The organism is Bradyrhizobium sp. JR4.1, from assembly GCF_040548605.1.
GTDB classification, from domain to species: domain Bacteria; phylum Pseudomonadota; class Alphaproteobacteria; order Rhizobiales; family Xanthobacteraceae; genus Bradyrhizobium; species Bradyrhizobium canariense.
This window is the reverse complement of the sequence record NZ_JBEPRY010000001.1, coordinates 576,364-632,562: the sequence shown is the minus strand read 5'-3', so window position 1 is coordinate 632,562 and position 56,199 is coordinate 576,364. Positions and strand designations below refer to the sequence as shown.

At 64.5% G+C, this 56,199-nt stretch carries 52 protein-coding genes (2 of these 52 cut by a window edge); 25 read left to right on the top strand and 27 right to left on the bottom strand.

Annotation, left to right across the window (positions count from 1 at the left end):
• Positions 1–166: the end of an acyl-CoA dehydrogenase family protein gene (locus ABIB90_RS03155; RefSeq protein ID WP_354200170.1), read on the top strand. 1,049 nt of this gene lie to the left of the window's left edge; 166 of the gene's 1,215 nt are visible here — the last part of the coding sequence; the start codon falls outside the window, past its left edge; it ends in the stop codon at positions 164–166.
• Between the two features lie 146 nt (positions 167–312).
• Positions 313–1,452 (top strand): acyl-CoA dehydrogenase family protein, encoded by a 1,140-nt coding sequence (locus tag ABIB90_RS03150; RefSeq protein ID WP_354200169.1) that lies wholly within the window; start codon positions 313–315, stop codon positions 1,450–1,452.
• Between the two features lie 281 nt (positions 1,453–1,733).
• Here ABIB90_RS03150 and ABIB90_RS03145 read toward each other — a convergent pair whose 3' ends face one another.
• The 10 genes from ABIB90_RS03145 to ABIB90_RS03100 form a co-directional block, all read right to left on the bottom strand.
• Positions 1,734–2,771, bottom strand: coding sequence for an amino acid ABC transporter substrate-binding protein (locus tag ABIB90_RS03145; RefSeq protein ID WP_354200384.1), 1,038 nt, complete (start codon positions 2,769–2,771; stop codon positions 1,734–1,736).
• Between the two features lie 54 nt (positions 2,772–2,825).
• Complete coding sequence (locus ABIB90_RS03140) at positions 2,826–3,419, bottom strand: L,D-transpeptidase (RefSeq protein ID WP_007597994.1); 594 nt, start codon at positions 3,417–3,419, stop codon at positions 2,826–2,828.
• 383 nt (positions 3,420–3,802) lie between these two features.
• Positions 3,803–4,777, bottom strand: coding sequence for a hypothetical protein (locus ABIB90_RS03135; protein ID WP_007597993.1), 975 nt, complete (start codon positions 4,775–4,777; stop codon positions 3,803–3,805).
• Between the two features lie 103 nt (positions 4,778–4,880).
• Positions 4,881–5,444 (bottom strand): thioredoxin family protein, encoded by a 564-nt coding sequence (locus ABIB90_RS03130; protein WP_354200168.1) that lies wholly within the window; start codon positions 5,442–5,444, stop codon positions 4,881–4,883.
• A gap of 31 nt (positions 5,445–5,475) precedes the next feature.
• On the bottom strand, positions 5,476–6,174 hold the full coding sequence (locus ABIB90_RS03125; protein WP_007597990.1) for a cytochrome c biogenesis CcdA family protein: 699 nt from the start codon (positions 6,172–6,174) through the stop codon (positions 5,476–5,478).
• A 510-nt stretch (positions 6,175–6,684) separates the two neighbouring features.
• Positions 6,685–7,296: a sigma-70 family RNA polymerase sigma factor gene (locus ABIB90_RS03120; protein ID WP_018456005.1), complete on the bottom strand. Its 612-nt coding sequence runs from the start codon at positions 7,294–7,296 to the stop codon at positions 6,685–6,687.
• A 400-nt stretch (positions 7,297–7,696) separates the two neighbouring features.
• Positions 7,697–8,431: a response regulator gene (locus ABIB90_RS03115; RefSeq protein ID WP_007597984.1), complete on the bottom strand. Its 735-nt coding sequence runs from the start codon at positions 8,429–8,431 to the stop codon at positions 7,697–7,699.
• Between the two features lie 10 nt (positions 8,432–8,441).
• Positions 8,442–10,187, bottom strand: coding sequence for an ATP-binding response regulator (locus ABIB90_RS03110; protein ID WP_007597982.1), 1,746 nt, complete (start codon positions 10,185–10,187; stop codon positions 8,442–8,444).
• Positions 10,157–12,187, bottom strand: coding sequence for a sensor histidine kinase (locus ABIB90_RS03105; protein ID WP_007597974.1), 2,031 nt, complete (start codon positions 12,185–12,187; stop codon positions 10,157–10,159). Before ABIB90_RS03105 ends, ABIB90_RS03110 begins: the two co-directional genes overlap by 31 nt.
• A 54-nt stretch (positions 12,188–12,241) precedes the next feature.
• Positions 12,242–13,237, bottom strand: coding sequence for a TRAP transporter substrate-binding protein (locus ABIB90_RS03100; RefSeq protein ID WP_354200167.1), 996 nt, complete (start codon positions 13,235–13,237; stop codon positions 12,242–12,244).
• A gap of 185 nt (positions 13,238–13,422) precedes the next feature.
• On the opposite strand from ABIB90_RS03100, the gene ugpB reads away from it, so the two are divergent.
• The 10 genes from ugpB (at position 13,423) to ABIB90_RS03050 (ending at position 24,667) form a co-directional block, all read left to right on the top strand.
• Entirely contained in the window at positions 13,423–14,763 is a 1,341-nt protein-coding gene (gene ugpB, locus ABIB90_RS03095; RefSeq protein ID WP_354200383.1) for a sn-glycerol-3-phosphate ABC transporter substrate-binding protein UgpB, read from the top strand.
• Positions 14,764–14,953: 190 nt separating this feature from the next.
• Positions 14,954–15,901 (top strand): aminoglycoside phosphotransferase family protein, encoded by a 948-nt coding sequence (locus ABIB90_RS03090; RefSeq protein ID WP_354200166.1) that lies wholly within the window; start codon positions 14,954–14,956, stop codon positions 15,899–15,901.
• Positions 15,902–16,296: 395 nt separating this feature from the next.
• Positions 16,297–17,919 (top strand): ABC transporter substrate-binding protein, encoded by a 1,623-nt coding sequence (locus ABIB90_RS03085; protein WP_354200165.1) that lies wholly within the window; start codon positions 16,297–16,299, stop codon positions 17,917–17,919.
• A gap of 239 nt (positions 17,920–18,158) precedes the next feature.
• Entirely contained in the window at positions 18,159–19,172 is a 1,014-nt protein-coding gene (locus ABIB90_RS03080) for an ABC transporter permease (protein WP_106941332.1), read from the top strand.
• Between the two features lie 9 nt (positions 19,173–19,181).
• Entirely contained in the window at positions 19,182–20,081 is a 900-nt protein-coding gene (locus tag ABIB90_RS03075; RefSeq protein ID WP_354127039.1) for an ABC transporter permease, read from the top strand.
• A gap of 103 nt (positions 20,082–20,184) precedes the next feature.
• Positions 20,185–21,942, top strand: a complete 1,758-nt coding sequence (locus tag ABIB90_RS03070) for a dipeptide ABC transporter ATP-binding protein (RefSeq protein WP_007597964.1) — start codon at positions 20,185–20,187, stop codon at positions 21,940–21,942.
• A gap of 19 nt (positions 21,943–21,961) precedes the next feature.
• Positions 21,962–22,141 (top strand): DUF4089 domain-containing protein, encoded by a 180-nt coding sequence (locus ABIB90_RS03065; protein ID WP_007597962.1) that lies wholly within the window; start codon positions 21,962–21,964, stop codon positions 22,139–22,141.
• A gap of 7 nt (positions 22,142–22,148) precedes the next feature.
• On the top strand, positions 22,149–23,546 hold the full coding sequence (locus ABIB90_RS03060) for an AtzE family amidohydrolase (protein WP_354127037.1): 1,398 nt from the start codon (positions 22,149–22,151) through the stop codon (positions 23,544–23,546).
• 1 nt (position 23,547) lies between these two features.
• Positions 23,548–23,940, top strand: coding sequence for an oxalurate catabolism protein HpxZ (hpxZ, locus tag ABIB90_RS03055; protein WP_219678985.1), 393 nt, complete (start codon positions 23,548–23,550; stop codon positions 23,938–23,940).
• Positions 23,941–23,944: 4 nt separating this feature from the next.
• Positions 23,945–24,667: a GntR family transcriptional regulator gene (locus ABIB90_RS03050; protein ID WP_007597956.1), complete on the top strand. Its 723-nt coding sequence runs from the start codon at positions 23,945–23,947 to the stop codon at positions 24,665–24,667.
• A 111-nt stretch (positions 24,668–24,778) separates the two neighbouring features.
• On the opposite strand, the gene atzF is transcribed toward ABIB90_RS03050, so the two are convergent.
• Complete coding sequence (gene atzF, locus ABIB90_RS03045; RefSeq protein WP_354200164.1) at positions 24,779–26,584, bottom strand: allophanate hydrolase; 1,806 nt, start codon at positions 26,582–26,584, stop codon at positions 24,779–24,781.
• A gap of 308 nt (positions 26,585–26,892) precedes the next feature.
• Between atzF and ABIB90_RS03040 the strand changes: the two genes are divergently transcribed.
• Positions 26,893–28,749, top strand: coding sequence for a feruloyl-CoA synthase (locus tag ABIB90_RS03040; RefSeq protein WP_354200163.1), 1,857 nt, complete (start codon positions 26,893–26,895; stop codon positions 28,747–28,749).
• A 307-nt stretch (positions 28,750–29,056) separates the two neighbouring features.
• On the opposite strand, the gene ABIB90_RS03035 is transcribed toward ABIB90_RS03040, so the two are convergent.
• The gene (locus ABIB90_RS03035) at positions 29,057–29,563 is read right to left on the bottom strand and encodes a MarR family winged helix-turn-helix transcriptional regulator (RefSeq protein WP_354200162.1); all 507 of its coding nucleotides are present in this window, start codon (positions 29,561–29,563) and stop codon (positions 29,057–29,059) included.
• 83 nt (positions 29,564–29,646) lie between these two features.
• On the opposite strand from ABIB90_RS03035, the gene ABIB90_RS03030 reads away from it, so the two are divergent.
• On the top strand, positions 29,647–30,867 hold the full coding sequence (locus ABIB90_RS03030) for a cytochrome P450 (RefSeq protein ID WP_354162194.1): 1,221 nt from the start codon (positions 29,647–29,649) through the stop codon (positions 30,865–30,867).
• A 44-nt stretch (positions 30,868–30,911) separates the two neighbouring features.
• Positions 30,912–32,123 carry an ABC transporter substrate-binding protein gene (locus ABIB90_RS03025; RefSeq protein ID WP_007597950.1) on the top strand — a complete coding sequence of 404 codons (1,212 nt, stop codon included), beginning with the start codon at positions 30,912–30,914 and terminating at the stop codon, positions 32,121–32,123.
• Positions 32,124–32,299: 176 nt separating this feature from the next.
• Here the strand turns inward: ABIB90_RS03025 and ABIB90_RS03020 are convergent, their stop codons facing one another.
• The gene (locus ABIB90_RS03020; protein WP_007597949.1) at positions 32,300–33,562 is read right to left on the bottom strand and encodes an NAD(P)/FAD-dependent oxidoreductase; all 1,263 of its coding nucleotides are present in this window, start codon (positions 33,560–33,562) and stop codon (positions 32,300–32,302) included.
• Between the two features lie 307 nt (positions 33,563–33,869).
• Between ABIB90_RS03020 and ABIB90_RS03015 the strand changes: the two genes are divergently transcribed.
• Positions 33,870–35,042 carry an ABC transporter substrate-binding protein gene (locus tag ABIB90_RS03015; protein ID WP_007597947.1) on the top strand — a complete coding sequence of 391 codons (1,173 nt, stop codon included), beginning with the start codon at positions 33,870–33,872 and terminating at the stop codon, positions 35,040–35,042.
• Positions 35,043–35,194: 152 nt separating this feature from the next.
• Here ABIB90_RS03015 and ABIB90_RS03010 read toward each other — a convergent pair whose 3' ends face one another.
• The 9 genes from ABIB90_RS03010 to ABIB90_RS02970 all read right to left on the bottom strand — a co-directional run bounded on the left by ABIB90_RS03010 (position 35,195) and on the right by ABIB90_RS02970 (position 44,233).
• A complete protein-coding gene (locus ABIB90_RS03010) occupies positions 35,195–37,066 on the bottom strand; it encodes a bifunctional sugar phosphate isomerase/epimerase/4-hydroxyphenylpyruvate dioxygenase family protein (protein WP_354200161.1) in 1,872 nt (623 codons plus the stop codon).
• Positions 37,063–37,800 carry an ABC transporter ATP-binding protein gene (locus tag ABIB90_RS03005; protein WP_007597945.1) on the bottom strand — a complete coding sequence of 246 codons (738 nt, stop codon included), beginning with the start codon at positions 37,798–37,800 and terminating at the stop codon, positions 37,063–37,065. The genes ABIB90_RS03010 and ABIB90_RS03005 overlap by 4 nt, the downstream gene beginning before the upstream one ends.
• Before the next feature lie 10 nt (positions 37,801–37,810).
• On the bottom strand, positions 37,811–38,554 hold the full coding sequence (locus ABIB90_RS03000) for an ABC transporter ATP-binding protein (protein WP_219678996.1): 744 nt from the start codon (positions 38,552–38,554) through the stop codon (positions 37,811–37,813).
• Positions 38,551–39,549, bottom strand: a complete 999-nt coding sequence (locus ABIB90_RS02995; RefSeq protein WP_354200160.1) for a branched-chain amino acid ABC transporter permease — start codon at positions 39,547–39,549, stop codon at positions 38,551–38,553. The genes ABIB90_RS03000 and ABIB90_RS02995 overlap by 4 nt, the downstream gene beginning before the upstream one ends.
• On the bottom strand, positions 39,546–40,421 hold the full coding sequence (locus tag ABIB90_RS02990) for a branched-chain amino acid ABC transporter permease (protein ID WP_354127029.1): 876 nt from the start codon (positions 40,419–40,421) through the stop codon (positions 39,546–39,548). Before ABIB90_RS02990 ends, ABIB90_RS02995 begins: the two co-directional genes overlap by 4 nt.
• 157 nt (positions 40,422–40,578) lie before the next feature.
• Positions 40,579–41,709: an ABC transporter substrate-binding protein gene (locus ABIB90_RS02985; RefSeq protein ID WP_007597937.1), complete on the bottom strand. Its 1,131-nt coding sequence runs from the start codon at positions 41,707–41,709 to the stop codon at positions 40,579–40,581.
• Positions 41,710–41,767: 58 nt separating this feature from the next.
• Positions 41,768–42,646: a shikimate dehydrogenase gene (locus ABIB90_RS02980; RefSeq protein ID WP_007597935.1), complete on the bottom strand. Its 879-nt coding sequence runs from the start codon at positions 42,644–42,646 to the stop codon at positions 41,768–41,770.
• 143 nt (positions 42,647–42,789) lie between these two features.
• Complete coding sequence (locus tag ABIB90_RS02975) at positions 42,790–43,728, bottom strand: LysR family transcriptional regulator (RefSeq protein ID WP_219679008.1); 939 nt, start codon at positions 43,726–43,728, stop codon at positions 42,790–42,792.
• Between the two features lie 328 nt (positions 43,729–44,056).
• Positions 44,057–44,233 (bottom strand): hypothetical protein, encoded by a 177-nt coding sequence (locus ABIB90_RS02970; RefSeq protein ID WP_007597932.1) that lies wholly within the window; start codon positions 44,231–44,233, stop codon positions 44,057–44,059.
• Positions 44,234–44,400: 167 nt separating this feature from the next.
• Between ABIB90_RS02970 and ABIB90_RS02965 the strand changes: the two genes are divergently transcribed.
• The 7 genes from ABIB90_RS02965 to ABIB90_RS02935 all read left to right on the top strand — a co-directional run bounded on the left by ABIB90_RS02965 (position 44,401) and on the right by ABIB90_RS02935 (position 49,743).
• Complete coding sequence (locus ABIB90_RS02965; RefSeq protein WP_007597931.1) at positions 44,401–45,129, top strand: helix-turn-helix transcriptional regulator; 729 nt, start codon at positions 44,401–44,403, stop codon at positions 45,127–45,129.
• Between the two features lie 83 nt (positions 45,130–45,212).
• Positions 45,213–45,872, top strand: coding sequence for an acyl-homoserine-lactone synthase (locus ABIB90_RS02960; RefSeq protein WP_354200159.1), 660 nt, complete (start codon positions 45,213–45,215; stop codon positions 45,870–45,872).
• Position 45,873: 1 nt separating this feature from the next.
• A complete protein-coding gene (locus ABIB90_RS02955; protein WP_027514447.1) occupies positions 45,874–46,092 on the top strand; it encodes a hypothetical protein in 219 nt (72 codons plus the stop codon).
• Positions 46,093–46,403: 311 nt separating this feature from the next.
• A complete protein-coding gene (locus ABIB90_RS02950; RefSeq protein WP_007615745.1) occupies positions 46,404–47,321 on the top strand; it encodes a branched-chain amino acid ABC transporter permease in 918 nt (305 codons plus the stop codon).
• Positions 47,318–48,262, top strand: coding sequence for a branched-chain amino acid ABC transporter permease (locus ABIB90_RS02945; RefSeq protein WP_354127026.1), 945 nt, complete (start codon positions 47,318–47,320; stop codon positions 48,260–48,262). The genes ABIB90_RS02950 and ABIB90_RS02945 overlap by 4 nt, the downstream gene beginning before the upstream one ends.
• Positions 48,255–49,022 (top strand): ABC transporter ATP-binding protein, encoded by a 768-nt coding sequence (locus ABIB90_RS02940; protein WP_354127025.1) that lies wholly within the window; start codon positions 48,255–48,257, stop codon positions 49,020–49,022. Before ABIB90_RS02945 ends, ABIB90_RS02940 begins: the two co-directional genes overlap by 8 nt.
• Positions 49,015–49,743 (top strand): ABC transporter ATP-binding protein, encoded by a 729-nt coding sequence (locus ABIB90_RS02935; RefSeq protein WP_354127024.1) that lies wholly within the window; start codon positions 49,015–49,017, stop codon positions 49,741–49,743. Before ABIB90_RS02940 ends, ABIB90_RS02935 begins: the two co-directional genes overlap by 8 nt.
• A 181-nt stretch (positions 49,744–49,924) precedes the next feature.
• Here ABIB90_RS02935 and ABIB90_RS02930 read toward each other — a convergent pair whose 3' ends face one another.
• The 3 genes from ABIB90_RS02930 to ABIB90_RS02920 form a co-directional block, all read right to left on the bottom strand.
• Positions 49,925–50,272: a hypothetical protein gene (locus tag ABIB90_RS02930; protein WP_354200158.1), complete on the bottom strand. Its 348-nt coding sequence runs from the start codon at positions 50,270–50,272 to the stop codon at positions 49,925–49,927.
• A 339-nt stretch (positions 50,273–50,611) separates the two neighbouring features.
• Positions 50,612–52,060, bottom strand: coding sequence for a glutamine synthetase family protein (locus ABIB90_RS02925; protein WP_354200157.1), 1,449 nt, complete (start codon positions 52,058–52,060; stop codon positions 50,612–50,614).
• A gap of 149 nt (positions 52,061–52,209) precedes the next feature.
• Positions 52,210–53,568 carry an aromatic ring-hydroxylating dioxygenase subunit alpha gene (locus ABIB90_RS02920; protein ID WP_354200156.1) on the bottom strand — a complete coding sequence of 453 codons (1,359 nt, stop codon included), beginning with the start codon at positions 53,566–53,568 and terminating at the stop codon, positions 52,210–52,212.
• A 110-nt stretch (positions 53,569–53,678) separates the two neighbouring features.
• Here ABIB90_RS02920 and ABIB90_RS02915 point away from each other — a divergent pair, with 110 nt between their 5' ends.
• Positions 53,679–54,464, top strand: coding sequence for an IclR family transcriptional regulator domain-containing protein (locus tag ABIB90_RS02915; RefSeq protein WP_354200155.1), 786 nt, complete (start codon positions 53,679–53,681; stop codon positions 54,462–54,464).
• An 87-nt stretch (positions 54,465–54,551) separates the two neighbouring features.
• Here ABIB90_RS02915 and ABIB90_RS02910 read toward each other — a convergent pair whose 3' ends face one another.
• Positions 54,552–54,947, bottom strand: coding sequence for a group II truncated hemoglobin (locus ABIB90_RS02910; protein ID WP_219679028.1), 396 nt, complete (start codon positions 54,945–54,947; stop codon positions 54,552–54,554).
• 12 nt (positions 54,948–54,959) lie between these two features.
• Positions 54,960–55,868, bottom strand: coding sequence for a helix-turn-helix transcriptional regulator (locus ABIB90_RS02905; protein ID WP_007597907.1), 909 nt, complete (start codon positions 55,866–55,868; stop codon positions 54,960–54,962).
• A gap of 152 nt (positions 55,869–56,020) precedes the next feature.
• Between ABIB90_RS02905 and ABIB90_RS02900 the strand changes: the two genes are divergently transcribed.
• Positions 56,021–56,199, top strand: partial view of a benzoate-CoA ligase family protein gene (locus ABIB90_RS02900; protein WP_354200154.1) — the 5' end (the start) only. Its footprint extends 1,363 nt past the window's final position; only the first 179 of its 1,542 coding nucleotides appear in the window; it begins with the start codon at positions 56,021–56,023; its stop codon lies beyond the right edge, outside the window.

Genomic DNA, 56,199 nt, shown 5'->3' with positions numbered 1-56,199 from the left:
GTCGGCCGGCGGTGTCGATGCGCTGGAATGGGAGAGCGAGCGCTCCAGGCAAGGCGCCCGTCCGCGCGCCTGGCTGCGCACCAAGGCCAACTCAATCGAGGGCGGCACGACCGAGGTCATGCTCGGCATCGTCGCCAAGCGCATTTTGGATTTGCCGGGGGCCTAGCAAAAGTCCTCATCCTGAGGAGCGGCCGTCAGGCCGCGTCTCGAAGGATGAGTGGGGCCTGCATGGTTCGAGACGGCGCTTTGCGCCTCCTCACCATGAGGTTCAACCACCGAATTCAGTCGAACCGCATTTTGTTGGAGCCCGTCATGGCCCTCGTCCTCACCGAAGAACAATCGATGCTCCGCGACAGCGCGCGCGGGTTGATCAGCGACAAGGCGCCGGTGTCGCATTTGCGGCATCTGCGCGACAGCAAGGACCCCACCGGCTTTTCCAGGGAGTTTTGGCATTCCTTCGCCGAGATGGGCTTTGCCGGCTTGCTGGTGCCGGAAGAGTTCGGCGGCAGCGGCCTCGGCTATGTCGAGGCCGGCGTGGTGATGGAGGAGATCGGCCGCACGCTGATGCCGTCGCCCTTCCTCGCCACCAGCGTGGTCGCGGCCTCGGCGCTGAACCGTGGCGGCAATGCCGCGCAGAAGTCGGAATATCTGCCGAAGATCTCCAACGGCTCCCTGCTGGTGACGCTTGCGGTCGACGAGGGTGCAAAACATCGCCCGCTTCAGACCGGCCTCCAGGCCGTGCGCGCCGGCAATGGTTTCCGGCTGTCCGGCGCCAAGGCGCTGGTGGTCGACGGTCACGTCGCCGACCTTCTCATTGTCGCGGCACGCACCGCCGGCTCGGCCGGCGAACGCGAGGGGCTGACGCTGTTCCTGGTGAGCCCTGCGGCCAAGGGCGTTGCGATCGAGCGCACCATCATGGTCGACGCGCACAATGCGGCGCGGATCGAGCTTGCCAATGTCGAGGTCGACGCCGACAGCGTGCTGGGCGAGATCGACCAGGGCGCCGCACTGCTCGACGGCGTGCTCGATATCGGGCGCGGCGCGGTAGCCTCCGAAATGGTCGGCTTGAGCGAAGAAGTGTTCAACCGCACCGTCGAGTACCTCAAGAGCCGCAAGCAGTTCGGCAAGTTGATCGGCGAATTCCAGGCGCTGCAGCACCGCGCCGCCGAACTCTATGTCGACATCGAGATCACCCGCGCCGCCGTGATGAAGGCGCTGCAAGCGCTCGATACGGACGTCGCCAAGGCGGCGTCAAGCGTCGCAGTGGCAAAAGCCCGCGCCGGCACCACCGCCACGCGCGCGGTGCAGGAAGGCGTGCAGATGCATGGCGGCATGGGCATGACCGACCAGTTCGACATCGGCTTCTTCATGAAGCGCGCGCGCGTGTGCGAGGAATTGTTCGGCGACGCCAATTACCACACCGAGCAGCTGGCGAGGGCGCGGGGGTATTGAGGCGAGACGGGTGTGAGGTCCAGGGCGTCGCCTCACAGGCGGTGTCGTCGCCCGGCTTGACCGGGCGACCCAGTACGCCGCGGCTTCTCGATTGATCGCAACCGTCTCTGGAATACTGGATCGCCCGGTCAAGCCGGGCGACGACAGTTGAGATTGTGGATAGCGCGCCCGCCCCAAGCTCGTCATTGCGAGGAGCACTTGCGACGAAGCAATCCAGACTGTCACCGCGGGGGGATTCTGGATTGCTTCGCTTCGCTCGCAATGACGGCGGATAGAGCTCCCTACCGCACCGGCGGTGCATACTGCACGCCGCCCGCATTCCACAGCTGGTTCATGCCCCGCGGGATCTTCAGCTTCGACTTCTCGCCGATGTTGCGCTCGTACATCTCGCCATAATTGCCGACGTTGCGGATGATTCGGACGACCCAATCCTTGGTGAGGCCGAGCTGCTCGCCGTAATTGCCCTCGGTGCCGACCAGTCGCATCACTTCCGGCTTCTTCGACTTCAGGGCCTCGTCGATGTTCTCCGAGGAGACGCCGAGCTCCTCGGCGTTGATCATCGCGTACAGCGTCCACTTCACGATCATCATCCAGTCGTCGTCGCGCTGGCGCACGACGGGCGCAAGCGGCTCCTTTGAGATCATGTCCGGCAGGATCATGCTGTCGCCGGGCTTCGACAGGTTGATCCGCAGTGCGTAGAGCTGGGAGACGTCGGCGGAGAGCGTGTCGCATTTGCCGGTGTCGTAGGCTTTCACGACGTCGTCCAGCTTGTCGAACTTCACCTCTTCATACTTCATGTTGTTGGCACGGAAGTAATCCGCGACGTTGAGCGCCGTGGTGGTCCCGGTCTGGACGCAGACCTTGCTGCCGGTCAGGTCCAGCGCGGTTTCCTTGTTGCGCGCGCGCGGCAGCATGAAGCCTGCGCCGTCGTAATAGGCGACCGCGGGGAAATAGAGATCGTAGTCGAGCTCGCGCGCCATGCTCCAGGTCGAGTTGCGCGAAAGGATGTCCACTTTCCGGCTCTGCAATTCCTTGAAGCGCTCGTTGGCATCGAGCGCGACGAACTTCGCCTTGCTCGGGTCGTTGAAGATCGCGGAGGCCACCGCGCGGCAGAAATCGACGTCGAAGCCGGTCCAGTTGCCCTTGTCGTCGGGGATCGAGAAGCCCGGCAGCCCCTTGTTGACGCCGCACAGCACTTCGCCGCGGCGAACGGTGCGCTTCAGCGTGCGGGTGTCGTAGAATTCATAGATGATGGCCAGGACGGCGACCAGCACGGCGACTGCGAGCCCGATCAGCAGGCCGCCACGAAAAGTGCGCATCATGTTGCTCTCTCGAAATAATCGGGAAAAGGAATATTCGCCAGGGCGAGGAGATCAGAGTTCGGGCTTCTGCCGGATGACCACCTTGGTGCCGACCGGGACGCGATCGTAGAGATCGGCGACGTCGCGGTTGACGAGCCGGAAGCAGCCCGAGGAGACCTTGGTGCCGATCGTGTCGGGCCGATTGGTGCCGTGGATGCGGTAGACCGTGGTGCCCAGATACATGGCGCGTGCGCCGAGCGGATTGCCGGGGCCGCCGGCCATGAAGCGCGGCAGATAGGGCTGGCGCTGGATCATCTCCGGCGGCGGCGTCCAGTCCGGCCACTCCTTCTTGTTGGTGATGTTCACCAGCCCTTGCCACTGAAAACCATCGCGGCCGACGCCGATGCCGTAGCGGATCGCGCGACCACCGGGCTGCACCAGATAGAGATGCCGTTCGGCGGTCGAGATGATGAGGGTGCCGGGCGCTTCAGTGGTGCGGAAGTAGACGACCTGCTTCTGCCATTCCGGATCGAGCTCATAGGCATCGTCGGCGACCAGGCCCGGCTCGTCGCCGCGGTCGGGCTGCTGGGCGTAGGCATGGGGCGCGGACAGGATCAGGCCGATCGCAGCCACAAACATCCCGGTCAGGCGACGAAAATCCGTCATTTCAAGCTCTCCCCCACTGCCACAGCAAATATCGTTCGGAACCATCTGAACCCAGCGGCAGCTTCATGGCAAGTTGATGGCGCGCCCGGCTGGCATGTCACGAGAATGCTTTGGTTTTTTGACGGACCGCCGGCAATGCCACAAACAGGGGATGGCGCGAAAAGCAGTGAGCTGGGCACGATGTGCTCCCTCCCCCGCCTGCGGGGGAGGGTCGGGGAGAGCGTGTCTCTGCAATGGGGCACTCCCAACGTGGAGAGAACCCTCACCCGTCGCGCGGGACGATGCTTCGCATCGCCCGGACGCGCCGACCTCTCCCGCAGGCGGGAGAGGCTCAGACCGAATTCGCGGCGAGATCAAACTTCGCCAATCGCACTGGATCCCAGCTAGATCTGGTTGTTCTCCGGCGCGATCCCGAGCCGCCGGACGATCTCCGTCCCCACGGCCCGGGCCTCTGGCCTTGACCCGATGCGAGGGCTGCGAAACCGTCGTCCCGACTGCAATCGGACCACGACGATGCAGTGCTCGTCCTCGGAGCGGCCGCGGCGCTCGACCGTGATCGACTTCACGTCGCGCCCCTCGATGTGGTCGGCGCGCAGCGTGCCGTCGCCCCACAGGCGTTCGACGCGGATATCGCCCTGGCGGATGATCCAGAAGGCGCCGGTCACAAGGTTGGCATATCGATAAACGCCGATAGCGGCGATCGCGCCGACCGGCAGCAGCATGATGTCCACCGGCCCGGGCGACAGGCCACGCCAGAGCCTGTAGGCGTAGGGAACGGCGCACAATGCGACGACGATCAGTGCGACGATCCTGATGTCTCTTGCGGAAAACGGCTCGAGGGGATCGCCGAGGCGCATCTCGGGATTGCTGGCATCTAGAGGATTGACCGGAGACTCGACCTCGGGAACGTCGAATTGCGTGGCGATCCGCGCCACCGTCTCGTGCACGTGGGTGACATCGGCGATCGGCGGCGATGTCAGGCGCTCACCGGAGGCCAGCGTGAAGGCGAGCTGGAAGCGGGCTTTCGCCCTCTTGCTGCCGGGAACCTGTAATCCCTTGATGTCGTCCTTGGCGACGATCCGCGTCCGGAGTTTTCCGAACGGGCGCTGCTCCCCGATCAGGATCTCGTCTGGCGTGATGATCCACACCACCGCCGGCGCCAGCATGATGATTCCGACGAACGCTGCTCCCACCAGCAGCGCGACCACGGAGATGATCACCTCCAGGGGGTCGTGCGTGAACAGGCCCGGCGTGAAGCACAGCGCAACGGCAGCCGCAAAGCCGGACATGACCAGCCGCTGCGCGATCGAGGCGCCTTCACGAAGGCGAATGTCAGTGCTGCTGGTGGCGTCGTCCATCGCGGGCGGCTGATTGCGTGGCCCGCGAAACTCCACGGACGGGTCCGTGGAGTCAAGCAACAAGCCCGTCAGGCGAACCCAGCCGCGTGATATCCGGGCCGCATCAGCTGCTGGCGTTCAGCAGCTTTGCCACGGTGCGGTCGATCTCGTCATAGCGGCCCTCGCCCGCGTGCTGGAACACGATCTTGCCGTTCTGGTCGATGATGTACTGCGCCGGCCAATACTGGTTGCTGTAGGCGTTCCAGGTCCTGGAATCATTGTCCTGCGCCACCGGATAGGTGATGCCGTGCCGCTTCAGCGCCGCCTGCACATTGGACGCCGAGCGCTCGAACGGGAATTCCGGCGTGTGCACGCCGACCACGACGAGACCCCGGTCCTTGTACTTGGCGTAGAGCTCGGTGACGTGCGGCAGCGTGTTGACGCAGTTGACGCAGCCATAGGTCCAGAAGTCCACCAGCACGACCTTGCCGCGGAGATCGGCAATGTTCAGCGGTTTCGAGTTGAACCAGTTGTTGATGCCGGTGAAGTCGGGCGCGGTCTGCTGGCTTGCGGCAGCGGTGACGACAGGGACAGCGCGCGCGGCCTCGCCGCAGATGCCGGGGATGACAGCGCCTGTTACGGCGATGCCGATCAGTGCGGCGGAGACGGCGAGCAGTTTGAAAGTCATGGACGAGTCCTCCGGTTGAGATGCGCGATGATCACAGGCCGATCTGGCCGGTGGGATAGAAGCCGGTGAGCCACGCCACGATCAGCGTGTCGTATTGGAAATAGGCGGCGAGCGCGAAGCCGATCACGACGACGCCAAAGCCCTGCTGCAGCCGCGGCGAGATGCGCGCGAGGCTGCGCACCCGCGTCGTCGCGGCCTGCCCGCCATAGGCAATCGCCAGCATCGGGATCGCCGCGCCGATCGCGTAGGCGATCAGCAGCGTGCCGGCCCAGGTCGCGTTCTGAGTCGTCGCGACCAGCGTCAGGATCGAGCCGAGCACCGGGCCGGCGCAGGGCGTCCAGACCAGGCCAAGCGTGGTGCCGAGCACGAGCCCGCCGAGCGCACCCTCGCGCTGCGTGGCGCCGGAATTGCCGAGATCGAGCCAGCCGTTGAGCCGGATCGACAGCCATTCGAACGGCGCCGGCCACAGCATCAACAGGCCGAAGCCGAGCAGCAGGATCGATGCCGCCTCGCGCAGCACGTTCGGATCGAAATTAAACAGCCGCGTGATGGCGCCGAGCAGCAGCGCGGTCGCGGAGAACGACACGACGAAGCCGAGCGCGATCATCGCCGGACGCAGATGCGAGCTGCGGCCGATCGAGGCGCCGAGCAGGATCGGGAGCATCGGCAGCGTGCACGGCGCGGCGATGGTGAGGATGCCGGCAAGGACGGCGAAGAGAAGTTCGAGCATCGGGGCACTCGTGAAGGGGGTCACGAGGATGGTTCGGCGGTGATGGGCGGATTGTTACGAGTGTCACGTGCTCGTGACGGAGGAGGTGCCGGCCAAGGGCGGCGGTGCGTTCCCTCCCCCCTTTGTGGGGGAGGGTTAGGGAGGGGGGTAGCCCAGCAAATGGTCTATCCGTCTGGCATCATGCCGCGCGTACAAGTCGAGAGAGTCCCCGTGTGGGCCCCTCTCCCTGCCCCTCCCCCACAAGGGGGGAGGGAAGGAGAGAGACCGCCCGCCTCACTCAAGCGCACCGCCGCAGCAGTCTGCCCCAAACACAAAACGACCCGGAGGGGGGCATCCCGTCCGGGTCGTTGGAGGTCTTGGGAGGTTTAACGAAACCGTATGTGAGCTTTATAGGAGGGAAGTTTTTCCGCCTGATGTTGTGCTTTGTTTCAATTGTTTCGTCGGCGGTAACACTTCCGTGTCCGGGACAGGGCCAAAACAGATGTCCTATCCCTTTGAAGTCTCTGAACTTCAGGCGGCGAAGCGCTCGACGCCACAGCCCTTAAGCAATTCGGCGAGTTGCTTGCGGGCGTAGAACATCCGGGTCTTCACCGTGCTCTGCGGGATGCCGATGATCTGTCCGACCTCCTCCACCGACTTCTCATGGTAGTAGACCAGAGTGATGATTTCCCGATGCGCGGGTGACAGCTTCTGAACGCAGGCGCGCAGGATGGCGCTGGTGTCGCTGCGGTCGAGCGAGGTCTCCGGCGTGTCGCAACCATCGGCGATCTGGCGCACGTCTTCCTGGTCGATGTCCTCGAAGCGACGCTGGCGCATCGCGGTCAGCGCCTTGAAGCGGGCGATCGAGAGCAGCCAGGTCGAAACCTGCGAGCGGCCCTGGAATTGGCCGGCGGTCCGCCACACGTCCAGAAACACCTGGCTGACGAGGTCTTCCGCCGTGGTGGCGTCGCGCACGATCCGCAGGATGAAGCGGTAGACGCGCACATTGTGCCGGCAATAAAGGATGTGCATGGACGTCCGGTTGCCGTCGGCAATGCTTTCGAGAAGCATGTCGTCCGAGGTCGCCTGAGCGGCAATGATGCTCTGGCTGGCTTGGGCGTTGATGGCGATCACGTTCGGCATTGACTTGGCTCCCCGTAGCGCCGCAACCGAGCGGCGTTTCCTTCGACCAAAGTGTTAATGAGCCAACGTTTCGGGACGTCTGCACGAAAAGGGGAAAATGGTTTCGTGCGCCGCCAAATTGTTTCGTCGGATTAGTCGCGACGAAACATTCGGGGCAAAAAAGCGTGGAATTTCAATGTACGGAAAATACGGGGTGGGGATGAGGCGACAAGCGGAGGCGCCGGGAACGTATTTCGGGCTTTTGCGTTCGCGCTCCCGTGTCGTCCTGGACAAGCGAGCGCTGATCCAGGACCCATTACCCCAGGGAGGAGTTTGACGACGACTGTGGATCACCAGCCGTCTCCCAAATTACCCGTCGGGATAATGGGTCCTGGCTTTCGCCAGGACGACAATGGGGCCGCTACGCCTTCTCGCCCGCCGGCGAGAACAGATAGCCGCCGCCGCGGATGGTGCGGATCACGGCGGGTTTTGCCGGATCGGGCTCGATCTTGCGGCGGATGCGCATGATGCGCAGATCGACGGCGCGGTCGAAGGCTTCGGCGTCGCGCGCGTTGGCCAATTCCAGCAGGCGCTCGCGCGACAGCACGCGCTTCGGATTGGCCGCGAACACTTTCAAGAGCCCGAACTCGGATGCTGTCAGCGGGTGCTCGTTGCCCTCGTCGTCGCGCAAGGCCTGCGCTTCGAGATCGAGCCACTTGGTCCCGAACCGCACCAATTGCTCCTTGTCCGATTTCGCAGCCGCCGTTTCCGCCACCGCTTTCGCCGGCGCGCTCCGGCGCAGCACCGAGCGGATGCGCGCCATCAGCTCACGCAGCTCGCACGGCTTGGCCACGTAATCGTCCGCGCCGAGCTCGAGGCCGACGACGCGGTCGATCGGGCTCGCCGTCGCCGTCAGCATGATCACCGGCACGTTGATGCGGCTCTTGAGGTCGCGGATGATCGAGAGCCCGTCTTCCTCCGGCATGTTGAGGTCGAGCACGACGAGGTCGGGCATGCTGCCGTCGATCGCCGTGCGCAAGGACTTGCCGCCGTCGCACAGCGTCACGGTGAAGCCGTGCATCTTGAGGTAATCGCCGACCATCTCCCGGGCCGGGGCCTCGTCGTCGACGATCATGATGTGCTGGCTTTGGGTCATGGTCCTGAGATCACGGTATTTCGGTCGCGGGGAGGGTGATGGTGAAGGTCGAGCCCTTGCCGGGGCCCTCGCTCTCGGCGGTCACCTCGCCGCCGTGCATGTCGATAATACGCTTGACGATGGACAACCCAAGCCCGGTCGAGCTCTCGCCGGCGGTCGGTTTTGCCGACAGCCGCTGGAACCGGCCGAACAGGCGGCCGAGATCCTCCGGCGACAGGCCGGCGCCCTCGTCGCTGACGCGGACGATGGTGTCGCCGCCCTCATGGCTGACGATGACGCCGATCTTGCCGCCGATCGGCGAGTATTTGATGGCGTTGCTGATCAAATTGTCGATCGCCTCGCGGATGCGGTCGGTGTCGCACATGGTGACGATGTTGACGGGCGCGGTGACGCTGATCGCCTGCTGCTTGTTGACGGCGAGCGGCTGGTTGGCCTCGGCGACCTCCTTGACCAGAGCCGCGACGTCGACGGGCTCGCGGCGGATGGTGATGTCGAAGGCATCGGCCATCGCGTCCGAGATCAGATGATCGACCATCGTGGTCAGGCGCTTGGTGGCATCGCGGATGTGATCGACCTGGGCCACCACGCCGCTTGACGACGCGCCGGTCGAGATCAGCTCCTTCAGCATCTCGGTGCGGCCGAGGATGACGCCGAGCGGGTTCTTCAGATCGTGGGCAACAGTGCCGAGGATCTCGTTCTTGAAGCCGTTGGCGCGCTGCAGCCGCAGCCATTGCGCCGAGAGGCGGCGGTTGGCCTGCATCAGCGCGCGGGTGCGCTGGGCGACGCGGTCTTCCAGCTGGGTGTTGGCGGCCTGGAGCTGCTGGTAGAGGATGACGTTGTCGAAGGCGATCGAGAGCCGGCTGGAGAAGATCTCGACCAGCGAGCGGTCGGTCTCGGACAGCTCGCGCTCGGCCTGCAGCAGCACCACGACCTCGCGTCCGCTTCCGGTGCGCAAATAGATCACGCTGCGGTGGTCGGCGAATTCGTTCTTGCGGCCCTGGAAAGCGGCTTCCACCATTGCGCGCAGATCGGGGTCGAGCGCCTTCGACGAGGTCGTGCCGATGAAGCGGCTGTAGCAGCCGCTGCCGGCGAGCACCGAGAGCTCGGGGTCGATGCCGCCATTGTCGCGCAAGACCAGGATGCCGGCGCAATCGACGTTGAGCAGCGAGGCGAGCTGGGTCAGCACGCCCTCGGCGAGCCGTTGCATCGACTTGAAGTCGTACAGCGTGGAAGCCGCGTCGATGATGATCTCGAGCCCGCGCCGGGTTTGCAGCATGCGCTCGAGCTGCTGGTAGGAGCGCAGCGCCGCGGTCAGCGATGTGAACAGCTTGTCGGCGGTGAGCTCGGTCTTGGCCTTGTAGTCGTTGATGTCGTACTGCACGATCACGCGCCGCTCGGGCGCCTGGCCGGGCTGTCCGGTGCGCAGGATGATGCGCACGGTCTCGTTCTTGAGCTCGTTGCGGATGTACTCGACCAGCTCGAGGCCGGCGACATCAGTCTCCATGATGACGTCGAGCAGCACGGCAGCGATGTCGTTATGCGCGGCCATCAGCTTGCGACCTTCGGCCGCGGAATGGGCGGAGAGGATCTCCAGGCCCTGGCCGTTGAGATTGTAGTCGGACAGCGCAAAGCGCGTGCCGTCATGCACGGCCGGATCGTCGTCGATGACGGCGATCTTCCATTTCCGGGCGTCAACATCCTCCGATGCGGTACCGGTGTCGTCGATCAGGTGGAGGACATCGTCCTGTTCGGCCATTGAGAAGTCCCGTCAGTCTCTGTGCTTTGCCCGCCGCCCCTGGCGACCCGGGGCATGATAATGCGAAATGTGGTGCCTTGTCCCAGCTTGGATTCCAACATCATGCGACCGCCGAGCTGCTGGGTGACGAGGTTATAGACGATATGGAGGCCGAGTCCCGTGCCACCTTCATTGCGCCTGGTGGTAAAGAATGGGTCAAAGGCCTGGCGCTGCACGTCGGAGGTCATGCCGGCCCCGTCATCGGTGAAGATGATCTCGACGTCGTCGGCCCCGCGGGGGCGCGCCGAGATCGTGATCGTGCCGGCGCGGCCGTCGGCAAAGGCGTGGTTGGCGGCGTTGAGGAACAAATTGGTCAGGATCTGGCCGTAGGAGCCGGGATAGCCGTCGAGCAGCAGTCCCTCGGGCATGTCGACATGGAGCGTGATCGGCGACCGCTTCAGCACTGGGCGCAGGCTCGCGATGATCTGGTCGGTGGCTTCGCTGAGTGAGAACTGCCGCCGTTCGGCATGGGAGCGGTCGACCGCGACCTGCTTGAACGACTGGATCAGTTCGCCGGCGCGCTGCAAATTGGCGACGAGCTGCTGCGAGGCGTCGCGTGAGGACTGCACGAATTCTTCCAGCTGCGAGCGGCGCAGGCCGCCTTCGCCCTTGAGCTGGGCCTCGAAGATTTCGGTGCGCCGGGCAAAACTCGACGCAACGGTGAGGCTGATGCCGATCGGATTGTTGACCTCGTGCGCAACGCCGGCGACGAGGCCGCCGAGGGCTGCGAGCCTCTCGGCATCGATCAGATTCTGCTGCGCGGCGTTGAGCTCGAGCAGTGCACTCTCGGCTTTCTCCTTGGACGCGCGCAGCTCGTCCTCGGTCTGGCGTTTCGCGATGGCGTTTTCGCGGAACACTTCCACCGCGCGCGCCATGGCGCCGACTTCGTCGCGCGCGCGCGTGCCCTGCACCTCGCGGCCGAGGTCGCCGAGCGTGATCGCGCGCATCGCCGCCATGATCTGCTGCAGCGGCAGCCGGATCGACAGCGCGATCAGCACGCCGGCGGTGAGAATGATGCCGAGGAAGATCACGGCGATGGAAAGAACGCGACGGGAAATGTCCGCCAGCGTGCGGTCGAACGTCTCCTGCGCCTTCTGCTCGCGCTGGCGCATCTTGGTGGAGAGATCATCGATGGCGCCGATCGCCTCGGCCTGGTTGGCGTCGATGGTGTTGCGCAGCAGCTCGGTGCGGTTCGTGAGCTGCTCGGAGAGCTTTGCAAAGCCTTCGCGCAGCGCGGCGGTCCGGGCCGCGAGTCGTCGCAGCGCCATGCGCTGGAGGTCGTTGTCGGCGAGATCGATCATCACGGGGATGGTCTTCTCGATCGTCTCGGTGTTGCGGCGGGCGTCGTCGGCCGCACCCGATGACAGCGACAGATAGTAGGAATTGGCCGCGACCAGCATCGCGGTGAAGGCCTCGCGCGACTTGCCCAGCGAAGGCCAGATCAGCGCGTCGCGATGGCCGGTGGCGCCTTCGATGATGGAGTAGAGCCCGGCCATGTCTCTGGCCGGTCCCTGCACCTGATCCTCATAGGTCCTGGCGATGGTCGCCTGCACGCCGCGCAGCTCGCCGAAGCCGTTGAGGAAGCGGTCGGTGGTGCGCTCCAGCTCCTCGACCGAGCCCGACAGCATCGGGTCCTTGGCGGCTCGGTTGCTCAGTGTCCCCAGCACCGCCTCGCGTAGCAGCAGGATCTCGGCGAACAAATCGGGGCTCGGCTGGTTGATGTAGCGGTGGATCAGATTGTGCAGCCGTCCCGTCTCGCTTTCGAGCAGCGCCAGGATCCGGTCGGACTCGCGCACCTGGCGCACGTCGTCCCAGGCCGAGCCGAGCACCTGCGAGCCGTTCCAGATCAGCCCGACCAGCACGATGACCACGGCGGAGTTCAGCGCCGCGATGGACAGGATGCGCCAGCGGATCGGCACGGCCCGGAGCATGCCGACCAGCCGCGCGCGCAGCCGCCCCATCGGGCCCGGCGACCTGTCTGCGTGCTCGCTGTGTCCAAGCCCGGGCAAGTGGCCTCACTCCACCTTGCGAATGCGTTCGATCAGCGCGGCCGCGGCCGGATCCTGCCCGGCCTTGGCGTAGATCGCGACCATCGCGTCTTCGAACGGCTTGCGGTCGATATCCCTGACGATGGTGACGTCCGCTGCTTCCGCCTTGCGCTGCGACTGCTCCTCGAGGTCGCGCCATTTCTCGCGCATGAACCGGCTGGAGCGCTGCGCGGCTTCCCTGAAGATGGTCTGGTCGTCGGCCGACAGGCTCTTCCAGGCCTTCAGCGAGATCACCAGCACTTCGGGGCTCATCGTGTGCTCGGTGAGCGCGAGGTAGCCGGCATGCTTGTAATGGTCCGTCGTCACGTAGGAGGGCCAGTTGTTCTCGGCGCCGTCGATCAAATGGTTGGCAAGTCCGGCGAGCACCTGCCCATAGGGCATCTCGACCGGCTCCGCGCCGAGCGCGCGGATCATCTGGCTCATCAACTCCGACTGCTGCACCCGGATCCGCAATCCCTTGAGGTCCGCGACACCCCGCACAGGCCGGACGCCGTTGTAGATCGACCGCGCGCCGGAATCATAGAAGGCGAGGCCAACGAAGCCATATGGCTCGAAGCTGCCGAGGATCTCGCTGCCGATCGGCCCGTCCAGCACCTTCTGCATGTGCTCGATGGACCGGAACAGGAACGGCATCGCCAGCACGTTCATCGCCGGGACGAAATTGCCGATCAGCGCCACATTGGTCCGGTTGAGGTCGATCGCACCGACCCGGGTCTGCTCGATGGTCTCCTTCTCCTCGCCGAGTTGGCGGGAGTGAAACACCTTGACCTCGTGCCGGCCGCCGCTGCGCTCGGCGATCAGGGCGCCCATGTAGCGCAGCGCCTGCACGGTCGGATAATCCTCGGTCTGGGTGTCGGCCGCGCGGAATTCGCGCGCAGCGGCTCCCGTCGCGCAGATGGCGATCAGAAGCGCGACGAAAACCACCCCGGTCCGCGAGCGTTCGGCACGGTTCAACACTGGCACACTCAACCCCTCAGTGGTGGAGTCTATGGCGGGAGGAAAAGGTTCAATGCAATCTAGCAGATGGTCGTGGGAAGGCCATCCCGCCCGGCGCAGCGGCGTGATTGTGCGGCGCGGCCGGGGCTCATTCCCGGTTGAAACCGCAAATGCCGCGCCTTAAGCAGGGACAGCCGCTTTCGTCGTGCGGCATGGAAAGAGCCATCGTGACTTCAGCATCGCGCCTTTTGCAGGTCGTCGCCGCCTTTGCGGTCCTCTCATTGGCCGCGCCGGTGCGTGCCGCGACCGACATCGCGTGGTGGCACGCCATGTCCGGCGAGCTCGGCCGGCAGCTCGAGAAGCTCGCCTCCGACTTCAACGCCTCGCAGCCGGACTATCGCGTGGTGCCGACCTACAAGGGCAATTACACCGAGACGGTGACGGCCGCGATCTTCGCCTTCCGCTCGCGCAGCCAGCCCGCGATCGTCCAGGTCAACGAGGTCGCCACCGCCACCATGACGGCGGCCAAGGGCGCGATCTATCCCGTGTTCAGCCTGATGCGGGACATGAACGAGCCGTTCTCGCTAAATGACTACCTTCCTGCCGTCTCCAGCTACTACACCGATGCGGCCGGCAATCTTTTGTCCTTTCCGTTCAATTCGTCGACGCCGATCCTCTATTACAACAAGACCATGTTCCGCGACGCAGGGCTAGATCCGGAGACGCCGCCGAAGACCTGGCCGGAGCTTGGTGCTGCTGCGAAACGCCTGCGCGATCGCGGCGCGGCGTGCGGCTTCACCACGTCCTGGCCGTCCTGGATCCATGTCGAGAATTTCTCCGCCTTCCACAATCTGCCGCTGGCGACGCGGACCAACGGCTTCGCCGCGCTCGATGCCGAGTTGACCATCAACAATCCGTCTCTGGTGCGTCACGTCTCCGAGCTCAGCGAGTGGCAGAAGACCAAAGTGTTCGACTACAGCGGCCGCGGCCAGTCGGCCGAGCCGCGCTTCCAGAACGGCGAATGCGGCATCTTCATCGGCTCCTCGGCGACGCGCGCCGACATCAAGGCGAATTCGAAGTTCGAGATCGGCTACGGCCTGATGCCGTATTGGCCCGACGTGAAGGGCGCGCCGCAGAACTCGATCATCGGCGGCGCCACACTTTGGGTGCTGCGCGATCGACCGCGCGAGGAATACAAGGGTGTGGCGCGATTCTTCGCTTACCTCTCGCAGCCTGGCGTGCAGGCCGCGTGGCACCAGAACACCGGCTATCTGCCTGTGACCCGCGCCGCCTTCGAGCTGACGCGCGCGCAAGGTTTTTACGAGCGCAATCCCGGCTCGGCGATCTCGTTCGAGGAGATCACGCTGCATCCTCCGACGGAGAATTCGAAAGGCATCCGGCTCGGCTCCTTCGTGCTGATCCGCGGCGCGATCGAGGACGAGCTGGAGCAGGCCTTTGCCGGCCGCAAGAGCGCGCAAGCCGCGCTCGATGCCGCGGTCGAACGCGGCAACAAAATCCTGCGCCAGTTCGAACGCGCCAGCCCGGATCGGTAGCGGGCGCTGAGCGCACGCCTCGTCCTTCGAGACGCCCGCTGGCGCGGTCTCCTCAGGATGAGGCTAAGCGGCTTCGCTGCCCGCCAAAATTGTTGTCGCGCACTCCGTCCTCATCCTGAGGAGCCCGCCAAAGCGGGCGTCTCGAAGGATGGGCCGCGGGGAAACTACTCTTGAAATGCATTAGGTTACGATGTCGATGTTACTCCCCCACTTCGCCGACGCCGAGAGCTTTCGCGCCTTTCGCGCCGACCCTCCGCGATGGCTCTCCGTCGCGCTCGACATCGCCCGCAGCCACGATCTCGATGTCAGCGCGCCGCACGTGTTTACCACCGGCACCAATCTCGTGGTCGGGCTCGGCGATCGCTTGATCCTGAAAATCTTCCCGCCGCTGCTCCGCGCGCAATTCGTCTCCGAGCACGGCTCGCTGACCCAGCTTGCCGGCCGCCTCCATCTGCCGATCCCCGAGATCGTCGCCGAAGGCGAGCGCGACGGCTGGCCTTATCTCGTCGTCACACGCCTTGCCGGCACGCTTGGTTCGGAGGCCTGGCCGCAATTACCTGAAGCGCAGAAGGAACGCGTGCTGCGCCAGATCGGCGAGACCATCGCGTCCGTGCAGCGCGCTCCGCTCGGCCCGCTCGCGCAAATCCAGCCGCGCTGGGAAGACTTCGTGCGCGCCCAGATGCAGGGCTGCAAGGCGCGCCACACGCGTCTCGGTCTTGCGCCGAAATTCCTCGCCGGCCTCGACGATCTCCTGCGTGATGCGGCAAAACTGATTCCGACGGATGCGCCGCCGGTGATCCTGATCGGCGAATACATTCCGGAGAACTTCCTGCTCGCCTGCGACGACGGCCAATGGTCGCTCGCCGGGCTCTTCGACTTCGGCGACGTGCTGGCGGGATGGCGCGACTACGATCTGCTCGGCCCCAGCGCCTTCATGGCAGCGGGCCGGCCGGGGAGGGTGCGCAGCCTGCTCGAAGGCTTTGGCTACGCCAAGCCCGACTTCGCGCTCAAGCGCCGCCTGATGGCGCTGATGCTGCTGCATCGCGCCAGCGACCTCAACAGCCACATCTGCATCGAGGGCTGGCAGGACAAGGCGAACGATCTGGTCGAGCTGCAGGAGCTGATCTGGGCAGAGTAATTCACCGCTGCCGACCTCATCAACGCTGTCGTCCTGGACAAGCGCAGCGCTGATCCAGGACCCCTTACCCCAGGGCGGGGTTTTGCGAAGACTCGTGGTTGCCAGCTTCGCGCCGCAACTTCTCCCTGGGGTAATGGCTCCTGGCTTTCGCCAGGACGACGGCGGTTCAATAAGCCGCCCGCCAAACAAGCGAAGCTCAATTCAGCTTATTTTATGAGCAAATGCGCATCTTTGTATGCAACGCCCCAAATGATTGGCCCTTGATCGACGGTCCGGTCAATGGCTGTTTCATGTAGATATATCAGTGGCTTATGCTGGTTTAAACGCTCCTTAAGCCTTGGCACGAACCTTGCGAATCCAGTTCCAACCAGAAAACTTTGTGTTGGAGCCATTTCATGAAGCGCCGCGATTTCCTCAAGTCCGTTTCCGGATTGGCCGCAGGCGCGGCGCTTCCGGCCATGCCGTCCGTGATCTCGTCGGCCAAAGCCGATGCGCGCTCGGAGACGCTGCTGATCGTCTCGGAAGGCGGCCCCAACAATCTCGACATCCACGGCGTCGGCACCAACGTGCCCGGCTACGAGGTGTCCTGGAATTGTTACGATCGCCTGCTCAGCCACGAGATGAAGACCGGCCCCGGCGGCGTGCCCTATTACGACCGCGACAAGTTCAAGGGCGAGCTCGCCGAGGACTTCAAGATCGACGACATGTCGGTCACCTTCAAGCTGAAGAAGAACGCCAAATTCCACGACGGCGCGCCTGTCACCGCCAAGGACGTGAAGTGGTCGCTCGACCGCGCCGTCAGCGTCGGCGGCTTCCCCACCTTCCAGATGAGCGCGGGCTCGCTGACCAAGCCTGAGCAGTTCGTCGTGATCGACGACTACACGGTGCGTGTCGACTTCCTGAAGAAGGACAAGCTGACGATCCCCGATCTCGCGGTGATCGTGCCCTGCATCATCAATTCCGAACTGGTGAAGAAAAATGCCAGCGAAAAAGATCCGTGGGGTCTTGAGTACACCAAGCAGCAGACCGCGGGCTCCGGCGCCTACAAGGTGACGAAGTGGACAGCCGGCACCGAAGTGGTGATGGAGCGCAACGACGACTGGGTCGGCGGCCCGCTGCCTAAGATCAAGCGTGTGATCTGGCGCATGGTGCCGCAGGCCGGCAACCGTCGCGCGCTGCTGGAGCGCGGCGACGCCGACATTTCCTACGAGCTGCCGTTCAAGGATTTCCAGGAGATGAAGGCGAGCGGCAAGCTCAACGTGGTGTCGCTGCCTTTCTCCAACGGCATCCAGTATATCGGCATGAACGTGACCAAGCCGCCGTTCGACAATCCCAAAGTGCGTCAGGCGGTCGCCTACGCGATTCCCTACCAGAAGATCATGGACGCGGTGATGTTCGGGCTGGCCAATCCCATGTTCGGGGCTGCCAAGGACAAGCCGACCGAAGTCGCCTGGCCGCAGCCGCACAAATACAATACCGACATGGACAAGGCGAAAGCGCTGCTGGCCGAGGCCGGATACGCCAACGGCTTCGAGACCACGATCTCGTTCGACCTGAATTTCGCGGGCGTCAACGAGCCGCTCTGCGTGCTGGTGCAGGAGAGCCTGGCCCAGATCGGCATCAAGACCACCATCAACAAGGTGCCCGGCGCCAACTGGCGCACCGAGTTGAACAAGAAGGAGATGCCGCTCTTCACCAACGTGTTCTCGGGCTGGCTCGATTACCCCGAATACTTCTTCTACTGGTGCTATCACGGCAATAATTCCGTCTTCAACACCATGAGCTACAAGTCGGCGGAGATGGACAAGCTGATCGACGGCGCACGCGCAGCCGCCGCCACCGGTGACACCGCGACCTACGACACCGACGTGAAGGGCTTCGTCGACCTCGCCTACAGCGACATCCCGCGCATCCCGCTGTACCAGCCGTTCGTCAACGTCGCGATGCAGAAGAACATCAGCGGCTACCAATACTGGTTCCACCGGAGGCTGGATTATCGCGCGATGGCGAAGGGGTGAGGGCGGATGGCGGGCGCTGTCCTTCAGAGTGAGGTGAGCACGCTCTTCGGGCTCCCTCCCCCCTTGTGGGGTCCGAGGCGAGCGAAGCTCGCTCTCGAGGTTGGGGAGAGGGGTAGCCACAACCTCAGACCTCTCGCGGAGCCACCCCCCTCCCTAGCCCTCCCCCACAAGGGGGGAGGGAACGCAGTGGAGCGAGCCGCGCGAGCGTGCTCACCAGCGCAGCCCAGGAGGAGCACCCCATGCTGACCATGATCGGCAAGCGCCTGATGTTCGCGATTCCCTCGTTGATCGGGGTCGTCATCGTCACCTTCCTGCTGACCCGCGCGCTGCCGGGTGATCCCGCCGCCTATTTCGCCGGCCCCGCCGCGACGAAGGAAGCCGTCGAGCAGATCCGCAAGAAGCTCGGCCTCGACAAGCCGCTGATTGAACAGTTCTTCCGTTACACCAACGATCTCGCCCATGGCGATTTCGGCAACTCGCTCACGACGGGCCAGCCGGTCGCGGCCGAGATCCGCAACCGCCTGCCGGCCTCCGCCGAGTTGACGCTGCTCGGCCTCATCGTCTCGATCGTGATCGCCATCCCTCTCGGCGTGCTGGCGGCGACGCGGCCGGGATCGTGGGTCGATCATCTCTGTCGCATCACGACGACGGCCGGCGTCTCGCTGCCGGTATTCTTCACCGGTCTCGTGCTGGTCTATGTCTTCTATTTCCGGCTCGGCTGGTCGCCCGCGCCGCTCGGCCGGCTCGATGTGTTCTACAGCGCGCCGCCGACGGTCACAGGCTTCTATCTGATCGACACCCTGATCGCACGCGACTTCGAGGCGTTCCGTTCGGCATGCAGCCAGCTCATCCTGCCGGCGACGACGCTTGCGATCTTCTCGCTGGCGCCGATCGCGCGCATGACGCGCGCCTCGATGCTGGCGGTGCTGTCGTCGGAGTTCGTGCGTACCGCGCGCGCCAGCGGCCTGTCGCCGGCGACCGTCATCGTCACCTACGCCTTCCGCAACGCGATGCTCCCCGTCATCACCACGCTGAGCATGGTGTTCTCCTTCTTGCTGGGCGCCAACGTGCTGGTCGAGAAAGTGTTCGCCTGGCCCGGCATCGGCTCCTATGCGGTCGAAGCGCTGATCTCGTCGGACTTTGCTCCGGTGCAGGGTTTCGTGCTGACCATGGCGGTCATGTACGTGCTGCTCAATCTCGTGATCGACATTCTTTATGGGGTGATCGATCCGCGCGTGCGCTTGGAAGGGTAGGGGGACACAATGAGCACCGTTGCGCCTGCTGTTGAACCTGTCGGTCCCGCGCGGACCTCGGGATTCGTCGCGCTCCTCGACCAGACCCGCTACGTGCTCGGCGAGAACAAGGTCACCGGTTTTGCCTTCGCACTGCTGATCGTGATCCTCCTTGCCGCGATCTTCGGCCCCTATGTGGTGCCGTATGACCCGCTGGCGTCCGACACCGCGGCGTCGCTGAAGCCGCCGTCGGCCGCGCACTGGTTCGGCACCGACCAGTTGGGCCGCGACATCTTCAGCCGGGTCGTGGTGGCGACGCGGCTCGATACGTTCATCGCGGTCGCTTCGGTCGTCCTGGTGTTCCTGATGGGCGGGCTCGCCGGCATCGCGGCCGGCTATTTCGGCGGCTGGACCGATCGCATCGTCGGTCGCATCGCCGACACCATCATGGCGTTCCCGCTGTTCGTGCTCGCCATGGGCATCGTCGCAGCCCTCGGCAATACCGTGCAGAACATCATCCTGGCCACGGCAATCGTGAACTTTCCGCTCTACGCCCGCGTTGCGCGCGCCGAAGCCAATGTCCGCCGCAACGCCGGCTTCGTGCAGGCCGCGCGGCTGTCCGGCAACGGCGAATTCCGCATTCTCCTCGTGCATATCCTGCCGAACATCATGCCGATCATGATCGTGCAGATGTCGCTGACCATGGGCTACGCCATCCTCAATGCCGCCGGTCTCTCGTTCATCGGCCTCGGCGTCCGTCCGCCGACGGCGGAATGGGGCATCATGGTCGCCGAAGGTGCCGGCTTCATGGTGTCAGGCGAATGGTGGATCGCGCTATTCCCGGGCCTCGCTCTGATGATCGCCGTGTTCTGCTTCAACCTCCTCGGCGACGGCCTGCGCGACATCGTCGACCCCCAGCGGAGGACGTGATGGCTGGATTCCGCGCAAATTTTTGCTCAAAATTCTCCAATGATTTCAATCCCGTTCTACTGTGCATGGGGTTGTTTTCGACGTTTTTGTTTGGGAGGCACCCATGACCGCCCAGCCGCTGCTCGACGTCCAGGACCTCACGGTCGAATTCACCACCCGCCGCGGCATCGTCAAAGCCGTCCAGCACGTCAACATCTCCGTTGCCAAGGGCGAGACGCTGGCGATCGTCGGCGAGTCCGGCTCCGGCAAATCGGTGACCTCCTATGCCGTGATGCGCATTCTCGATCGTGCAGGGCGGATCGCCGAGGGCTCGGTGATGTTCTCGGGCATCGACGTCAAGGCCGCGACCGAAGACCAGATGCGCGATTTGCGCGGTCGCGAAGTCTCGATGATCTTCCAGAACCCGCGCGCCGCGCTCAACCCGATCCGGAAGGTCGGCGACCAGATCGAAGACGTGCTGCGCACCCATGTGCAGCAGGCCATGGTCTCGGACCGCGGCGAAAAGGCGATCGAGGCGCTGGAGCAGGTCAAGATCGCCCGCCCGCGCGAGCGCTATCACGCGTATCCGTTCGAATTGTCCGGCGGCATGTGCCAGCGCGTCGTCATCGCGCTCGCGCTTGCCTGCAATCCGCAGCTGCTGATTGCGGACGAGCCGACGACTGGATTGGACGTCACCACGCAGAAGGCGGTGATGGATCTGATCGTCGAGCTGACCAAGCGCAAGGCGATGTCCACCATCCTGATCACGCATGATCTCGGCCTCGCCGCAGCCTATTGCGACCGCGTCGTGGTGATGGAAAAGGGCCGGGTGGTCGAGACCGCAAAGGCCGCCGACATCTTCGCCAACCCGCAGCACCCCTACACGAAGAAGCTGATGCGCGCGACGCCGCGGCTGGGCGTGAGCCTGCGGGATCTGTTGCCGGAGGAGGAGACTCTTGCCTCTCCCAGCACCGTGTCCGCGGAAGCAGCCCCTCACCCCAACCCTCTCCCCGTGAAGGACGGGGAGAGGGAGAAGACGCCTCTTCTCCTCATCGACAAGCTGGTCAAGGAATATCCCCGCCAGGGCGCGACCGCCACGCTCGGAAAATTGTTCGGCCGCAAGCCGCCGGTCGAGCCGGATGTGTTCCGCGCGGTCGACGGCATCAGCTTCACGGTCGGCCATGGCGAGAGCGTCGGCCTGGTCGGCGAGTCCGGCTGCGGCAAATCGACCACGTCGATGATGGTGATGCGGCTGCTGGACCAGACCTCGGGCCTGATCCAGTTCGACGGCGAGGACATCGGCGCCATCGCGCCCGCCGGCTTTGCCCGGCTGCCGCAGCGCAGCCGCATCCAGATGGTATTCCAGGATCCGACCGACAGCCTCAACCCGCGCTTCACCGCCGTGCGTGCCATCGCCGATCCCATCATGCAACTTGGCGACATCAGGGGGCGGGACGCGCTCCGCGCCCGCTGTGAGGAGCTCGCCACCATGGTGGGCCTGCCGCACAATCTGCTGGATCGCTTCCCGCACCAATTGTCGGGCGGCCAGAAGGCCCGCGTCGGCATCGCCCGCGCCATTGCCCTGCACCCGAAACTCGTCATCCTGGACGAGCCGACCGCCGCGCTCGACGTCTCGGTCCAGGCGGTGGTCCTTAATCTGCTCCAGGACCTCAAGGCGCGGCTAGGTATGAGTTATCTGTTCGTCTCGCATGATTTGAACGTAGTGCGCTTGTTGTGCGATCGTGTCATTGTCATGCGGTCGGGTCGAATCGTCGAGGAAGGATCTTCCGAGCGGGTCTTGAGCGATCCGCAGGACGACTACACCAAGGAGCTGCTGACGGCGATCCCGCATCCGCCGCTGCAGACACTGGGCGCACACTGAGAGCTTGTTTGGGAGCGTGATGGCCGAACCGCTGGACGATTATATCGACGCTGTTACGAAAGCGTTGGCGTTGCCTGTCGAGGAAGCATGGAGGTCGTCCATTCGCGCCAATCTCGAGGTCTCGCTACGGCTCGGCCGCTTCGTCGACGAATTCGCGCTGCCGGACGAGACCGAGCCGGCGCCCGTCTTCACGGTCTGACGCCGCCATGACGACCAAGCCAGAGATGACGGCCTCCGAGATCGCGAGCGCGGTTGCGGGCCGCAAGATGTCGGCGCTCGATGCGACCGAAGCAGCGCTTGCGCGTATCAAGCAGCACGACACCATCCTCAACGCCTTCACCGACATCACCGCCGATCGCGCCCGCGCCAAAGCGCGCGCGATCGATGCCGACATCGCCGCCGGCAAGACCGTCGGCCCGCTCACCGGCGTGCCCTTCGCGGTGAAGAATTTATTCGACGTCGCAGGCCTCGCCACCCGCGCCGGCTCGAAGATAAACCGAGACCGCGCGCCCGCGACGCGCGATGCCACGCTGATCGAGCGTATGGAAGCGGCTGGCGCCGTGCTGGTCGGTGCGCTCAACATGGGCGAATACGCCTATGACTTCACCGGCGAGAACGTCCATGACGGTCCCTCGCGCAATCCGCATGATACCACGCGGATGAGCGGCGGCTCCTCCGGCGGATCCGGCAGCGCCGTCGGCGGCGCGCTGGTGCCGATCGCGCTCGGCTCCGACACCAACGGTTCGATCCGCGTGCCGTCCTCGTTCTGCGGCATCTTCGGCCTGAAGCCCACCTATGGCCGGCTCTCGCGTGCGCGCTCCTTCCCGTTCGTCGCGAGCCTCGATCATCTCGGCCCGTTCGCGCGCTCCGCCACCGATCTCGCGCTCGCCTACGACGCGATGCAGGGGCCGGATGCGGACGACGCCGCCTGCACCACCACACGTGGTCTGGAGCCGACGCTGCCGCTGCTCGCCAATCCGGTTTCGGACCTGCGCATCGCAATCGCCGGCGGGTACTTCCAGCAGAATCTGTTTCCGGAAGCCGTCGAAGCCGTCAGCCGCGTCGCCAAGGCGCTGGGCGCAACGCGCGTGGTGGACGTGCCGGAAGCCGCGCGCGCCCGCGCGGCGGCCTATGTCATCACCACCACGGAAGGCGCCTCGCTGCATCTCGACCGGCTCCGCAAGCGGCCGAACGATTTCGATCCCGCCGTGCGCGACCGGCTGATCGCGGGCGCTATGGTGCCGGCGCCGCTGGTCGACCGCGCGCAAAAATTCCGCCGCTGGTATCGAACGCAACTCGCCGAGATATTCAAGTCGGTCGACGTGCTGATCGCACCGGCGACGCCGTGCACCGCGCCGAAACTCGGCCAGATCAATTTCAATCTTGGCGGCGTCGAGCTGCCGGTGCGCGCCAATATCGGCATCCACACCCAGCCGATCTCCTTCATCGGCCTGCCTGTGGTTGCCGTGCCGGTGCCGCTCGAACCGCTGCCGATCGGCGTGCAGATCATCGCCGCGCCATGGCGCGAGGACATCGCGCTGCGCGTCGCATACGCGTTGGAGAAGATGGGCGTCGCCGCCGCGCCCAGCGCAAAAGGATTTTGAGATGGAGATCGATCTCCCCGACGTGATCGCGGACGTCAAAGCCGCGTTCGATCGCTATGAGCAGGCGTTGATCACCAACGACGTCGCGGTGCTCGGCGAGCTCTTCCGCAACGATCCCCGCACGCTGCGTTATGGCATCGGCGAGAATCTCTACGGCTATGAGGCGATCTCCGGATTCCGCGCCGGGCGCTCGCCGGTCGGCCTCAATCGCCGCACCGCGAAAACCATGATCACCAGCTATGGCCGCGACACGGCGGTCGCCTCCACCCTGTTCTATCGCGACACGATGCCGGGCAAGGTCGGCCGGCAGATGCAGACCTGGGTAAAATTCCCGGAGGGCTGGCGCGTCGTCGCCGCCCATGTCAGCATCATCGACGAGTCGAAAGAGACCTGACCGTATGACGCTTGACGATCTTCCGCCCGGAGCGCTGCCGGCCGATCCGGCGGTGCCGCGTGTCGACCGGGCGTCACCATCAGCTCACAAAATCACGCGCGCCGAGGAGCTGCGCCTGCAGCTCGCCGACGAGATCGTGCGCGGCGCTCTGCCGCCCGGCGCGCCGCTTGACGAGACCGACATCGCGCGCCGCTTCAGCGTCTCGCGCACGCCGGTGCGGGAAGCGCTGCGCCAGCTCGTGGCAAGCGGCCTCGTCGAAGCACGCGCCCATCGCGGCGCGGTGGTGGCACAGCCTTCGTTCGAACGGCTGACGGGCATGTTCGAGGCGATGGCGGAGCTGGAAGCGCTGTGCGCGGGTCTTGCCGCCGAACGCATGTCGGCCACTGAGCGTCACGGTCTGGAAGCCATCCACGAAGAGCTGCGGGTGTTGAGCTACGCCGGCAATCCCGAGCGCTTCCACGAGGTCAACGAGCGCTTCCACAACGCGATCTATGCGGGATCGCAGAACGGCTACATCGCCGAGATCACGCTGGCGACGCGCGTGCGCGTGCAGCCGTTTCGTCGCGCCCAGTTCCGCAACCTCGGCCGATTGGCAAAGTCGCAAGCCGAGCACGACCGCGTCGTCGTCGCCATCATGCGCGGCGACAAGCAGGGCGCCGCCGCCGCGATGCGCGCGCATATCGAGCTGGTGCGCGGGGAGTACGAGATCTACGCGGTGTCGGTGTAGGGCCGCGCGCACGGTGCCGTAGGATGGGCAAAGGCGCAAAGCGCCGTGCCCACCATCTACCCAAGCTGACGGTGATGGTGGGCACGCTTCGCTTTGCCCACCCTACGAGACCTATGCCGTAGCGGCTTCCGCCATAAACTTCCGCCATCCACCATAAGCCGTGATATCTCGCGCCTCGCCCAGCACCTCGGGCTCGACGAGAAATCCCTTCACGCTGCGGCCATCCGCCAGCCGCACGGTGCCAATCGCCATCGGCGCGGGAATCGCGTTGACGAACTTGCCGAAGGCGGACGACGACAGCATCCAGATCTCCAGCTCGATCGACGCGCCCTTGCCGGTTTCGACGCGCAGCATGCCCGGCTTCGGCGGCGTGGTCTTCAATGCGTAGAGCTTGTAGTCCGCCGCGGTCCTGGTCGCCTCGATCAGCTGGCCGTTCAGCGCTTTCAACTCGCCGTTCAACGCCATGCCGGACAGATGCGCGCCGACCACGGCGATGGGAATCTCGTCGATGCCGTTTGCGGCAAGCGGCGCCAGCGCTGCTTGCGCCGCACCCTTTGCGCCAAGCGTCAGTTTGGTATCGGCATGAAACACGCGTCCGATGCTCGCGAGCAGCGCGTCGTGACCCGTGGGTGCAAGGAGCGTGATGCCGAACGGGATGCCGTCGGCGCGCATCGCCGCCGGCAGCGCGAGACCGCAGAGGTCGAGCAGATTCACAAAATTGGTGTAGGTGCCGAGCCGGCTGTTGAGCTCGATCGGATTGGCCAGCACCTGCGCGGTCGTATAGGCCGTCGGCGCCGTCGGCAGCACCAGCGCGTCGATATTGGTGAAGGTTCGCTCGGCGATCTTGCGCAGGCCCTGCAGGCGATAGAGCGCGGAGAAGGTCTCCGCCGCCGTCAGCCGCGCGCCGGCAGCAGTGATCTCGCGTGTCACCGGATGGATCGTATCCGGCGCGGACGCCAGCAGGTCGCGGATCACGAGATAGCGCTCGGCGACCCACGGTCCTTCGTAGAGCAGCCGCGCCGTCTCGTAGAATGGCTCGAGGTCGAACTCGACGAGGGTTGCGCCAAGCGCGGTCCAGCGCTTCAACGCGTCGGCGTAAGCCGCTTCCGCCTTCTTGTCGCCGAAGAAGATCAGCTGTCCGCTGCGCGGCACGCCGAGGCGCAGGTTTGCCGGGAGCGGGGTGATCGCGCCGAGCGGCCGGTCGCGCGAGAACGGATCGGCCTGATCGGGACCCGCCATCACCGACAGTGCGAGCGCGGCGTCGTCGACCGTCAAAGCGAACACCGAGATACAGTCGAGCGTCCGGCAGGCCGGCACCAGGCCAGCGGTCGAGATCATGCCGAGGCTCGGCTTGAGACCGACGATGTTGTTGAGCATCGCCGGCACGCGCCCGCTGCCGGCGGTGTCGGTGCCGAGCGACAGCGGCACCAGCCCGGCGCCGACGGCGGTAGCCGATCCCGAACTGGAGCCGCCGGGAATGAGGTCCTCACGGATCGCGTTTCTGGGGATGCCATAGGGCGAGCGCACGCCGACAAGGCCGGTCGCGAACTGGTCGAGATTGGTCTTGCCGATGATGATCGCGCCGGCGGCGCGCAGCCGCTGCACCGCCGTCGAATCGTGTGTCGGGATGTACGAGAAGGCCGGACACGCCGCAGTGGTCGGAAATCCCAGCGCGTCGATATTGTCCTTCACCACGACCGGCACGCCATAGAGCGGCAGGCCGGCGGCCTCCCCGGTGGCGAGCTTCTCGGCCTCCGCGATCGCGTCCTTTTCGTCGCGCAGGCTGATGAAGACGGCGGGATCGTTGTGGTCGCGGATGCGCTGATAGGTGCGCGCGACCGTCTGCGCCGGGGTGAGCGTGCCCGCGCGGTGCGCGGCCACGATCGCGGCAATCGTTTCAGGCTGCTCAGCCCCCATTTCAGCCCTCATGGCGACAAAACTCCGGCTACGTCTCTTCACCCGGATCGAAGCAAGCGATGTGCCATTGTGTACAGAATCCGGGCAGGACAAGTGCTGCGGATATTATCGATGGATCAGTGGCTTGGGGGATATTTCGAGCGCCGGCGGGCCTGCGTGTCAGCGCCCTGTTACGGGCATTTGCGCAAATAATGGGCAGCTCACCGGCCTCGAGCTTGCGCCCCAACAATTGTCGTGGCCAACATGCCGGCCAACGCGGTCCGCGACGAGGCTGCGGTCGATCCCGGCTTCCGGGCGAGGAGGAAACCATGACAGCCGCCCCTCGCGGTGATGCTTCGAGCCTGTTCGCGACACCCAGAACCGTTGCCGAGCATCGCGCGGACGGCAGCATCGTGCTGCGCTCGCCCGAGGCCCTGCGCGATGGCGCGCGTTGCGTCGGCGACTGGCTGGAGCAATGGGCGCGGCAGAGGCCTGATACGATTTTCCTCGCGGAGCGCAGCAGTGCCGAAGCGCCATGGACCACCGTCACCTATGCGCAGGCGCTCCGGCAGGTGCGCGCGACAGCGTCCTGGATTCTGGCGCAAGGTCTCAGTCCGGAGCGCCCGCTCGCGATCCTCTCCGACAACAGCATCGATCATGCGTTGCTGGCATTGGCGGCCCAGCATGTCGGCGTGCCCTCGGCGGCGATCTCGCCGGCCTATTCGCTGATGTCCAAGGATTTCGACAAGCTCAAGAGCATGATCACGCTGCTTGAGCCCGCCGCGATCTATGTCTCCGCGACGAGGCCGTTTGCGGCGGCACTGGCCGCGATCAAGCCGCTGCATAGCGCGCAGATCATCAGCGGCAATTCAGACGATGCCGATGCGTTGGCCTTCCGCATCATCGCGGCAACGCCGGAGAGCCCCGACGTCGCAACGGCCTTCGCCGCAGTGACGCCCGATACGATCGCGAAATTCCTGTTTACCTCGGGCTCGACCGGCACGCCGAAAGCCGTGATCAACACCCAGCGCATGCTGACGTCGAGCCAGCAGGCCAAGGCGCAGACCTGGACGTTTCTCGAACAGGGGCGCGACGATCTCGTCATTCTCGACTGGCTGCCCTGGAGCCACACCTTCGGCGCCAACCACAATTTCAATCTCGTGCTGCGCAATGGCGGCTCGCTCTATATCGACGGCGGCAAGCCGGCGCCCGGTCTGTTTGCGATGTCACTCGCCAATCTCAGAAGCGTGATGCCGACGGTCTATTTCAACGTGCCGCGCGGCTTCGACATGCTGATCGCGGCGCTGCGCGGCGACGGGGAACTGTGTCGCCGCTTCTTCAGCGAGGTGAAATTCGCGTTCTACGCCGGTGCCGCGTTGCCGCAGAATCTCTGGGACGCGCTCGAAGAACTCTCCGTCAAGACTGTTGGCCGCGCGATGCCGATGGTCTCGGCCTGGGGCTCGACCGAGACCTCGCCGCTGGCCACCGACTGCCATTTCCTCGCGGAACGCTCGGGCAACATCGGCGTGCCTATCCCCGGCACCGAATTGAAGCTCGTCACCTCGGGCGACAAGCTGGAGGTGCGCGTGCGCGGCCCCAACGTCACGCCGGGCTATTGGAAAGCGCCGGAGCTGACCAGGCAGGCGTTCGACGACGAGGGATTTTATCTCATCGGTGACGCCGTGAAGTTCGCCGATGCGAAGCGGCCCGAGCGCGGCCTGTTCTTCGACGGTCGCGTCGCGGAGGATTTCAAACTCAATTCCGGCACCTGGGTCAGCGTCGGCACGCTGCGCCTCGCCGGCATCGCCGCGCTGGCGCCGCTCGCGCAGGATATCGTCATCACCAGCCATGGCGGCGACGAGGTGCGCTTCCTGGTGTTTCCGAACATCGCTGCGTGCCGCGCGTATGCCGGCCTGCCTGAGACCGCAGGCGTCAACGACGTGCTTGCGCATGACAAGGTCAGAGCCGCGATCGCGCAGGGTCTGGCGAAGCTCAAGCAACACGGCGCCAACTCCTCCGGCCACGCCACGCGCGCCCTGCTACTCGTCGAACCGCCGTCGGTGGACGGCGGCGAGATCACCGACAAGGGCTACATCAACCAGCGCGCGGTGCTGACGCGACGTGCCGATGCGGTAGCGCGGTTGGATCACGATGCGCCGGGCGAGTGGATCGGTTGCGTCAGATAGCCCGTCCACGCCTGCGCTAGCAGCTCTCGTGCCCCGGCTCTGCGCAGCAGCGTTTCACGCTGCAGCGCGCCCGGGACACGAGAGTTGAGCAAGCCTAAATACGCCAGCCCACCTGCCGCATCATTCTGCACGATTCTTTTGTTGCCTAAGCAACTAATTTATGCGAAGCGTTCCAGATAAAGACTGACGGCGGAAGGAACCGCCGCGTCGGATCCTGGAGGAAGCAATGCTCGGCAGAGAGGGTGCCGCGGGCGAATGCCGGCGCGTGCCTGGACATGACAGAGGTCGGCGCCGGCTGCGTAGCCGGTCAGGTCTCGGTGCTGCCGGTCACTGCGCCGAGATTTTCGTGCAGGCGGCGCAACAGGTCGATCAGAACCTCGCGCTCGCCCTTGTCCAGGCAGGACAACAGGCGCCGTTCGCGCTCGAAGGCCGCGACGATCACCTTGTCATGGATGGCGCGGCCCTTCGCCGTCAGCGAGATCGAATGGGTGCGCCCGTCGTTGGGATCGGTGCGGATCGAGATCAGCCCCCGCTTTTCCAGGCCAGCCAGCGTCCGGCTCACCGGGCCCTTGTCGAAACCAATGACGTGGCAGATGCGCGAGGCGGGGATGCCGGGCTCGATCGCCAGCAGCGACATGATGCGCCATTCCGTGACGTTGACGCCGAACTGCCGCTGATAGAACGCGGTGGCGCTGTTCGAGAGCTTGTTGGCGATGAAGGTGATGAACGCGGGGACGTAGCGGTCGAGATCGAGCGTCGGTCCCGTCTCGGCGTGCGCAGGTTTTTGGCGGGCTCTGGTCGAAGACGGCGGCATATCGGGATTCTGTCTCGCGGCGTGTCTGGAGACCTAAGGGTAAGCGCCGCACTTTCACAAGTTCAAAATGAGGGAGGACTTCCATGAGCACATCCAGCTCCCCGGAAATTAACGGTTCGTCGGCCGTCCCGCATCTCGACGTCGATCCTTTCGCAATGGATTTTTTCGCCGATCCCTATCCCACGCATGAGCTGCTGCGGGAGGCGGGACCTGTCGTCTATCTCGACAAGTGGAACGTCTATGGCGTGGCGCGCTATGCCGAGGTTCATGCCGTGCTGAATGATCCCGCGACGTTCTGCTCCAGCCGCGGCGTCGGTCTCGCCGATTTCAAAAAGGAGACGCCGTGGCGGCCGCCGAGCCTGATCCTCGAAGCCGATCCTCCCGCGCACACCCGTACCCGCGCCGTGCTCTCAAAGGTGCTGTCGCCGACGGTGATGAAGGGGCTCCGCGACCGCTTTGCCGCGGTAGCGGAACAGCGTGTGGACGCGCTGCTGGAGAAGCGCAGCTTCGATGCCATCACGGACCTCGCCGAGGCCTATCCGCTGTCGATCTTCCCGGATGCGCTCGGGCTGAAGCCGGAGGGGCGCGAGAATCTCATTCCCTATGCCAGTGTCGTGTTCAACGCCTTCGGCCCGCCGAACCAGTTGCGCCAGGAAGCGATCGCGCGCTCGGCGCCGCACCAGGCCTACGTCACCGAGCAGTGCCAGCGGGACAACCTCACGCCCGGCGGCATCGGCGCCTGCATCCACGCCCATGTCGACGAGGGTGCCATCACCGCCACCGAAGCGCCGCTGCTGGTGCGTTCGCTGCTGTCGGCGGGCCTCGACACCACGGTCAACGGCATCGGTGCTGCGGTGTATTGCCTGGCGCGCTTTCCGGAGCAGTGGCAGCGCCTGCGTGGCGATCCCACCCTGGCGCGCAACGCTTTCGAGGAGGCCGTTCGTTTTGAAAGCCCGGTGCAGACCTTCTTCCGCACGACAACGCGCGAGGTCGAACTGTCAGGCGCGACCATCGGTGAGGGCGAGAAGGTGTTGATGTTCCTGGCGGCTGCCAATCGCGATCCGCGGCGCTGGGACAAGCCTGACAGCTACGACATCACCCGCCGCACGTCCGGCCATGTTGGCTATGGCTCAGGTATTCACATGTGCGTCGGCCAGCTGGTCGCGCGGCTGGAAGGCGAGACAATGCTCGCGGCGCTGGCCCGACGGATCGCAAAAATCGAGATCACGGGCGAGCCAAAGCGCCGCTTCAACAACACGCTGCGCGGGCTCGACAGCCTGCCCGTGAGCATCACGCCGGCCTGACGCGACCGGCATCGAAAACAACAAATACGACAGGGGAGGGAACAATGAAGAACTTGAAGTGGACGCTTGCGCTGGCCGCGAGCCTGATTGGCGGCGCGGCAAATGCCGAGATTTCGGACAATGTCGTGCGCGTCGGCGTGCTCAACGACATCTCAGGCATCTTCCAGGACACCAACGGCATGGGCTCGGTCGAGGCCGCGCGCATGGCTGCCGAGGATTTCAACGGCGGCGGCAAGGGCATCAAGGTCGACATCGTCTATGCCGATCACCAGAACAAGGCCGATGTCGGCAACGCCATCGCGCGCAAATGGCTCGATGTCGAGGGTGTCGACGCCATCGTCGACGTGCCGAACTCGGCCGTCGGTCTCTCCATCAACACGCTGCTGCGCGACAGCCGCATGACGTTTCTTGCGTCGTCCACCGCGAGCTCCGATCTCACCGGCAAGGCCTGCTCGCCCAACACCATCCAGTGGGTCAACGACGCCTGGGCCACCGGCAACACCACGGCGGCGGCGATGATGTCGCGCGGCGGCAAGGAGTGGTATTTTCTCACGGTCGACTACGCACTCGGCAAGGGCATCGAGGCGGAAGCCCAGAAATACATCGAAGCGCATGGCGGCAAGGTGTTGGGCTCCAGCAAGCACCCGCTCGGCACCTCCGACTTTGCCTCCTTCCTGTTGCAGGCGCAGGGCTCGAAGGCGCAGGTGATCGGGCTCGCCAATGCCGGCGGCGACACCATCAACGCGGTAAAGCAGGCCGCTGAGTTCGGGATCCAGCAGGGCGGACAAAAGCTCGTCGCCTTCCTGCTCTTCATCAACGACGTCCACGGCATGGGCATCAAGGTCGCGCAAGGGCTCCAGCTCATGGAAGCGTTCTATTGGGACATGAACGACGACACCCGCGCCTTCGCCAAGCGGTTCGCCGCGCGGCCCGGCATGAACGGCAAGATGCCGAGCGGCAACCAGGCCGGGGTCTATGCATCCACGCTCGCTTATCTCAACGCGGTCGCCGCGACCGGCAGCGACAACGCCAAGGACGCCGTGCCCGAGATGAAGAAGTTTAGGGGTAAGGACAAGCTGTTCGGCGACACCACGATCCGCCAGGACGGCCGCGTCGTGCATCCGATGTATCTGTTCGAGGTGAAGAAGCCGGAGGAATCGAAATATCCGTACGACTATTACAAGCTGGTCTCGACGATCTCTGCGGAGCAGGCGTTTCGACCGTTGGCGGAAGGTGGGTGCGGGTTGGTGAAGTAGTGATGTAGCCGCGAGCGCCGCTGCACCCTCTCCATCTGTGGGAGAGGGTGGCTTCGCAAAGCGAAGCCGGGTGAGGGGTTCTCTCCGCGAGTCATTCTCTTTCGAGCGCGCTGAGACAGACCCCTCATCCGGCGCTTCGCGCCACCTTTTCCCGCAAGGGGAGAAGGAAGAAAAAGCTACACCACCTTGCTGCTTCCCTGCGTAATCAGCCGCGCGGCGCGCTGGTCGCGGGCGTAGATCCAGAGCCAGCTCAGCGCGACGCTGAGGCGGTGGCGCAAGCCGATCAGGAAGTAGATGTGGGCGATGCCCCAGATCCACCACGCGATGGTGCCGCGCAGCTTGATGCGGCCGAAATCGATCACCGCGAGCCGCTTGCCGATCTGCGCGAGGCTGCCGGAGTGTTTGTAGCGGAACGGCCCGGTCGGCTCCTGGCGCAGCCGGGCCTTGATGGTCTCGGCCACGTGACGGCCCTGCTGCTTGGCGGCCGGCGCGATGCCGGGCACCGGCTTGCCGTCCCAGGCGTTGATCAAAACGGTGTCGCCGATCGCAAAGATTTCTGGATGACCGGGGATGGTGAGATCGGCTTCCACTTGGACGCGTCCGGCGCGATCGGCCGGTGCGCCCAGCCATTCCGCGGCGGGCGAGGCACGGACGCCGGCGGCCCAGATCTTGGTTTTGGCATCGAGCCGCTCGCCGCCGAACACCACGCCGTCGCGGTCGATCTCAGTGACGGCCTGTCCCAGCACGACCTCGACGCCGATTTTCTCCAGCGAGGCCTGCGCATAGGCCGAGAGATCATCGGGAAAGCCTGCGAGCACGCGCGGACCCGCCTCGATCAGCACCACCCGCGCCTTGTTGGTGTCGATATTGCGGAAGTCGGCTGGCAAGGTGTGGTGCGCCATCTCGGCGATGGTGCCGGCGAGCTCGACGCCCGTGGGGCCGGCGCCGACGATGACGAAAGTCAGCCGTGCCGCGCGTTTGGCCGGATCGGTCTCGCGCTCGGCGCGCTCGAACGCCACCAGGATATGACGGCGCAAGGTGGTCGCGTCCTCCAGCGTCTTCAGGCCGGGCGCGAACTGCTCCCATTCGTCGTGGCCGAAATAAGCGTGCCGCGCGCCAGTGGCGAGCACCAGCGTGTCGTACGGCACCTCGCTGCCATCGTCGATCAGCACGCAGCGCCTGTCGGCATCCACCCCGCTGACGGCCGCAAACAGCGTCGTCACGTCGCGCCGGTCGCGCATCAGATGCCGGACCGGCCAGGCGATCTCGCTGGTCGCGAGCGAGGCGGTCGCGACTTGGTAAAGCAGCGGCTGGAACAAATGATGGTTGCGGCGGTCGATCAGCGTGATCTCGACCGGGCTGCCGGCGAGCCGGTAGGTCGTCTCCAGCCCGCCGAAGCCGGCTCCGACAATGACGACGCGGTGCGGTGTCGTGGTCATGTTGCGCCCTCGAATCTCGCTGCTCTATTCTCTCATTTAAGTGCGGATTGGGCGTGGCGGTCCAATAGCCGTCATCAATGGACGCATAGGCTAAGGGTATCGAGTGTATCGCTATCCCGCGAAAAAGCGCCGCATGCTCCGCCGAAGTGAGTAGAATTATATTTCTTGCTATCGCCGATCGGGGCGAAATATGGTGCAGGGGCGGGCGCCGAGCCATTGGCGGCGCGAGAGATTTTGCGTTCAATAGAGATGACCCGGGGCGGCAATGACCCCGCTTCCGGGCATAATAATATGGAGGGGAGTGGTTATGAGGACGGCATTCTGGCTGGCGGGCGCAGCGGCGCTGGTGCTGGCAGGCCCGGCATCCGCCGGCGACACCATCAAGATCGGTTTCGTTTCGACCTTCAGCGGCCCGACCGCCGTGATCGGCAATGACATGCGCAACTCGTTCGAGCTCGCGCTCGATCATCTCGGCCGCAAGATGGACGGCAAGCCGGTCGAGGTGATCTACGAGGACGACGGACAGAAGCCCGACGTCGGCAAGCAGAAGACCGAGAAGCTGGTGCAGTCCGACAAGGTCGACTTCATCGTCGGCTATATCTGGTCCAACGTGCTGCTGGCCTCGCTGAAGACCGCGGTGGACTCGCAGACTTTCCTGATCTCGGCCAATGCCGGCCCGTCGCAGCTCGCCGGCGATCTTTGTTCGCCCTACGTGTTCTCGACCTCCTGGCAGAACGACCAGACGCCGGCTGCCATGGGCCTCTACATGAACCAGAAGGGCGTCAAGAGCGTGTTCCTGATCGGCCCGAACTATGCCGCCGGCAAGGACATGCTCGCGGGCGTGAAGAGCACGTTCAAGGGAGAGGTCAAGGGCGAGGAATACACGGTCTGGCCGAGCCAGCTCGACTTCTCCGCCGAGCTGTCCAAGGCGCGCGCCTCGGGGGCCGAGTCGATCTTCGTGTTCTATCCGGGTGCAGCCGGCGTGCAGTTCCTCAATCAATATGCGCAGGCCGGGCTGAAGAGCACGATGCCGCTCTACACGGCTTTCACCGTCGACGAGCTGTCGCTGCCGCTGCAGAAGGAGAATGCGCTCGGCGTTCCCGGCGCGCAGGAATGGGTGAATGATCTGCCCAACGAGCAGAACAAGCGCTTCGTCGCCGACTATCGCAAGAAATACACCGGCCTGCGTCCCACCTATTACGGCGCGCAAGCCTACGACGCGGCCCAGCTCATCAACAGCGCGGTGGTCGCGGTGAAGGGCGACACCAGCAAGAAGGACGCGATGAAGGCCGAGATGGAGAAGGCCAACTTCAAGTCGCTGCGCGGTCCCTTCAAGTACGGCAAGAACCACATCCCGGTGCAGAGCTTCTATCTCCAGGACGTGGTCAAGGACGGCGAGGGCCAACTCTCGCTGAAGACGGTCGCGACCATCGTCGAAAACGACCAGGATCGTTTCCACGACAAATGCGCGATGAAGTGAGCTGATTGCTTCTCCCTCTCCCCGTCCTTACGGGGAGAGGGGTTCTCAGCTCTCTCTCTCTCGTCATTGCGAGCGTAGCGAAGCAATCCAGAATCTTTCCACAGAGGGATTCTGGATTGCTTCGTCGCAAGGGCTCCTCGCAATGACGGCCACTACACCCGCGGCATGCTCACAGGCCGCACCTCGCGAGCCTGCGCGGCAAGCCTGATTCCGGCATTGGCCGCACCAAACCCCTGATAATCCCGCCGCTCCACGATCTCGAAGAAAAACCGCTCGTCGAAGATGTGGGTATAGACCTGGAAGAACTCCCCGTCGCCTTCGCGGTCGTAGAGAATGTGGTTGGCGCGCAGCTGCGCCATCAGCTCGGGTGCGAGGTCGTATTTGGCTTCGATGTCATCGTAGTAATTGTCCGGGATATCCAAAAAATCCGCGCCCCGCTTGCGCATTTCCGCGACCGCCGCAAAGATGTCGCGGCAGGAGAATGCAACGTGCTGCACGCCCGAGCCGAAAAACTCCGAGATGAAACGGGCCGGCAGCGTGCGGTTGGCGGATGAGCCGTTGAGCACGAAGCGCAGGCTCTGGTCGCCGTTGATGACGGCCTGGCTTTGCACGAGGCCTCTGGGATCGGCGATCTCCATCTGCGGCAGCCGCTCGAGATCGAGGATGCCGGTGTAGAACAGCAGCCAGGACAGCATCTCGTCGTAGGGCATCGACTGCGCGATGTGATCGACAGCTAGCAGCGCGTCCGCGCCGGCGTCGCTCGGGACCGGTTCGAAATCCGTGTTCCAGTTCTTGCCGGCTTGGTCGAGAAAATACAGCAGGCTGCCGCCGACGCCGTGAATTGCGGGAATCTCGAGCTCGCCCGGCCCGACCGGCTGGTAGAAGGTGCGCGCCTTCAGTGTCTCGGCGCGCTGCATGACGAGGCCGGCATTGTCGACGTCGAGCGCGATGGCGCAGACGCCGGGGCCATGCGTCACGTAGTGCGAATGCGCAAAGCCGTCGGTCTCGGAGTTGACGACGAGCTCGACCTTGCCTTGCGACCATCGCTCCACCGCCTTGCTGCGATGCTTGCCGGTCTTGCGAAAACCGAGTTGCGCGAGCAGGCGGGCCAGTTCGCCGGCCTTGGTCTCGTTGACGGCAAACTCGATGAATCCCGTGCCTCCACTTTTGGGCTTGGGCGCCAAGGGTTCGCTGACGAGCTTTGGCCAAGCCGGTGCAAGCTGGTCCTCCAGCAGGATCAGCGAACGCAGGCCGTCGACCGCGGTCTGTATGGCCGAGCCGGCGCGGAATTGGTCGTTGAAGATCTCCAGCGACAGCGGCCCGGCATAGCCCGTCGCCGCGATCGCCGCCATGAACTCGCCGACCGGCAGGTCGCCCTGACCGGGGAAGGAGCGGAAGTGCCGGCTCCACGACAAGATGTCGAGCTCGAGCTTCGGCGCGTCCGCAAGCTGGACCAGGAAGATCTTGTCACCGGGGATCGAGGCCATCGCGCGGACCGGAAAGCCGGGGGCCAGTGCGTGAAAGCTGTCGAGGATCACGCCGATCGCGGGATGGTCGGCGCGCCGCACGATCTCCCAGGCGTCGCGGTAATCGTTGACGTGGCGTCCCCAGGCCAATGCCTCGTAGCCGACGCGCAAGGACCGCTTGGCGGCGCGCTCGCCAAGCTCGCGAAAATCGTCTGCGGCGCGGTCGATGCCGCCGAGCGCGGCCGGCGACACGTTGGAGCAGATCAGCAGCAGATCGGTGCCGAGCTCCTGCATCAGGTCGAACTTGCGTTCGGCGCGGGCAAAGTTGCGCGAACGCTGCGGCTCCGGCATGCCCTCGAAATCGCGGAACGGCTGAAACGCGCAAATCTCGAGATTGAGGTCCCCGCAGAGCTTTGCGATGTCGCGCGGGCCTGAGCCGAACGACAGCAGATCGTTCTCGAAAATCTCGACCGCGTCGAATCCGGCGGATGCGATGGCGCGGAGCTTTTCGTCAAGTGCGCCGGAGAGAGAGACCGTTGCGATCGAGCGTTTGGTCATGCTGCGTTGTCCTCCATGGCGCCGCCAAGGAACAATTGTCCGATGCGGGGATCATTCAAAATGCGCTTCGCACCGTCGACCATGCGGGTCTGGCCGAGCTCGAGCACGATGCCGATGTCGGAAATCTCCAGCGCCGAGCGTGCGTTCTGCTCGATCATCAAAATGGTGACGCCGCGGTCGCGCAGGGATTTCAGGATGTCGAAAGTCTGCTGCACCATCAGCGGCGACAGGCCGATCGACGGCTCGTCGATCAGCACGAGCTTCGGCTCGAGCAGCAGCGAGCGGGCGATTTCGAGCTGCTTCTGCTCGCCGCCAGATAGCGTGGAGGCCTGCTGCGTCGATTTCCGCCGCAGCGCCGGGAACAGGTCGAGCGCGGCCTCGATCCGGCTCTGCAGGTCGATGCCCTTGCCGGCGGAAACGCCGCCGAGCTCGATGTTGTGGCGCACCGACAGCTCGGGAAAGATGTTGCGGCCCTGCGGCACGTAGCAGATGCCGGCATTGAGCAGCGCGCGCTGGCTCAGATTGGTGACGTCGCGGCCGGCGAAGCTGATTTTGCCCTCGCGCAGCTTGAGCAGGCCGAAGATCGCCTTGAACACGGTGGACTTGCCGGCGCCGTTCGGGCCGATGATGGTGGTGATGGTGGCCTGCGGCACGGCGAAGGTGGTGCCGTTCAGGATCGTCATCTTGCCGTAGCCGCCGACGAGATTGTGAACCAAGAGGATCGGATCGCTCATGGTCGCTCTCCTAATGTCCGAGATAGGCTTCGATCACGGCGGGGTTCTTTCGGACCTCGTCGGGTCGTCCCATTGCCAGCACTTTGCCTTCCGCCATCACCATCACGCGCGAGCACAGCGACATCACGAATTCCATGTTGTGCTCGATCACGACGAAGGTGGCGTTCTTCTCGCGGTTGATCGCGACCAGCCGCTCCTTCAGGTCCGCCAGCATCGACGGGTTGACGCCGCCGGCGGGCTCGTCGAGCAGCACCAGCCGCGGTCCGCCCATGAAGGCCATGGCGGCGTCGAGTAGTTTTTGCTGGCCATAGGACAAACCGCCGGCCGGCTCGTCGGCAAGATGATCGAGCTTGAAAAAGCCGATCATCTGGTTGGCGGCCTCCGTCAGGCCGGCATCGGAGCGGCCGACCAGCCGCGAGGCCATGCTGCCCTGGTGCTCCTGTCCTGCGAGGATCAGGTTCTCGCGCACCGAGAGTTTTGGGAACACCTGCAGGAGCTGGAAGGTGCGGCTGACCCCGAGCTTGTTGAGCTCGGCGGGTCGAAGGCCCGTGACGACCTTGCCGTCGAGCTTGACCTCGCCGCCGCTCGGCGTGAGCTGGCCGAGGATGCAGTTGAACAGGGTCGACTTGCCGCAGCCGTTCGGTCCGATCAGGCCAAGGATCTCGCCCTCGCGGACGTCGAAAGAGACGCCGCCGACGGCGCTGATGCCGCCAAAATTCTTCTTGATGTCGGAGACTTCGAGGACCGCGCTCATTGCACTGTCTCCAGCCGGGACTTTGCGACGGCGCGCTGGGCCGAGGCCGCCTTGGTTCGGCGCTCGGCGAGATAGCGGTCGAGGATTCCCAAAATGCCGGTCGGCGACCAGATCAGCAGCCCCATCACCGCGATCGCGTACAGCATCAGATAATAGCCCTCGGTGAAGCGCAGCCATTCCGGCAGCAGCACCGCGATCATCGCGCCGAGGAACGGACCCAGGAAGAAGCCGGCGCCGCCGACGATCACCATCATCAGGAGGTCGAGCGAGAGCGACAGGTTGAACGGCACGGGATCGATATATTGCGTCAGCGGCGCATAGAGCGCGCCGGCGACGCCGCCGAGCGCAGAGCCGATCGCGAACGCCATCAGCGTATAGCGTCGCGTGTCGACGCCCAGCGACTGCGCCCGCAGCGGGTTTTCGCGCAGCGCCATGAAGGCGCGGCCCCAGGGCGAGCGGATCAGCCACCACACTGCAAGCGACACGATCGCGAGCGAGCCGAGACAGACATAGTAGAACGGCAGCGGCTTGTTGGTCGCGATGCCGAAGATGTGCGGGCGCGGAATGTTGGAGATGCCGTAGATGCCGCCGGTGAGCCAGCTCTCGTTGCGAAACACCAGGAAGGCCAGCGTGGAGAAGGCGAGCGTGACGAAGGCGAGGTAGTGGTGCTGCACCCGCAGCGCCGGATAGCCGAGCACCCAGCCGACCGCGAAGCTCAGGCCGATCGCGACGACGATCGCCGCCGGCAGCGGCCAGCCATGCGTGGTCATGATCGCTGCCGCGTAAGCGCCGATGCCGACGAAGGCGCCCTGCGCCAGCGAGACCTGGCCCGCATAGCCAAGCGTGAGGTTGAGGCCCATCGCGGCGATGGCCATCACCGCCCATTGGCTCAGGATGAACAGGCCATAGCGGTTGAAGTTCATGGGGACTGCGATCAGCGCAGCGATGACCATGAGGCCGAACGCGATCTTGAGAGGTTTGGCGAAGCCGCTCATACGGTGCGCTCCTCGGCGCGGCCGAGCAGGCCCTGCGGCCGGAACAGGATGACGGCGATCAGGAAGATCATCGGCACGGCGGCGCGATACTGCGTCGAGACATAGGCGGCTGCGAGATTGTCGAGCACGCCGATCAGGAGGCCGCCTGCGATCGCGCCTCGCACCTGGTTGAAGCCGCCGATGATCGCGGCGATGAAGGCAGCCTGGCCCAGTACCTCGCCGGACGTGAATTTCGCGAGGTAGATCGGCGTGATCAACAGCGAGGCGAGCGCGACCAGGAACGCGTTGATCAGGAAGGTCAGGAGAATCATGCGCTCGACAGGGACGCCGATGATGCGCGCCACCGTCGGGTTCTGCGCCGCCGCCTGCATCTGGTGGCCGAGCGAGGTGCGGTCGAGAAGCGCAGTCAAGCCGAAGACGGCAAGGATGGCGAGGAGGAGAACGCCGATGCTTTGCAGCGAGACGGCATGGCCGAGGATGGAGATATCGCCGGTCGGCACGATCGAGGGGAAGGGTGAGGCTTCGGCGCTGAAGAACTGCTTGACGGCCTCCTTGAGGCCGATCGCGAGCGCCATGGTCGCGATCGCGAGCGGCAGCACGCCGTGGCGTAGCATCGGATCGACCAGTAGCATCTTGAAGGCGAGGCCGAGCAGGAGCATCGAGAGCAGGATGCCGAGGATGATCGCGAGCCAGAACGGCGCGCCGGCATGCATCGCCGCCAGCATCAGGAACGCCGGCAGCATCACGAACTCGCCCTGCGCGAAATTGATGGTCTGCGAAGTCTGCCACAGCAGCGTGAAGCCGACCGCGACCAGCGCATAGATCGCGCCGGTGGCAAGTCCCGCGACCAGAAGATCGAACAGATTGGACATTTTCCCCTCTCGGCGCTCGCGCTCTGTCTTCTCGCTCTCCCCGCTCTTCCTTTTCTCCCTCTCCCCGCGAAGGGCGGGGAGAGGGAGACGAAAGATCTCGCTCCGCATCCGCCTTCGCTAAACCTTCGGCGGACAGGCGCGGCGAGAGGCAAAGACCTCACTTCACCTTCGGCAGCACCTGCTTCACCACTTGCTTGCCTTCGACCACTTCCACCAGAAAGCTCTGGCGGTCGATGTCGCCGGTGTCGCTGAAGGTGACGTCCATCAGGATGCCCGGCTCGTCCGCGGCCTTAATGGTCAGGCCGTGCAGGGTGTCGGCGAACGCCTTCGAATCCACCTTCCCCATCTTGTCGGTGGTGGCCTTCACCATGTAGACCGCGAGATAGCCTTTCAGGCCGTTATGATCAGGCACGTAATTGTACTTCTTCGCGAACTTGTCACGAAACGCCTTGATCAGGTCGACCGGCGCATCGGTGGTGAGACCGACATGGCCACGCGCGCCGTTGGCGGCATCGCCCGCGAGCTCGATCACCTTCTGCCCGATCAGCGTGGTCTCGCCCATCAGCGGCGCGGTGACGCCCTGACGTTTCAGCTCCTTCAGGATACGTGCGCTCTCTTCCTCGTTCAAATAGACGAACACGGCATCGGGATTGGCGGCCTTGATCTTGCCGACGTCGGCGGCGAAATCGGCCTGACCTGCTTCGGTCGAGAGATCGGCGACCACCTTGGAGCCGAGCCGGTCGAGCTCCTTGACGACGACATCGCGACCGCCGCGGCCAAAATCGTTGTTGACCCAGACCACGGCGACCGACTTCGCCTTCATGTCGTCGTGAATGTATTTGGCGACCTTCGGCATCGACGATTGCTGGCCGAACGAGGTGCGGAACAGGAATTTGTTTCCGCCTTGCGTCAGCTCGGCGGCTTCGCCGCCCATGATCTGCGCGATGCCGGCTTCGGCCGCCAACGGCGCGGTCACCTTCACCGAGCCGGAATAGCCGGGTCCGAGCAGCACATAGGGCTCGGCGTCGAGCGCCTTTTGCACCTGCGCGCGCGCGACGCCGGGGTTGGATTGCGAATCCGCATGAGTGACTTCGAGCTTGCGGCCGAGCACGCCGCCCTTGGCGTTGATCTCCTCGATCGCGAGGTCGATGCCGTTTTTCCAGTTGGTGCCGACGGTGGCGCCGCCGCCGGACAACTCGGCGACGTCGGCGAGCTTGATCGCCTGGGCGTGGACGCTGGTTGCAGTCGCGAAGGCAAGCAGGGCGCCGGCCAGAATGGTCGATTTCATGGTCTCTCCTCCCATTTTTCGTTGATGTTGTGCGCGGCCTTGTGTCCGGCCGCTTCGGTTACGCTGCGTGATAGGCCGAGCTTCGTGCCGCCATCACCTCGTCGAATGCCTCTCCCATGATCTCGGTCGATGGGGCAAGACCCGTGAACAGTTCGAAAGCGTCGGCGGCCTGGTAGATCGCAAGCTCCCGGCCGGTCATGATCCGCGCGCCCTTGGCTTGGGCGGCCGCCAGCAGCGGCGTGATCAGCGGTGAGTAGACGGCGTCGGCGACCCACAGGTTTTGACGCAGCAGCGTCGGCGAGACCGGCGTTTCCCGGTTCGGCAGCATGCCGACCGGTGTGCCGTTGACGAGGCCGGTTGCGCCGTCGAGCGCATCCTCGACGCTTGCGGCGACCCTGGCGCCCCCCTGCTTGACGAGCAGCGCGGCGAGTTTTTCGGCGCGTGCCGGCTCGCTGTCGAAGATGCGGATGTCGGTCACGTCAAGGCTCGCCAGCGCAAAGGCGATCGCCTTGCCGACGCCGCCGGTGCCGATCACGGCCACCGCGTTGCCGGACGGCGCCAGTAGCGGCGCGACGGCGCGCGCAAAGCCGGTCGTGTCGGTGTTGTGGCCGGTCAGCCGTCCGTTCCTGACGACGACGGTGTTGACCGCCCCCATGGCGGCCGCACCCGGTGCCAGTTCATCGAGCAGCGGGACCACTGCCTCCTTGTAGGGAAAGGTGACGTTGACGCCGGCAAAGCCGAGCCGCCGCACGCCTTCCAGCATCAGCCGGAGCCCGGCCGTATCGGCGCCGGCCACTTCGATGAGCTGATAATGTCCGCGCAGGCCAAGCCCCTCCGCGGCGCGCTCATGCATGGCAGGGGAGGCGGAATGCGCGATGGGTGCGCCGATCAGGCCGGTCAGGAGCTTTTTGGATGCGGCGGGTCCGCGCTTTGACATGGTTCGCTATCGTCTCGTTGGGAGCGTTCGGTCCCGGCCATTAGCGGGGAAATCCGCCCAGTTCCAAGGGGCTTCCCCTAGGAACGATAGTCTTTCCTCGGCCTAACACAATTACCCTTTTGTCCTGCAAACCTAACATAATGTTATCTCTTCCGCCCCCGTGCCGCCGCGGCCCTGCCTTTGCCCTGCGACGGCTCGACTGCGCGCATCTCCGCGCGCAGGGACTCGATGAAATACTCGACATGAAGCGACAGCGGCGCGCCGCGCTTCACCGCGATATAGGTCTCGAATCGCGTTGGCTCGGTGATCTTGATCAGCTCGATGCCGGGATAGCCGCCATGGGCCACCGTGAACTGGTCGATGACGGCGATGCCGAGCCCCGCCTTCACCAGCGCGCAGACCGTGGTGCCGAAGCGGGCGCGGATGGTGATGTTGTATGCGAGGCGGTGGCGCGCGAAGATCTCGGCCATGATCCGCCCGTAGGGATCGTTGGGATCAATGCCGATCAGCGGATAGCGCGTGATCTCGGCGGCGGAGACCTGCTTGCGGCCGGCGAGCTCGTGGCCCGGCGGCACGATGCAGTAGAGCTCGCCTGAGGCGAGCGGCATGAAGTCGAGCCCGGAATGCTCCAGGCGGTAGCTCATCGCCACGCACTCGCCGCGGCCGAGCATGAGGTAGTCGATGGCTTCCTCGAGCTTGAGGATGTTGATGTCGATGCCGAGATCCGGATAGCGCCGCCGGACCCGCTCGATCGCGCGCGGCACCATGACTTGCGAAATGCTCGGCACCGAGCCGATGCGCAATTCCGACAATCCGCCGCGTCCGATCTTGGAGATGATCTCGGAAAGGTCGTCGACCTTCTTGTAGACGCCGTTGATCTGCTCGAAGATGTTCTCGGCTTCCGGGGTGGGGAAATAGCGTCCGTTCTGGCGCTGGAAGAAGCGGATGCCGAGCGAGCGCTCGGTGTATTTGACGAGGCGGCTGATGCCCGGCGCCGAAACGTTCAGCAGCTTCGCCGCGCCGCCGATCGTGCCCGTCACCATCACGGCACGGATCACTTCAACCTGGCGCAGCGTCATCATTTCCTAGGCATCCAAAAGATAATCGTGGGCGGCGCTGCCTTTCCCTCTCCCCTTTGTGGGAGAGGGTGGATCACAGCGATAGAGCGAGACGGGTGAGGGGTTCTCTCCCGCGCGAGCCTCGCGCATTTGAACGCGTGGAAACAACCCCTCATCCGGCGCCATAGCCGATGCGAAGCATCGGCGTTTTGTTTTAAGAACGGCGGCCGAAGGCCGCCTATGCCACTTCTCCCACAAGGGGAGAAGGAAGGAAACATTCGCGTTCGGTTGTTCGGTTCAGAGGAAGGCATGGCACCGAACGGACCGTTCGTGCGCTCACAGCGATTGCGTGCTAGCTCGCCGGTCCGTCCGGCGAGGCGCTCTCTGCTGGCTTGCTGCGCTCGCTTTGCAGCACCCCGCGCGCGAACTCGATGATCTTCTGCTTGTTTGCCGTTTCGCGGACCGCGAAAAATACGCGGTTGAGTTCCAGGCCGAGCACGCTGTTGAGGGCGATGTCCTCGTCTTCCATCGTGGTTTCCCCGCTTCAGACATTGTAGGTGTATCTTGACGTCGCTTCTTCCACAAGTAGATTAAACCTTCTTGGTCAATGGGATACCGGGAAACTACGGAAACCGTGAATTGAGGCAGTGCCCAAAGACGTGCTATATCGCACAGCGAGGGTCAGGAAACGCACCGATGTCCGCCGTGGATTATGGCCGGGAAGCGCTCGACTTCATTGAGGGGCTAGGGGCCTATCGGAGGGTTCCGGACGCTATGAATGCGCTCGAAGGGGCCTTCGGGCGCTTCGGCTTTGAAACCATCATCGTGACAGGGTTGCCGAATCCCGACCAGCGGTTCGCACAGATGGTGCTCGCCAAGCGCTGGCCCGCGGAATGGTTCAGCCTCTACACCCAGAACAACTACGACCGCGTCGACCCCGTGGTGCGGATGTGCCGACAATCGGTCAACCCATTCGAGTGGTCGGAAGCGCCCTATGATGCCGAACTCGATCCGGGCGCGGCGGAGGTCATGAACCGCGCCGGCGATTTCCGCATGTCGCGCGGCTTCATCGTGCCGATCCACGGGCTCACCGGCTATGAAGCCGCCGTGTCGCTCGGCGGCATCCATCTCGATCTCAACGCCCGCAGCAAGCCGGCATTGCACCTGATGGCGATGTATGGCTTCGACCACATTCGCCGTCTGCTCGATCCGGCGCCGTATCCCTCGACGCGCCTCACTCCGCGCGAGCGCGAGGTGATCTCCTGGGCCTCACAGGGCAAATCGGCCTGGGAAATCGGCGAGATACTGCACATCACGCAGCGTACCGCCGAAGAGCATCTCGCGACCGCCGGGCGCAAGCTCGGAGCCGTGAACCGTACGCATGCGGTTGCACTGGCGATTCGCAACAAGATCATCAATCCCTAAGCGACGTACTGGGAAATTTCCCAATATCGAACCATTCTCTTTTCGCAGAGGGTGCCCTCCATTGAGGACGAATGGGGGCTTTCATGATTCACGCCATTTCTGCAGTAAATCGCCACCTTTACGAAGATGTACTCGATCAGCATTTCCGGCTGCGGCACGACATCTTCGTCGAAGAGCGGCGCTGGGAGACGCTGCGCAGGCCGGATTGTCGCGAGATCGATGCTTATGACGACGAGGACACAGTCTATCTGCTTGCGCTGGAGGGACGCCGTGTTATCGGCGGTCACCGGCTCTACCCGACCACCAAGCCTTCGATGATGAGCGAAGTCTTTCCGCATCTGGCATCGGTTCGCGGCTGTCCTTCGGATCCGCTGGTCTGGGAATGGTCGCGCTACTTCGTCGTGCGCGATCGCCGCGACGGCGCGCTCAACCTGCAACTGATGGCGGCGGTGCAGGAGTTCTGCCTCGGTCAGGGGATCGCGCAGGTCAGCGCGATCATGGAAACCTGGTGGTTGCCGCGCTTTCATGAGGCCGGCTTCGTCGTGACCCCGCTCGGCCTACCGGCTCTGGTGGAGAATGCGTGGACCATGGCGGCGACGATCGACATTCGTCGCGAGACGCTCGATGCCCTGCATGATCGCATCGGTGTGCCTTCTATCGTGCAACAGGACGGCCCGCGTCTGGACGCCGTCGCCCGTGCCAACCTCTGCGGCCTCGCTGCCGCGCAACGAAAGAGCGCCTGAGATGTCGAACATGATGCGGGACAGCCAGATCATGGCGCAGATCAAGGACGAAAATCTCGGCTACATGTCCGACATGGCGCTCGAACTCGCGCAGATGGCGGAAGACACCGGATTGGCGACGCTCGCCTATCTGTTCCGGATGGCGGCGCTGGAGGCCTCGACGGCCAATAGCGTGCTTGCCGAGCCGGATGACCTTCCCCGGCAGATGACGTCGCACTAGGCGGCTCCATCTACACGTTGCGACGAATTCACACCCTCTCTCCGGCAACGGAGGGAGGGTGATCCGTTTTGGGTGCGTCAGGTTGACCCATCCTGCGCGGCAGTCTTCTTGCAAGGCCGATTGCAGGGGCCAGGACCGATCGGATGCATCGGCATGCAACAAAGTGCATGTTGGGTGTCGAATCGCTCTTGCCTCGGAACGATACTGCCATTACCCATTTTTCCGCCTTGTAGAGGCAGGGGGAGCTCTTTCACTGATGGCGACCGTGTTCGAACATCGGCGCGAACCTGCGTGCGCCTGAAAGAGTTTTGATGCTGCTCGTCGTCGAACAGTTCTTGAACGGATTGCAGTTTGGCCTGCTGCTGTTCCTGCTCGCCGCCGGCCTGACGCTGGTGTTCGGGATCATGGATCTCGTCAACCTCGCGCACGGCTCGCTCTACATGATGGGCGCCTATTTCGCCGCGACCTTCGCAGCCTGGACCGGCAGCTTCCTGCTCGGCGCGCTGCTGGCGCTCGGCGCGACGCTCGTGCTCGGCATTGTGCTCGAGATGACCGCGCTGCGGCATCTCTATGGACGCGACCATCTCGACCATGTGCTCGCGACCTTCGGCCTGATCCTGTTCTTCAATGAAGCCGTGCGGCTGATCTGGGGGCCGGCCGGGCTTGCGCTGCCGCTGCCGGCCTGGCTCACCGTGCCGGTGCCGATCCTGCCGGGCATTCACTATCCCGCTTATCGCCTCGCCATCATCGTCGTGGCGCTGCTGGTTGCGCTGCTGCTCTATCTCGGCGTGATGCGCACCCGCATCGGCATGCTGATCCGGGCCGGCGCCTCCAACCGCGAGATGATCGGTGCGCTCGGCATCAACATCAAGCTGCTCTACACCCTGGTGTTCGGCCTCGGTGCCGCGCTCGCCGGCCTTGCCGGCTTGATGCAGGCGCCGATCCTCACCGTGCAGATCGGCATGGGCGAGAACATCCTGATTCTGGCCTTCGTTATCATCGTGATCGGCGGTATCGGTTCGATCCGCGGCGCGTTCCTGGCCGCGATCTTTGTCGGCATGATCGACACGCTCGGCCGCGCTTTCCTGCCCAATTTGTTGCGGCAGGTGCTGAGCGGCGCCGCGGCCTCCACCGCCGCGCCCGCGTTGTCGTCCATGCTGATCTATCTGCTGATGGCGATCGTGCTGGTGGTGCGTCCGGAGGGGCTGTTTCCGGCCAACCGCCGATGAAGGCTTTCACTGTGAGTAAGGCCGTCACGGCCCTGATGCTGGCGGGCCTCGTGCTGCTGCCGCTGTATTCGCAACTCTCCGGCAACATCTTCATCCTGACGCTGTTCACGCGCATCGTCATTCTGGCGCTGGCGGCCGCGAGCCTCAACCTCATCATGGGTTTTGGCGGCATGATGAGCTTTGGCCACGCCGCCTATCTCGGCATCGGCGGTTACGCGGTCGGCATGCTGGCGCAGGAAGGCGTGGGAAGCGGCTTCATCCAGTTTCCGGTCGCGCTCGCGGCGTCCGCGACTTACGCGCTGGTGATCGGCGCGCTCTCGCTTCGCACGCGTGGCGTTTACTTCATCATGATCACGCTCGCCTTCGCGCAGATGGCCTATTACGTCGCCTCGGGGCTGGCGCGTTATGGCGGCGATGACGGCCTCACCGTCTACAAGCGCAGCGACTTCTCCGGGCTGATCAATCTGTCGAACCGCACGCAGTTCTATTATCTCTGCCTCGCCTGCCTATTGGGCGTGGTCTTCCTGATCTGGCGCATCGCCAATTCGCGCTTCGGCCTCGTCCTGCAGGGCCTGCGCTCCAACGAGCAGCGCATGCAGGCGATCGGCTTTCCCTCGAAACGCTACCAGCTGGTCTGCTTCGTCATCTCGGGCATGATGTGCGGCCTTGCCGGCGCGCTGCTCGCCAACAACACCGATTTCGTCAGCCCGGCCGCGATGTACTGGACGCGTTCCGGCGACCTCATGGTGATGGTGATCCTCGGGGGCATGGGCACGCTGTTCGGTCCGGTCATCGGCGCCGTGGTGTATTTGCTGCTGGAAGAGTTCTTGTCGCAGCTCACCGAATACTGGGCGCTGATCATGGGCCCGATGCTGCTGCTGATCGTGCTGTTCGGCCGCGGCGGCATCATGGGCCTGCTCGGGAGGCTCCAACGTGGCTGAGCCGCTGCTCCGCGTTGACAAGCTGGTGCGCCGCTTCGGCGGCATCATTGCGACCGACAACGTCTCGCTCGACGTCGCGGCGGGTGAGCTGCACGCCATCATCGGCCCGAACGGCGCCGGCAAGACCACGCTGATCAGCCAGCTCACCGGGCATCTGGAGCCGCATTCCGGCAGCGTCTCGCTGGCGGGGCGCGACATCACCTATCTGCCGGCCTATCGCCGCTGCGCGTTGGGCCTGGCACGTTCGTTCCAGATCACTTCGCTGCTGCTCGATTTCACCGCCGCCGACAATGTTGCGCTCGCGGCGCAAGCGCATGCCGGCACCTCGTTTCGCTTCTTCGCCGATGCACGCAAGGAGAAGGGCCTGCGCGATGCCGCGCATGCCGCGCTCGACCGCGTCGGTCTCGCCCATCGTGCCGATGTCCTGGTGTCCAGGCTCAGTCATGGCGAGCGTCGCCAGATCGAGCTGGCCGTGGCGCTGGCAAGCAAGCCGAAACTTTTGCTGCTCGACGAGCCGATGGCCGGCCTCGGCGTCACCGAGTCCCAGCGCATGGTGCAGCTGCTCCAGGAACTGCGGAAAGAGGTCTCGATCGTGCTGGTCGAGCACGACATGCCGGCGGTGTTTGCGCTGGCCGACCGTATCTCGGTGCTGGTCTATGGCCGCGTCATCGCCTCCGGCGATCCGGCCGCGATCAGGGCGAACGAGGACGTCAAGCGCGCCTATCTCGGCGAGGCGCATGTGGTGACGCACCATGGCTGAAAAAGGGATGGGTGACACGCTGCTCGAGGTCGACGGCATCGAGACCTGCTATGGCCTGTCCCAGGTGCTGTTCGGCCTGTCGCTGTCGGTCAAATCAGGCGAGATGGTCTCGCTGATGGGCCGCAACGGCATGGGCAAGACCACGACCATCCGCTCCATCATGGGCCTGACGCCGGCGCGCGCAGGCAGCATCCGCTTTGCGGGTTCGGAAGTGCGGACGCAGCCGTCCTACAGGATCGCGCAACTCGGTGTCGGCCTCGTCCCCGAGGGGCGGCAGATTTTCCCGAACCTCACCGTGCGCGAAAACCTGGTCGCGGCCGCCGCCGATCGTTTCGACAGCAGCAATCCCTGGACGCTGGCGGCGATCTACGTGATGTTTCCGCGCCTGGCCGAGCGCGCCTCCAACATGGGCAACCAGCTCTCCGGCGGCGAGCAGCAGATGCTCGCAATTGGCCGCGCGCTGATGACCAACCCGAAGCTCCTCATCCTGGATGAAGCCACCGAAGGCCTGGCGCCGCTGATCCGCGAAGAGATCTGGAGCTGCCTGTCGCTGCTCAAGAGCCGGGGACAGTCGATCCTGGTCGTCGACAAGAACGTCGACCACCTGGCCCGCATCTGCGACCGCCACACCATCATCGAGCGCGGCAAGACGGTGTGGAGTGGCACCTCCGACGAACTGATGGCCGAGCCGGATCTGCAGCACAAATACCTGGGGATTTGAGGCGGCGGCGAGGTGAGGGACGGTACGCGTGGCCGCTCACCCGGTGTCGTCCTGGCGAACGCCAGGACCCATACCGCGAGGTCTGTCCATTGTGGACGGTATCAGTACCGGAGGAAGAATCTTCGCCAAACCCCTTCCCCGGGGTAATGCGTCCTGGCTTTCGCCAGGACGACATTGGCAATCACCAGTAAATCCCATGCCGATGCAGTTCGCGGATCACGCGCGCCTCCGTGGACGGCTGGCGGCGCTTCGGCTTGGTCGTCTCGGTCGTGCTGGTCACCGGTGTGGCCGAGGGTTGCGTCGGCGCGGTGGCCGCGGCTGAAGCCGGGCTGGTGATTGCCGTCTGGACATTCGCCGGCTGCGTTGCCGCCGGGGCTTGCGTCGTCTGCGGTGCGGCTGTCGGCGAGGCCGGTTGCTCGGCCGCCGGTTGGTTTGCACTGGTCGCTGCAAGGCTCAGACTGCGCGGACCGCCGGCATGGGCTTGTGTTGCGAACAGCGAGAGCGCTGCGATCAGGATCAGCTTTCGCATGGAAATCCCCATTATCTGGTCAATCCGGCTTACCTCTTGGCGGCTGACTGCCCCATCAGCGCGCCAGCCGATGCGCGCCGATTTCGATCAGAGTGGTCCGGCAGGACAGGCGATAGATCAGGCTGAACAATTGACCCAACATGACCGAACTCCTTTGTTGATCACTCGACAAAGGTTAACCCCGGTGTTTTTCCGGCGGTTTTCGGCACGTGACGAAAATGGTTTCGTCGGACCGCGACCTGATGTCGCCGGAACAGGTGGGACGAAGTCACCTCACGGGGGTGTGAGCATTGAGCCGCTGCGCCTCCACCTGCAAGGGAGGAGGTCAGAGGGAGCAGGTCAAAACACCTCGAAATATTCGCGGTGCTCCCAGTCGGTCACCTCGGACAGGAAGCGGTCGATCTCGGCATTCTTGATGTGGGTGTAATAATCGACGAACTCAGGCCCGAGCTTTTCGCGGAAGAACGGATCGTCCTTCAGCGCGCTGACCGCATCGCGCAACGACTTCGGCAAGAGCGGCGCCTTGGTTTCGTAGGGTGTGTCGGCCGACGGGCCGGGATCGAGCTTGCGATCGACGCCGTCCAGCCCTGAGAGGATCTGCGAGGCCATGTAGAGATAGGGATTGGCGGCGGGCTCGCCGATGCGGTTTTCCAGGCGCGTGGCGGCATCGCCGGCCGCTCCGAGCACGCGGATCATCACGCCGCGATTGTCGCGGCCCCAGATTGCGCGGTCCGGCGCCAGCGAATAGGAGCGGTAGCGCTTGTAGCCATTGATGGTCGGGGTGGTGAACACGGTCGACGCGCGGGCGTGGTCGAGCAGGCCCGCAAGCCAGGCGCGGCCGAACGCGCTGAGCGGCTCGTCGCCGTCTTTGGTCGTTTCCTGGGCCATGAACTGGTTCTCGCCGCTCGCGCGTGAGACCACCGATTGGTGCAGATGCCAGCCGCTCGCGAACAGGTTCGGCAGCTTCGGTCGGCACATGAAGGTGGCGTGATAGCCGTGGCGGTGCGCGATCTGCTTCACGGCGGAGCGAAACAGCACCATGTTGTCGGCGGGCTCCAGCCCCTTCTTCGGCGCGAAGGTGAACTCGCACTGGCTCGGCCCGAATTCGACCTCGACCGAGCGCAACGGCAATCCGAGCGCGACGATGTCACGCCGCAAGATCTCCAGCACCGGCTCCATCTGATCGAAGCGCTGCTCGGTGAGATATTGATAGCCGTGGCTGAGCAGGCTCACCGAGGGCGGCGTGCCGGGCTGGCCAGCGTCCTCGGGCCGCATATGCGGATCATCGAGCTTGAAGATGTGGAATTCGACCTCGAGGCCCGCCACGAAATCGTGGCCGCGGCTTGCGAGCTCGTCGAGCACCTTGCGATAGAGCCCGCGCGTCGCGAACGGAACGGGGCGGCCGTCGTTGAAATAGAGGTCGCAGAGAACCCAGCCCGTGGTCGGTGCCCACGGCAAAACGCGAAACGTGGAGGGATCGGCGATCATCAGCACGTCGGCCGCGCCCTCCATCTCCTTCATGCCGAAGCCGCCGCCCGACGTGAACACCGGAAACACCGTGCGGTGCGAGGTGTCCTTGGCGAGCATGGTGGTGGTGATGGAGCAGCCGCTCTCCAGCGAAGCGATCGCCTCGGCCGCGACGATGGTCTTGCCGCGCAAAATGCCGTGCTGGTCCGGGAAGGCGAGGCGGATGACCTCGAGGTTCTTCTCCTCCACGATGCGGCGCATGCGTGTCGCCGCGTCGTTCTGCTCATCCGACCACAGCGCATGACGCGCGACGAAAGTCACTTTGGTTGCTCCTTGGTCGTTAGGCGCGACACTGCCGCAACAGATTCCGTCATTGCGAGCGCAGCGAAGCAATCCAGAAACTCTCCGCGGAAACAGTCTGGATTGCTTCGCTTCGCTCGCAATGACGAAGGAGGGACCTGCATTCCGTGCTACTCCGCCGCCGTCAGCCGATGCACGTTGTCCGCGATCTCCTTCGGCACCGGCGCCGTCCACGGCGCGCTGCGGCGGCGCTTGACGTCGACTTCCATCCAGTAGATCTCCCAGCCTCGTGTCGGCCCGATGCCGTCCATGGTCGCCGGGCCCTGGATCGAACGTGCGGTGGCCTCGTCGAGATGCAGCATCGGCTTCTCGCCGCCTGCGACCTTCTCGATCTCCTGCCGCAGCAAGCGGCGGTATTGCACGATCGCCTTGTCGCTCGTGCCGAGGTGCTCCCTGGTGCGGTCCTGGATCGCGCCCATCGATTCCACCGCCCACTGGTCGTGGACGTTGATGTCGGTGCCCATGCCGGTATAGGTCGCCGTCTGCTGCTCGTGCGGATCGAAACCGTAATCGTTGGTCCTGTTCTTGCGAGATTTGTAATCCGGCAGCTCATAGAGCTCGAGCCGCTGGTCGCGCATCATCTTCTTGTCCACGGGGTTCGCGTAGCTCGTGAAGATCGCGTACCAGTAGCAGTTCTCGTCGTCGACCGGCACGTGCCACTGCGTGATCGTCATCTCCGTGCTCATGGGGATGACGAAACCGTGCGGGAAGAGCTGGTTGGTGACGCGCACATGGGTGCGCTCCTCGTCGATCTCGCGCAGCGCGATCAGCCGCAGGCCGTATTCGGTGTGCTCGACATTGATGATCGGACGGTCGTACTCGCGCAAGATCTTCGTCATCGGCAGGTCGGAGCCTGCCGATGCGCCGCGGAACTGCTTGCCGTAGGCCGTGGACGTGTCCTCGTCCTCGAAGAAGCGATGCAGGTAGGAGGCGTGCGCGGGATCGATGCCGACTTCGAGCGCCTGCAGCCAGTTGCAGGCCATGTGCCCCTTGAACGCGAAGGTGTGCGTGCCGGGCGCGACGAAGCAGTCGAGCTCCGGAAAGGCCGGCGGCTCACCCTCGCCGAGATAAGCCCAGAGGATGCCGCTCTTCTCCACCACGGGATAAGAGCGCTGACGAATGTTCTGGCAGAGCTTTGAGTCCTTCGGCTCCGCCGGGGTTTCAATGCATTGCCCGGTGGCGTCGAACAGCCAGCCATGGAAGGCGCAGCGCAGGCCGCCATGCTCGAGCCGTCCGAACGCGAGATCGGCGCCGCGATGCGCGCAGTGCCGATCGATCAGCCCGTAGCGTCCGGTCTCGTCGCGGAATAGCACCAGATTTTCGCCGAGCAATCTGACGGGGCGGATCGGACGATCGCCGTCGAGCTCGTCCACCAGCGCCGCCGGCTGCCAGTAGCTTCGCATCAGCTTCCCGCAGGGGTCCTTTGGACCGGTGCGGGTGATCAGGTCGTTCTGCTCCTGGCTCATCATGGCGAGTGCATCCTTTGTGGAGTGGCGTTTGTTCGCCTATTGAACGAATGGGCGAATTATGACATGCCTTGGTCTGGCAGCAAGCACTATTTTGCAGGATCCCGACACCCATGCCCAAGCTGAAGCGAAGCGAGAGCGACGAACGCGCGACGGATTTCGTCGAGAGCCTCGATCGCGGGCTGCGCCTGTTGCAATGCTTCGGCACCACGGCTGGACCGCTGACACTCAGCGATCTCGCCCGTGCCGCTGAGCTTCCACGCGCCACCGCGCGGCGCATGCTGTTCACGCTCCAGCGCGGCGGCTTCGTCAGCGGCGACGGAAAACTGTTCTCGCTGACGCCGCATGTGCTGACGCTGGCGGCGTCGTATCTGCGCTCCAGCCAGCTCGTCACGGTCCTGCAGCCGGTGCTCGACCGCGTTGCGACAGCGGCCAACGAAATCTCCTCGCTCGCGGTACTCGACGGCGATGAGGTCGTGTTCGTCGCACGCAGCAGTCCGACGCGGATGTTCTCAGGCGGATTGGAGATCGGCTATCGGCTTCCGGCGTTCTGCACCTCGGTCGGGCGCGCCATGCTCGGGCAGCTCGATGATGCCGAGCTTGCTGCGCGCCTGAAAGCGATGAAGCGCGAGGCGCTGACGCCGCAGACGGTGACCGACGCAAAGGCGCTGCTCGCACGCATCGCCGCCGACCGCACCCAAAACTATTCGCTGGTGGACCGCGAGGCCGAGCCGCATTTCCGCTCGATCTCGGTCCCGGTGCGTCGTTATGACGATGTCATCGTCGCCGCCATCAACATGGGCGCTCATGTTGACCGGGTGCCGGCCAAGGAGTTGATCGAGCGATTTTTGCCGCTGTTGCGCGAGGGCGCGGAGGCGGTGCGGTCGCAACTCTTGTAGCCCGGGTGAGCGAAGCGATACCCGGGAAAGTCATCGTGAAGACCCGGATGTCGCTTCGCTCATCCGGGCTACGCGCCTGTGCAAAAATCACGACCGGTTGCGCATCCAGTCGGCGAGGCCCGATATCGCACGATCGAGATCCTGTCGCGCAGCGCTATCCGTCACCGTCTCTTCCAGCGCGCCGCGCATGCAGAGCATCCACGCGTCGCGCTCGGTATCGCCGATGCCAAAGCCGATGTGGCGCTGGCGCAGCCGCGGGTGGCCCTTCTCGACCGAATACAGTTTCGGGCCACCGGTCCATTCGGTGAGATAGCGCTTCAGCACATCCCTGATGAGGCCGAGGTCGTCCGCATGCATTGCGCGAATGATCTTCGCCTCCGGCAGCGTATCCATCCGCTCGTAGAAGCGATCGACCAACAGGTCGATCGTGGCGCTGCCGCCGATCCGCTCGAACATGGAGATTGCGACGTCGCTGTCGGTCATGGGAGTTCGGACCTACAGCGCCACGCTGCGCAGCCCGAAGCTGCGTGCTTCGTTCTGCAGCACCGGCCGCACCGCATCAACCAGGCGCGCCGCGGCGGCATCGACGGACAGTCCTGCCGTGTCCACCACCGCCGTCGCGCGCGCATATAGCGGCTCGCGGCTCAAGAGGATGTTGCGCAGCTCCGCCATGGCGGAGCGGTCGTCGGCCATCGGACGCAGATCGCCCTGGCGGCGGACGCGGGCCATGTGCTCCTCGGGCTCGGCCTTCAACCAGATCGTGTAGAACGACGACAGGATCTGGTCGAACGTCAGGGGCTCCGAGACGATGCCGCCGCCGGTCGCCAGCACCATCAGCTCGTTGCGCGCGAGCAGCTGCTGCAGTGCCGCCTGCTCCATGCGGCGAAAGCCTTCCTGGCCGTAGAGCGCGATGATCTCGGCGACCGAGAGCCCGTTCTGCTGCTCGACCTCCTTGTTGAGCTCGACAAAACTCCAGCCGACCTTCTTCGCCAGCATCCGGCCGAGCGTGGATTTGCCGGCGCCGCGCAGGCCGATCAGCGCGATGCCGCAGAACGGTGCGCGCCGTGGCGCCGACGCGCTGCCGCCCGCGAGCAAATCCTTGGCTTGCGCGATCTGACTTGGCGTCGCCTTGCGCAGGAGATCGCGAAACATCTGCCAGTCCGGGGTCGGATCGACCGAGGGAAGCAGGTCCTCGAGATGCGCGCCCATCGCGTCGGAGACGCGGCGCAGCAGCACGATGGAGACATTGCCCTTGCCGCTTTCGAGCTGCGCGATGTAGCGCTCCGATATTCCTGATACCTTGGCGAGCACCTTGCGCGACATGCCGCGCAGCGCGCGCGTGGTGCGCACGCGCTGGCCGAGCTGTTCGAGAAATCGGGATTCGGCGTCGGGACTGTCGGTCATGGACTACGGATCATGGGCCTGCTTGAGCGGATGTCTTCTTTTAAGGAGGTCCTGCGGCGCGTATTAATGAAACATAGTGCCTGCTGGCATTGACAGCAAGCCAATGCGGTGTCTTTCTATGAATTATAATTCTAAATTCAGGGGAGAAGTCCGTGAGCGAGGGATCCTATAACGCGGTGACCTGGCTGCTCGACCGAAACGTCGAGGAGGGACGCGGCAACAAGCTCGCCTTCGACGACACCGTCTCACGGCTCACCTATGGCGAGCTCCAGCGCGAAACGCGGTGCGCCGCCAACATGCTGCGCCGGCTCGGTGTTCGCCGCGAAGAGCG

Coding starts and splice junctions, on each gene's coding strand:
- ABIB90_RS03150 (WP_354200169.1), top strand. CDS start 313: ATGGCCCTCGTCCTCACCGAAGAACAATCGATGCTCCGCGACAGCGCG.
- ABIB90_RS03145 (WP_354200384.1), bottom strand. CDS start 2,771: ATGCGCACTTTTCGTGGCGGCCTGCTGATCGGGCTCGCAGTCGCCGTG.
- ABIB90_RS03140 (WP_007597994.1), bottom strand. CDS start 3,419: ATGACGGATTTTCGTCGCCTGACCGGGATGTTTGTGGCTGCGATCGGC.
- ABIB90_RS03135 (WP_007597993.1), bottom strand. CDS start 4,777: ATGGACGACGCCACCAGCAGCACTGACATTCGCCTTCGTGAAGGCGCC.
- ABIB90_RS03130 (WP_354200168.1), bottom strand. CDS start 5,444: ATGACTTTCAAACTGCTCGCCGTCTCCGCCGCACTGATCGGCATCGCC.
- ABIB90_RS03125 (WP_007597990.1), bottom strand. CDS start 6,174: ATGCTCGAACTTCTCTTCGCCGTCCTTGCCGGCATCCTCACCATCGCC.
- ABIB90_RS03120 (WP_018456005.1), bottom strand. CDS start 7,296: ATGCCGAACGTGATCGCCATCAACGCCCAAGCCAGCCAGAGCATCATT.
- ABIB90_RS03115 (WP_007597984.1), bottom strand. CDS start 8,431: ATGACCCAAAGCCAGCACATCATGATCGTCGACGACGAGGCCCCGGCC.
- ABIB90_RS03110 (WP_007597982.1), bottom strand. CDS start 10,187: ATGGCCGAACAGGACGATGTCCTCCACCTGATCGACGACACCGGTACC.
- ABIB90_RS03105 (WP_007597974.1), bottom strand. CDS start 12,187: ATGGGGCGGCTGCGCGCGCGGCTGGTCGGCATGCTCCGGGCCGTGCCG.
- ugpB (WP_354200383.1), top strand. CDS start 13,423: ATGGAAAGAGCCATCGTGACTTCAGCATCGCGCCTTTTGCAGGTCGTC.
- ABIB90_RS03090 (WP_354200166.1), top strand. CDS start 14,954: ATGTCGATGTTACTCCCCCACTTCGCCGACGCCGAGAGCTTTCGCGCC.
- ABIB90_RS03085 (WP_354200165.1), top strand. CDS start 16,297: ATGAAGCGCCGCGATTTCCTCAAGTCCGTTTCCGGATTGGCCGCAGGC.
- ABIB90_RS03080 (WP_106941332.1), top strand. CDS start 18,159: ATGCTGACCATGATCGGCAAGCGCCTGATGTTCGCGATTCCCTCGTTG.
- ABIB90_RS03075 (WP_354127039.1), top strand. CDS start 19,182: ATGAGCACCGTTGCGCCTGCTGTTGAACCTGTCGGTCCCGCGCGGACC.
- ABIB90_RS03070 (WP_007597964.1), top strand. CDS start 20,185: ATGACCGCCCAGCCGCTGCTCGACGTCCAGGACCTCACGGTCGAATTC.
- ABIB90_RS03065 (WP_007597962.1), top strand. CDS start 21,962: ATGGCCGAACCGCTGGACGATTATATCGACGCTGTTACGAAAGCGTTG.
- ABIB90_RS03060 (WP_354127037.1), top strand. CDS start 22,149: ATGACGACCAAGCCAGAGATGACGGCCTCCGAGATCGCGAGCGCGGTT.
- hpxZ (WP_219678985.1), top strand. CDS start 23,548: ATGGAGATCGATCTCCCCGACGTGATCGCGGACGTCAAAGCCGCGTTC.
- ABIB90_RS03050 (WP_007597956.1), top strand. CDS start 23,945: ATGACGCTTGACGATCTTCCGCCCGGAGCGCTGCCGGCCGATCCGGCG.
- atzF (WP_354200164.1), bottom strand. CDS start 26,584: ATGGGGGCTGAGCAGCCTGAAACGATTGCCGCGATCGTGGCCGCGCAC.
- ABIB90_RS03040 (WP_354200163.1), top strand. CDS start 26,893: ATGACAGCCGCCCCTCGCGGTGATGCTTCGAGCCTGTTCGCGACACCC.
- ABIB90_RS03035 (WP_354200162.1), bottom strand. CDS start 29,563: ATGCCGCCGTCTTCGACCAGAGCCCGCCAAAAACCTGCGCACGCCGAG.
- ABIB90_RS03030 (WP_354162194.1), top strand. CDS start 29,647: ATGAGCACATCCAGCTCCCCGGAAATTAACGGTTCGTCGGCCGTCCCG.
- ABIB90_RS03025 (WP_007597950.1), top strand. CDS start 30,912: ATGAAGAACTTGAAGTGGACGCTTGCGCTGGCCGCGAGCCTGATTGGC.
- ABIB90_RS03020 (WP_007597949.1), bottom strand. CDS start 33,562: ATGACCACGACACCGCACCGCGTCGTCATTGTCGGAGCCGGCTTCGGC.
- ABIB90_RS03015 (WP_007597947.1), top strand. CDS start 33,870: ATGAGGACGGCATTCTGGCTGGCGGGCGCAGCGGCGCTGGTGCTGGCA.
- ABIB90_RS03010 (WP_354200161.1), bottom strand. CDS start 37,066: ATGACCAAACGCTCGATCGCAACGGTCTCTCTCTCCGGCGCACTTGAC.
- ABIB90_RS03005 (WP_007597945.1), bottom strand. CDS start 37,800: ATGAGCGATCCGATCCTCTTGGTTCACAATCTCGTCGGCGGCTACGGC.
- ABIB90_RS03000 (WP_219678996.1), bottom strand. CDS start 38,554: ATGAGCGCGGTCCTCGAAGTCTCCGACATCAAGAAGAATTTTGGCGGC.
- ABIB90_RS02995 (WP_354200160.1), bottom strand. CDS start 39,549: ATGAGCGGCTTCGCCAAACCTCTCAAGATCGCGTTCGGCCTCATGGTC.
- ABIB90_RS02990 (WP_354127029.1), bottom strand. CDS start 40,421: ATGTCCAATCTGTTCGATCTTCTGGTCGCGGGACTTGCCACCGGCGCG.
- ABIB90_RS02985 (WP_007597937.1), bottom strand. CDS start 41,709: ATGAAATCGACCATTCTGGCCGGCGCCCTGCTTGCCTTCGCGACTGCA.
- ABIB90_RS02980 (WP_007597935.1), bottom strand. CDS start 42,646: ATGTCAAAGCGCGGACCCGCCGCATCCAAAAAGCTCCTGACCGGCCTG.
- ABIB90_RS02975 (WP_219679008.1), bottom strand. CDS start 43,728: ATGATGACGCTGCGCCAGGTTGAAGTGATCCGTGCCGTGATGGTGACG.
- ABIB90_RS02970 (WP_007597932.1), bottom strand. CDS start 44,233: ATGGAAGACGAGGACATCGCCCTCAACAGCGTGCTCGGCCTGGAACTC.
- ABIB90_RS02965 (WP_007597931.1), top strand. CDS start 44,401: ATGTCCGCCGTGGATTATGGCCGGGAAGCGCTCGACTTCATTGAGGGG.
- ABIB90_RS02960 (WP_354200159.1), top strand. CDS start 45,213: ATGATTCACGCCATTTCTGCAGTAAATCGCCACCTTTACGAAGATGTA.
- ABIB90_RS02955 (WP_027514447.1), top strand. CDS start 45,874: ATGTCGAACATGATGCGGGACAGCCAGATCATGGCGCAGATCAAGGAC.
- ABIB90_RS02950 (WP_007615745.1), top strand. CDS start 46,404: ATGCTGCTCGTCGTCGAACAGTTCTTGAACGGATTGCAGTTTGGCCTG.
- ABIB90_RS02945 (WP_354127026.1), top strand. CDS start 47,318: ATGAAGGCTTTCACTGTGAGTAAGGCCGTCACGGCCCTGATGCTGGCG.
- ABIB90_RS02935 (WP_354127024.1), top strand. CDS start 49,015: ATGGCTGAAAAAGGGATGGGTGACACGCTGCTCGAGGTCGACGGCATC.
- ABIB90_RS02930 (WP_354200158.1), bottom strand. CDS start 50,272: ATGCGAAAGCTGATCCTGATCGCAGCGCTCTCGCTGTTCGCAACACAA.
- ABIB90_RS02920 (WP_354200156.1), bottom strand. CDS start 53,568: ATGATGAGCCAGGAGCAGAACGACCTGATCACCCGCACCGGTCCAAAG.
- ABIB90_RS02915 (WP_354200155.1), top strand. CDS start 53,679: ATGCCCAAGCTGAAGCGAAGCGAGAGCGACGAACGCGCGACGGATTTC.
- ABIB90_RS02910 (WP_219679028.1), bottom strand. CDS start 54,947: ATGACCGACAGCGACGTCGCAATCTCCATGTTCGAGCGGATCGGCGGC.
- ABIB90_RS02905 (WP_007597907.1), bottom strand. CDS start 55,868: ATGACCGACAGTCCCGACGCCGAATCCCGATTTCTCGAACAGCTCGGC.